Origin of the sequence: Streptomyces sp. NPDC090499, assembly GCF_044769305.1 — a bacterium.
GTDB lineage: Bacteria > Actinomycetota > Actinomycetes > Streptomycetales > Streptomycetaceae > Streptomyces.
Map to the genome: position 1 here is coordinate 269,969 of NZ_JBIVXP010000010.1, position 56,919 is coordinate 326,887.

Consider the following 56,919-nt stretch of genomic DNA (forward strand, 5'->3'; position numbering starts at 1 on the left):
TCGGGATCGCCCTCTGTCCGGCCGGTCCGGCCTGCTTCCACCGCACCCTCGCCGGCAGCCGGCCACACGGCAGCAGCGGCCCGGCGGGCATGCCTGAGCGCGGCGCGACGGGAGCCCTGACCCGACGCACCGGACGGTCGTACACGGTGTCTGTGCGCGTGTGGCCGTGCTCAGCCCTCCTGTGCTTGCCCGCGGTGCCCGGACGGGGGGAAGGGGGCCTCTTCCGGTGTCTTCGGGGCACGCCCTCGTGACGGGCCACTGTCGTGCGGGACCGGGTGGTCCGCGGTGAGGTCGAGGAGGACGAGCGCGTCGTGGGAGGGCGTACCGGGCTCGGCGTAGTAGGTCACCAGACGATGGCCGGGGGTGCCCTCCAACTGCATCCCCTGGTAGCCGAGGGTGAAGGTGCCGACGTCGGGGTGGTGATAGGTCTTGCGGCCGAACGCGTGTGCCTTGACCTCGTAGCGCTCCCACAACCGGGCGAAGTCCGGGCTCTTGAGCAGGAGTTCACCGACGAGCGCGGTCAGGTCGGGTGCGTCGGGGTCGGTGCCGGCCAGGGCCCGCAGCCGGGCGACGCAGCCGCGCAGGGTGTGTTCCCGGTCGGCGAAGACCTCGCGGGCGGCGGGGTGGAGAAAGGCGTAGCGGGCGAGGTTGCGCTGCTTGAGCGGCCATTCCTCGATACCGGCGAACAGACGCAGCCCGGCGGGGTTCCACGCCAGCAGGTCGTTGGTGCGGCCGGCCACGTAGGCGGGGCTCGGCCGCAGGCTCTCCAGCACCAGCTTGACGCCGGGCCGCACCGTCCTGCTCGGCGCTGCGGGAGGATCCGGTGCGGTCCGGGCGGCGTGGGCGGCCAGGGTACGCAGGTGCTCGTGCTCGTCCGGCGTCAGCTGCAGGGCGCGGGCGAGTGCGTCGACGACGGACGGGCTGGGGCGGGTCTCCCTGCCGCGCTCCAGGCGGGCGTAGTAGTCGATGCTGACCCCGGCCAGCGTGGCCAGCTCCTCGCGGCGCAGCCCCGGGGTGCGGCGCAGCCCGGCGCCGGGGGCCAGGCCCGCCTGGGCGGGGGTCACCTGGGCGCGGCGCGCCCGCAGGTAGCGGCCCAGCTCGGTGCCGCCGCCGGTCGGCTGCTGCCGGTCACGTGTCATACCGTCCAGTCTGCCGGTCCTGTGACCTGCACGGCAGGCGTGTGGGGTGCCCTGTCACAGCACGGAACGCCACTGCCCGGCACAGCGCGGCCTGCCACTCCGGACCGCCGAGGGGGAGGCTGGGTGATGTTGCGGACGGCCTCTCCGGTTGACGGGCCGACTCCGCACGGCGCGAAGGGCCCGACACCGAGAGGGCCCCGGATGCACTGCTCCGTGGCGTGACACCCGGCACCCCGGGGGAGCCGGGGAGGCATCCGCCGGCGCCCTGGAAACGAAGGAATCGCCAACCGTGAAGCACATCAAGCTGGGCAGCCTGGACGTGTCCCGGATCGGCCTGGGCACGATGGGGATGAGCGGCGTCTACACCGGCCACGGCACGGACGACGCCGAGTCCGTCCGGACCGTGCACCGCGCGCTCGACCTGGGCGTCACCCTCCTCGACACCGCCGAGATCTACGGACCCTTCGTCAACGAGGAACTCGTCGGCCGGGCTGTCCGGGGCCGCCGGGACCAGGTCGTCCTGGCGACGAAGTTCGGCCTGGTCTCGTACACGGGCGCGGGCGACGGCACGCCGGGTACGCCCGACAGCAGCCCGGCGAACATCCGCGCCGCGGTCGAGGGCTCTCTCCGGCGGCTCGGCACCGACTACATCGACCTGTACTACCAGCACCGGGTCGACCCGGCCACGCCCATCGAGGACACCGTCGGCGCTCTCGCCGAGCTGGTCGCCGAGGGCAAGATCCGCCACATCGGGCTGTCCGAGGCCGGCCCCGCCACGATCCGCCGCGCCCACGCCGTCCACCCCGTCGCCGCCCTGCAGACGGAGTACTCCCTGTGGACGCGTGACATCGAGGCGGAGATCCTCCCCGTGCTGCGGGAGCTCGGTATCGGCCTGGTGCCCTGGGCGCCGGTCGGCCGCGGTTTCCTGACCGGCAGGATCCGCTCCACCGACCAGTTCGACGCCACCGACCGGCGCCTGACCAACCCGCGTTTCACGGCGGAGAACTTCCGGCGCAACCTGGCCCTCGTCGACGAGGTCGAGGCGGTCGCCGCGGCGGCGGGCGCAACCCCGGCGCAGGTGGCCCTGGCCTGGCTGCTCGCGCGGGGCGACGACATCGCCCCCATCCCCGGCACCAAGCGGGTCTCCCGCGTCGAGGAGAACACCGCCGCCGACGCGGTCGAGCTGACCACCGAGCAGCTCGGCAAGCTCAACGACCTCACTCCGGCCGCGGGCGACCGCCTCGAAGCGGAGATGAGCCGGCTGGTCAACCTCTGAACCTCGACCCCGTACACCCGCACATCCGTGCACAAGGACTTCAGACACCGCAGACGAGCCGACCCCCGCCCGGAAGGCGCTCGGAGCCTTCGCGCCGAAGCTGGTCCAGCTGACCGACGAGGTGCTGTTCGGGTACGTCCGGGAGCGCCGGGGTCTCTCCCCGCGCGATCGCAACTACCCCTCACATCAAGCAAGATCGGAAGATTTTCATGCGCGCAACCATCATGTACGGCGCCGGTGACGTCCGTGTGGAGGACGTTCCCGACCCGAAGATCCAGAACTCCACCGACGCGATCGTCCGGGTGGTCCTCGCCTGCGTCTGCGGCAGCGACCTGTGGCCGTACGCCTCCATGCCCGCCTCCGGAGAGGGCCGGCGCATGGGACACGAGTTCCTCGGCATCGTCGAGGAGACCGGCTCCGAGGTGTCCGGTGTGAAGGCCGGGGACCTGGTGGTCGCGCCCTTCCTCTGGGCGGACAACACCTGCGTCTTCTGCAAGGAAGGTCTGCACGTGGCCTGCCCGCACGGCGGCCAGTGGGGCCCGAACGGCGTGGACGGCGGCCAGGGCGAGGCGGTCCGCGTCCCCCAGGCCCAGGGCACCCTGGTCAAGCTGCCGGTGGCCGAGGACTCCGCCCTCCTGCCCGCCCTGCTCAGCCTCTCCGACGTGCTGTGCACCGGCCACCACAGCGCGGTCAAGGCCGGTGTCGACGAGCACACCACCGTCACCGTGATCGGCGACGGCGCGGTCGGCCTGTCCGCCGTCCTGGCCGCCAAGCGGCTCGGTGCCGAGCGGATCATCCTGATGGGCCGGCACAAGGACCGCACCGACCTGGGCGTCGAGTTCGGGGCCACCGAGGTCGTCGCCGAACGCGGCGAAGAAGGCATCGCCCGCGTGAAGGAGCTGACCGGCGGCATGGGCACCCACGCAGTGCTGGAGTGCGTCGGCGCCCTGTCGGCCTTCCAGACGGGTCTCGGCGTGGTCCGCCCGGGCGGTGCGATCAGCCGGGTCGGCGTACCGCAGTACGGCGAGATCCCCTTCGGCTTCATGGACTTCGCGAAGAACGTCACCATCACCGGCGGTGTGGCCCCGGCCCGCGCCTACATGGAGGAACTGCTGCCCGACATCCTTGAGGGCAAGATCGAGCCGGGCCGCGTCTTCGACCGCACCGTCGGCCTGGAGGACACCGCGGACGCCTACCGCGCCATGGCCGACCGCGAGGCGCTGAAGGTCATCGTCAAGCCCTGACGCCGGTCAGGGGGCCGACCTGAGTCAGCTCCGCTCCTCCTCGACGTGCTCGGAGGCCGCTTCGGCGGCCCCCTTGTCGAGGAGGAGCATCCTGGCGTGGTCGGGGGTACCGGGTTCGGCGAAGAACACGACGAGCCGGTGGCCGGGAGTCCCGTCGAGCTGCATCGACTGGTAGCCGAGCGTGATGTCACCGACCTCCGGATGGTGGAAGGTCTTGTCGCCTCGCGGGTGCGGCTGAACGTCGTAGTCCGTCCACCGGCGCACGAACTCCGGGCATTCCCGCCGGAGTTCGTCGACGAGTTCGGACAGCCCGGGAGCGTCCGGTTCGGTGCCCGCGAGGGCCCGGATGCGGCCCACGCACGTGCGGACCTGCTCGTCCCAGTCGGCGAACAGCTTCGGCGCGCGCGGGTCGAGGAAGAGATAGCGCAGGGCGTTGTGCCGCTCGGGCGGCCAGTCCTCCGACCCGGCGAAGAGCCGGACCGAGCCGGGGTTGCCCGCGAGGATGTCCATCGTGCGGCTGATCACGTACGCCGGGTTGGGGCGCAGGCTCTCCAGCATCAGCTGGACATCGGGGCGCACGGTCCGCTCCGACGCGACCGGCTGATCCATCACGGGCTTCCTGCCGACCCGTTCGACAAGATCACGCAGATGCTCGTGTTCGTGCTCGTCCAGCCGGAGGGCGCAGGCGAGGGCGTCGACCACGGCCGGGCTGGGGTTGGTCTCCTGGCCGCGCTCCAGGCGCGCGTAGTAGTCGATGCTGATCCCGGCCAGCGTGGCCAGCTCCTCGCGCCGCAGCCCCGGCGTACGCCGCAGTCCGGCACTGGTCACCAGACCGACGTCCTCGGGCGTCACCCGGCCCCTGCGGGTGCGCAGGAAGATCCCCAGCCCGCTGCCGCCTGCGCTCTGCTGCTCGCGTGCCATGTGGTCCAGTATGCAGCCGGGACCACGGCCCGATCTGCTGTCCGCGCCGGCGCAAGAGCCCGTGGGACGGGGCTGCGGACGGTCGGCGGTTCCGCCGCAGCCCGTCGTGGGCGGCCGTCGACGCCGTGCCCGCCGTGCCGCACACCAGGGAAGTCTGCAGCGTTGACCTTGATCAGGTTGTCCCGCAGTTCCTCGGCGCGCATCACGGTGACCAGGTTCAGCGCGGTCTTCGACGGCGGGTGGGCAATCGGGGCCGGGCCGTGCCGCGGGTTGCGGTGCGACGCGCGTGCGCGGGAGGCGTCAGGAGTTCCCGCATGGTTCTGGGGATTCGGTCGCGGGAACGGAAGGATCCGGGGGGCTTTCTCGGCGCCCGCGGACAGGTCGGGCGCCGCTCCATGCGATGGGAGACCGATCAACGATGTTCACTCCGGTACGGAGCAGAATACGGACGGCCGCGCTCGCGCTGTCGGCCATGACGGCCCTCGCCTTAGGCGCGACCGCCACGACCGGCGCGGCGGCGGCCCCCGCTGCCGCGAAACAGGGACCGACCTCGGTGGCGTACGTCGAGGTGAACAACAACAGCATGCTGAACGTCGGCAAGTACACCCTCGCCAACGGCGGCGGCAACGTCTTCGACATCGCCGTGATCTTCGCGGCGAACATCAACTACAACACGGGCACGAAGGCGGCGACCCTGTACTTCAACGAGAACGTGCAACGCGTCCTCGACAACGCCGCCACGCAGATACGGCCGTTGCAGCAGAAGGGCATCAAGGTCGTCCTCTCGGTGCTCGGCAACCACCAGGGCGCGGGCTTCGCCAACTTCCCGTCCCAGCAGGCGGCTTCGACGTTCGCGAAACAGCTGTCGGACACCGTGTCCACGTACGGCCTCGACGGCATCGACTTCGACGACGAGTACGCCGAGTACGGCAACAACGGCACCGGCCAGCCCAACGCCAGCTCGTTCGTGTACCTGGTGTCGGCACTGCGCGCCGACATGCCGGACAAGATCATCAGCCTCTACAACATCGGCCCGGCCGCGTCGCGCCTCTCCTACGGCGGCGTCGACGTCTCGTCCAAGTTCGACTACGCCTGGAACCCGTACTACGGCACCTGGCAGGTCCCCGGCATCGCCCTGCCCAAGTCGAAGCTGTCGCCTGCGGCCGTCGAGATCGGCGGAACCTCGCAGAGCACGGCCGCCGCCCTCGCCCGCCGCACGGTCAGTGAGGGGTACGGCGTCTATCTGACGTACAACCTCGACGGCGCCGACCGCACCGCCGACGTCTCCGCGTTCACCAGGGAGTTGTACGGCAGTGACGCCCTCTACACGCCGTAGCCCGACCGCACTCCCCGGCGTCCGGCGCCCCCTCGGGGCGTGCCGCATCCCGTAGGGCCGCGCCTCGGGCAGGCCGCGCTTCCGACAACGATGTCGGAAGCGCGGTCGCCGCAGATACCGTGAACTGCACTGCGGCTCGACCGGCTATGCCAGCGCCGCCGCGGCGGTTCGGTAGGCCACCTCGGCTGCCTCGTGCACCGGCAGTTTCCGGTGTGCGTCCGACAGGATCTCCACGCCCCAGGGGCCGCGCCAGCCGGCCGTGCGGAGCGCGGCGATGACCCCGGGCAGGTCGAAGGAGCCCTCCCCGCACAGGCGGCGGCGCCGGACGGTGTCCTCGAAGAGGCTGCCGACGACCGTGCTGTCGGCGTCGTTCAGCTCCACGCCCACGATCCGCGAGAGCGGTACGTCCGCCAGCTCGGCCGGGGGCGTGTGGGCGCGCTCGGTGTGCCAGACGTCGATGAGGACACCGCCCGCGGGGTGGCCGGCCGCCTCGACGAGCCGGAGTGCGTCGTGCACGGTCCTGATGTTGGACCAGGGCAGGAACTCGATGCCGACCCGGGCGCCCACGCTCTCCGCCTCGGCCGCCAGGGCGGCGAACTCCCCGGCCCAGACGTCGAAGTGCAAGGGCCCGTCCTCGACATCGCCGTGGATCTTGAGGTGGCGGGCGCCGAGCGCCTCGGCGGCCCGCAGCAGGTCGTGGCGGACGGTGTCCGACGCGGCCCGCCGGGGTCCGTCGGCCCACCAGCCCGCCAGGGCCTCCAGTTCGATGTGCGCGAGGCCGTTGTCCTCGAAGATCGACCGGATGCCCGCGAGGCCGTGCTCGCGTTCGGCGACCAGCAGATCCGCGTGCACCAGCCCGAACCCCGTGAAGCCGGCCGCGGACGCCGCCTCGGCCCGCTCCCGGAGGCCGAGCGGACTGCGCTGGTCGGCGCCGGCCGGGTCGGCGGCACCGGCCGTGGTCCAGCAGGTGGCCAGCAGTTCGTCCTCGGTGTCCATGTGCCTCGCCGCTCCTCGCCTCGTCCCCAAGTGCCTTCCGGGATTCCCCGCATGCACCGCATGCACCGCATGCACCGCATGCGCCGACTGCGCGGCCCGTGCGGCCGCGTGGCGCTATGCGGTGGCGCGCAGCACCGAGCGCAGGTGTTCGGCGCTGGCCCACACGTCCTCGACCGGGCCCTTCTCCTTGGGTTCCGTCGTGAGGATGGTGTCCTGTTCGAGGACGTACCAGCCGTCGTAGCCGCGGCTGGTGAGGTGGGTGACGATCGCCTCGACGTCGACGTCGCCGGAGCCCAGCGGGCGGTACATGCCCTCGCGTACGGCGTCGGTGTAGGTGAGGCGGCCGGACTGCACCTTGGCGGCGAGGGAGGCGTCCACGTCCTTCATGTGGGTGTGGGCGATCCGCTCGGGGGCCTGCCGGGTGAGCTCGGCCGGGTCCGTGCCGCCGATGAGCAGGTGGCCGGTGTCGAGGCAGAGGGAGACCGACGAGTGCTCCAGGACCCGGCGGACCTCGTCACCGTTCTCGATCATCGTGCCGACGTGCGGGTGCAGGACGGCCCGCACCCCGCGCTCGGCGGCCAGTGCGGTGAGCCGGTCGAGGTTGGACAGGAGCAGTTTCCAGCCGTCGGCGTCGAGTTCGGGGCGGGAGTCGTAGCCTTCCTGGCCGGTGACGGCGGACAGGACGAGGACCTCGGCGTCGGAGGCGGCGTAGTTCTCCAGGAGCTGTTCGGCCTCGGGCAGCGGGTCGTGGCCGGGCACGTGCAGCAGCAGCGGGGTGAAGCCGCCGACGGCGTGCAGGTCGTGGTCGGCCAGGACGCGGGCCATCGCCTCGGGGGCGGCGGGCAGGAAGCCGTCGGGGCCGAACTCGGTGGCGGCCAGGCCGACCTCGCGCATCTCCTTCAGCACCCGCTCGGGCGTCAGCTGGTAGCCCCAGCCGGGTACTTCGCACACGCCCCAGGAGATGGGCGCGCCGGCGATCCGGTTCAGCTGCGGGGTGGTCATGCCGTGGCCTTTCGGTGGTTCCAGTGGGGGCGGGCGGCGTCGACGAGGACCGCTGTCGTCGCCGGGTGGTGGAGGAGCGCGTGGTGGACGGCCGGTCCGGCACTCCAGGTGCGGCGCGGCTCCGGGGGCGGCGGGGCGGCCCGGTGGTGGTCGGCACGGTTCGGCCCGGCCCGGGTGGGTGGGCGCGTGGCGGGATGCGCGTCCGCTCGGGGGCGGACGTACGGCACCGCACCGCGGCTCCGCGGCAGGCCGCCGACCGGCAACTCCACGGGCGTCATCGCCCTCCCCGTCCAGGAAACTGTCGGAACGCGGCCGTGGCCGACGTGCCGACCGGTGTCGCACCGCCGACGGCCAGACCGTTCACGTGGTCGCAACGCTAGGGTCGGGAAGGGAATTGGTGAAGCCCCTGAATCCCTCAATTGGCCGTCATCGGGACCGTCATTTGCCCATCATCGCGCGGGTCGGCATCGGCGGCGGGCTGCCGGCGACGCACCGCGTGCCGGTCCGGCCCTTCTATCTCCAACCTGCGTTGTTCCTAGAATGGCAGGGTGAACGACATCGACGCGATCGCGGCGTTGCAGGATCCCGTGCGACGCCGACTGTACGAGTACGTGGCCGCGCAGGGCCGCGAGGTCGGCCGTAACGAGGCCGCCGAGGCGACCGGGGTGGCGCGCACGCTCGCCGCGCACCACCTGGACAGGCTCGCCGAGGCCGGACTGCTCGACACCGGGAGCCGGCGGCTGACCGGGCGCTCGGGGCCGGGGGCGGGCCGGCCGGCCAAGGTGTACACGCGGGCCCGCGAGGAGCGGACGGTGTCGCTGCCCGCCCGCGACTACCGCACCGCCGCCGAACTGCTCGCCGAAGCCGCCGAGCATGCGGGGCTGGACACCGGGCTCTGCGCGGCCGCACGCCGTCGCGGCGAGGCCCTGCGCGGCTCGGCGGCGCCCTGCGGCGGCCTCGAAGAAGCCATGGAGACGCTCGCGGCGCGCGGGTACGAACCGCACCTGGAAGCCGCCGGGAGTGCGGAGGGTGCGGGGGGTGCGGCGGGTGCGGGGGATGCCGAGGGTGCGGCCGGGGTCGCCGGGGCCGTCGTCCGAATGCGCAACTGCCCCTTCCATGCCGTCGCCGAACGCTTCCCGCCGCTCGTCTGCGGCATGAACCTGGCGCTGCTGGAGGGGCTGCTCGGCACCGACGGTGCCGTCCGGGCGCGCATGGCCGCGCGGCCGGGCGAGTGCTGTGTGGTGGTGGAGGCCGTCGGCGGAGAACTCTAAAAACAACGACGATTGACATAGAAGGGGGTGCGTGCTGGTATGAGGCCATGACCGCATCCGCGTACGCAGTCCACCTCGCCCAGCTGAACGTGGCCACGCTCCGCTTCCCCCTCGACGACCCGCGCATGGCGCCGTTCGTCGAGATGCTCGACACGGTCAACGCCGCTGCCGACGCCGCGCCCGGCTTCGTGTGGCGGCTCGTGGAGGACGGGGCGGCCGACGCCACCGCCCTGCGTCCGGCGGGCGAGGACGTCATCGTCAACCTGACGGTGTGGGAGACCCAGGAGGCACTGTGGGAGTTCACCTACCGCAGTGACCACCTGGACGTGATGCGGCGCCGCCGCGAGTGGTTCCAGCGGCATGCCGAGGCGCATCTGGTGCTCTGGTGGGTCCCCGCCGGTCACCTCCCGACCACCGGCGAGGCCCTGGAACGGCTGGCCGACCTGCGCGCACACGGCCCCTCCGGGCGCGCCTTCACCTTCGCCTCCGCCTACTCCGCGGACGAGGCCGCCCTCGCACCGCGCCCCGGCGTGGACGTCCGTACCGCTCCGGTCGGTACCGCTCCCACCGGACGCGGGTGAGGGGCGGACGCCGGGCGGTCGACGGGCAGGTGCACCGGGGCGTCCGTGCCCACGCCGGTGAGTTCGGTGCGGCCGGTCTCGCCCAGCAGGGCCAGGCACACCACCGTCACCACGTCGATGCGGGGCGGGGGCCGGTCAGACGGCCTTGACGGGCGGGTACACCGGCTGCCACATGGCGGCCCTGACCCGCTTCTCCACGGAGTCGTCGACGGTCGTGCCGGACCCCCCGTCGGCGGCCGCGGCGTGGGCCACCGCCACGGCGACCGCCACCGAGGTCTCGCGCAGCTGGTCGGTGAGGGGCAGGATCGGCGCGCCGGGGCCGTCGGCGTCCGTCTGCCCGGCGACGGCGTGCGCGGCGGCGACCAGCATGCCGTCGGTGACCCGGGTGGCCCGGGCGACGATCGCGCCGAGCCCGAGGCCCGGGAAGACCAGCGCGTTGTTGGCCTGCCCGATCAGGTACCGGACCCCGTCCCGCTCGACCGGGCGGAACGGGCTGCCGGTGGCGATCAGGGCGCGGCCGTCGGTCCAGGCCAGCAGGTCGGCGGGGACCGCCTCGGCCAGGTCCGTCGGGTTCGACATCGGCAGGATGATCGGCCGCTCGGTGTGGGCGGCCATCTCCCGGACGATCTCCTCGGTGAAGGAGCCGCCCTGCCCGGAGGTGCCGATCAGGACCGTCGGCCGGACCCGCGCCACGACCTCGGCCAGCGCGATGCCGCCCACCTTCTCGTCCCGCTGCCAGTCGGCGACCCCGGCGGCCGGACGGGCGTAGCGGACCTGGAAGTCGCGCAGGTCCTGCTGGTCCTCGGTGAGCAGGCCGTGACGGTCGACACCGAAGATGCGGGCGGTGGCCTCCTCGGCGGTCAGGCCGTCGGCGACCATGGCGTCCCGCAACTGGTCGGCGATGCCGATGCCGGCGGTGCCCGCACCGAAGATCACCACCCGGTGGTCGCGCAGCGGGGTCCCGCTGGCCTTCACCCCGGAGAGCACCGCGGCGAGATTGACCGCACCGGTGCCCTGCACGTCGTCGTTGAAGGTGAACTCGGTCGGGCGGTAACGCTCCAGGATGCGGCGGGCGTTGGCGGGACCGAAGTCCTCCCAGTGCAGCAGGGCGTGCGGGAAGAGCCGACGGGCGGTGGTGACGTAGGCGTCGATGAAGGCGTCGTAGGTCTCCCGGTCCACGCGCGGGTGCCGGTTGCCCAGGTAGAGCGGGTTGTCGAGGAGCTCCTGGCGGTTGGTGCCGACGTCCAGCATGACCGCGAGGGTGCGGTTCGGGTCGATGCCGGCGGCGGCGGTGTAGACGGCGAGCTTGCCGACCGAGATGTCGATGCCGCCCACCCCCCAGTCGCCGATGCCGAGGATCGCCTCGCCGTCCGTGGCGACGATCAGGTCCACGTCGTCCGGCCCGAGACCGGCGGCCGCGAGCGCGCCCCCGATCTCCTCCGGGGCGTGCACCGACAGGTACACGCCGGCCGGGCGCCGGTACTCGTTGCTGTAGCGCTGGATGGCCCTGCCGACGGTCGGGGTGTAGACGATGGGCAGCATCTCGTCGAGGTGGTCGCAGAGCAGGCGGTAGAAGAGCACCTGGTTGCGGTCGTGCAGCGCGGTGAGGTTGACGTTCTTGGCCAGGTCGGTCGGCTGCGCCGCGTACTGCTGGTACGCCCGCTCGGCCTGCTGCTCCAGGGTCAGCACCGCCGGCGGCACCAGGCCGACCAGGCCCAGCGTCCGCCGCTCCTCCGGAGTGAAGGCGGTGCCCCGGTTCAGGCGGGGCTGGGAGAGTACGGCACGGCCGCGGGCGGTGGTCTCTATGCGCCCCTCGCCGGCATTCCACTGGGTCGTCATGATCGGCTCCTTGCCGTTTCCGTGTCGCTTCCAGGATCGGGGTGCGGGACGCTCCGAGTCGCCCCGGGCCGCTCCGAGTCGTCCGGGGCTGCTCCGAGTCGCTCCGAGTCGCTTCGAACCGCCCCGCTCCGAGCCGTCCCGGGCCGCTCCGAGTCGCCCCGGGCCGCTCCGAGTCGCTTCCGGGGGACCGGTCAGCCGCGCCGGGCCGTGGCGTAGGCGCGTTCCAGTTCCGCGACCGTGCTGAGGAAGTCGGCGCCCTTCAGCCGGTGCAGGGTCTCGGTGGCGAGGCGGTCGAGGGCGGTCCAGAGGTCGGCGAGCGGCTCGCGGAGCGCCTCGCCGCCGGCGGTGAGCGAGACGATGAAGGCCCGGCGGTCGTGCTCGGCACGGGCCCGGGCGACCAGGCCCGCGTCCTCCATGCGGCGGATCGACCGCGAGACCGTGGAGTGGTCGAGCCCGACCGCCTGCTGCAGCTCGGCCTGCGTCTGGCCGTCGCGGTCGAAGAGCCGCATCAGGATCAGTTCCTGGCCGGGATGCAGGCCGAGTTTCAGGAGGAGCTCGGCGCCGTAGCCGTGCAGTTCGCGGGAGAGCGCGAAGAGCCCGAAGCTGACCGGGGCGCGCTCGACGAGGCTGGGCCGAGGCATCACCGGGTCGGGCTTCGCGGCTGGCATGGCACTCCTCTGCGGGCGGGCGACGGGGGCGGAAACTCGCTGCCCTGCTGCTTGCCGGGCTGGGAATACCTTAGTCGCAAGGGGTGTTGACGGGCGGTTCTCCGAGGGTCCTCCGGGGGGCACCGCATGTCCGAGACCGGTCCGGCATCGAAAACAAGTTGCTTGCTTAGGCAAGCTGTTTGGGGCTACGGTAAGCGCGTTGCGCCGGGCGGGAGCCGATGGGGCGGACCGCCCTGGCCCTCCCGGAACCGTTCCGAAAGGGATCGACATGTCATCCAGCTCCACATCCGGAACCGACCGCCGTTCGTTCCTCGCCAGAGTCGCCGCGGCCACCGCCGTGCCCGCGGCCGCGGCCCTGGTGGCCGGGGGTACCGCGACGGCGGCCTCGGCGGCCACCCCGCGCACCTCGGCCGCCGGATCCTCCGGTGACGGCCTGCCGGACTACGCACCGGTGCCCGCGGGCTCCCTCGGCCCGGCGGTGAACAGCCAGGGCTACTACGTGGGCCGCGTCCAGCGCAATCTCTACTGGGTGACCGACGGCGACTACCAGGCCGCCTTCCTCACCACCCGGGACGGGGTCGTGCTGTTCGACGCCCCGCCGACCATCGGCCACAACCTGCAGCGCGCGGTCGACGAGATAGCGGCCGCCAACGGCACCAGCAACAAGGTCACCCACATCGTCCACTCCCACCACCACTCCGACCACGTCGGAGCGTCCGGCCTCTTCGGCCGCCACGTGGTCCGGATCGGGCACGAGGAGAACCGCCGCCTGCTGCGCCGCGACAACGACCCGAACAAGCCCGCGCCCGACGTCACCTTCGCCGACCGCTACACCCTGCACGTCGGCGGCGAGCGGGTCGAACTCGCGCACCACGGCAGCAACCACGCGCCGGACAACATCTACATCCGGTTCCCGCACCACGACACGCTCATGCTGGTCGACATCACCATCCCCGGCTGGGCCCCCTTCGGCGCCCTCAACTACAGCGAGGACATCCAGGGTTACCTGGCCGCCCCGGCCAAGGCCCTGTCGTACCCGTGGAAGCACCACATCGCCGGTCACATGGGGCGGCTCGGCACCCGGGCCGACGTCACCGTGCACCAGCAGTACATCGACGACCTGACCGCGTCGATCAAGCAGGCCCTCGGGACCGTCGACTACGGCGTCTTCGCGGCCAAGTACGGGAACAACATCTGGGCCGTCGTCAAGACCTGGCTCGACGAGGTCTGCCGGCAGGCGGCGGCCCCGGTCGCGGCCAAGTACACCGGCACCCTCGCCGCCGCCGACGTCTTCACCGAGAGCAGCGCCTTCTCGCTGGTGGAGTCGCTCCGGCTGGACCTCGGCCTGGGCAGCGCCATCCACGGCTGACCGGATTTCCGATCTCCAGATAATTGCTCACGCGAGCAACAAACAAGACGGCGGTGCGCCGACGGTCCGGGGCGGCCGTCGGTGCACCGCACCGGCGCGTCCGCCGCCGTCCTCCGTCCCCCCCCCCGACCATCCGTCCGCCCCATCCTCCATCCGCCCCACCCTCATCATGATCAGGAGCACTTGATGCCTGAGAACCCCACCACCCCCAGGGTCGCCGTCGTCGTGGGCGGCGCCGGGGCCATCGGCGGCGCCGTCGCGCGCGAGCTGACCGGGCGCGGCCATGTCGTACGGGTCCTGGACCGGGCCGGCGACATCGTCTGCGACCTGGCCGACGCCGAGGACGTACGGGCGGCCGCGCGCCGCGTGCTGGCCGAGAACGGGCGGTGCGACGTGCTGGTGCACGCGGCCGCCGCCACCGACCTGATGGACGTCGAGAGCATCGACCTGGACGCCTGGCGCCGGGTCCAGGCGGTCAACGTCGAGTCCGCGGTGCTGCTCGCCCAGGCGTTCGTGCCCGGGATGCGGGAGCGCGGCTTCGGCCGGATCGTGCACATCGTCTCCGACACCTTCTGGCGGCCGCCGAGCCCGGACCTCCTCGCGTACGTGACCAGCAAGGGCGCGCTGGTGGGACTCACCCGCTCGCTCGCGGCCTCGCTCGGGCGGCACGGCATCGCGGTGACCGCGGTGGCGCCCGGCCTGACCCGGACCGCGTCCACCGCGTACCAGCCGGACGCCGCTTTCGAGGCCTCGCAGGCCGGACAGGCGCTGCCCCGCGCGCTGACGCCCGAGGACGTGTCGGCGACGGTCGGCTTCCTGGCGAGCGACGCCGCCGAGGCGCTGACCGGCCAGATCCTCACCGTGGACGGCGGTGGCGTCTTCACGTGACCGGCCGGACCGCTTGACTTATGTGGCTAGCCAAGTAATTATGTGTCTAGCCACATTAATGCGTGGCCCACTTCGCATCACGATGGGAACGGACGAATCATGAGTGAGACCCTTACCGCCGCCGACCTGGTGCGGCGCAACCTCGACACCTTCCTCGCCAAGGACATGAAGGCCTGGGCGGACCAGTGCGACGAGAACGTCGTCGTCGAGTTCCCCTTCGCCCCCGAGGGCAGCCCCGCCCGGCTGGAGGGCCGGACCGCCGTCTACGAGTACCTGAAGGGCTACCCCGACCTCATCGACGTGCAGCGGATCACGTCGCTGACCGTCCGCGCCACCGACGACCCGGACACGGCCGTCGCCGACTGGAGCGTCACCGGCAAGGTGCTGTCCAACGGCAATCCGTACGACATGAGTTACGCGACGTTCGTGACGTTCAAGGACGGAAAGATCGTCAAGTACCGGGAGTTCTGGAACCCGCTCGCGTTCCTCAAGGCGCTGGGCGGGGAGAGCTTCTGAGCGGGGCCGGGCGGCGCCGCTGAGAGGCGCCGCCCGGCCCCGGCCGAGGGCTGGGGGAGGAACTGGGCGACCGGCCATGACCGGCCGCGACCGCCCACGACCGGCCGCCCACGACAGTGCCGCGGACGAAGGGCGGCGCATCGCGGCACGTCCGGGGGGCCGGGGGAGCGCTCACGCCGCCGGCCGGATCAGCCCCGACTCGTAGGCGAAGGCCACCGCCTGCACCCGGGCCCGGGCGCCGATCTTCGCGAGGACGTTGCTGACGTGGGTCTTCACGGTGGTCGGGGCGATCGACAGCCACTGCGCGATCTCGGCGTTGGTCCAGCCGGAGGCGACCGCGATCAGGACGTCGCGTTCGCGCCCGGTGAGGGCGCCGAGCCCCGAGGTGCGGGGGAGGGGGCGGACGGTGTGCTGCTGGCGTACGGCGTCGATGAGCGCCCGGGTCAGACCGGGCGTGATGACGGCGTCGCCGGCGGCCACCACCCGGATCGCCGCGGTCAGTTCGGCCGGGTCGGCGTCGTTGAGCAGGAAGCCGCCGGCGCCCGCCCGCAGGGCCGCCCAGGCGTCCGCCTCCTGCTCGGCCGCGGTCAGCATCAGGACCCGTGGGACGCGGGAGCCGGCCGCGGCCTCACCGGTGAAACCTGCGGAGGGGGTGCGGGTCCGGGCGGCGGGACGGGCGATACGCCGGACGGTGTCGATGGCGTCCGCCCGGGACAACTTGCTGTCCATGAGGACGACGTCGGGACGGAGCGCGGTGCTCGCACGGATCGCCTCGTCCCCGTCCACCGCCTCCCCGACAACCGTCAGTCCCGGCTCGGCGGCGAGGAGCATGCGCAGGGCGAGGCGCTGGAGGGATTGGTCGTTGACGACGAGTACGGAGACCGTGCCTGTCTTCTCCATGCGAGGTCCGTTCCGTGAACGAAACTGTTTCGTTCACATGCTACGCCTGGAGCCGCCGCACCGGGAGAGGGGGGTCCCACTACCTGGCCCGGACCAGTCCGGCGTCGTACGCGGTGATCACGGCCTGGATCCGGTCGCGCGCCCCGATCTTGGCGAGGACCCGGCCGACGTGCTTCTTCACGGTCGACTCGGTGAGGACGAGGCGCTCGGCGATCTCGGTGTTGTTCCATCCCTGGCCGATGGCGACCAGCACCTCGCGCTCGCGGTCGGTCAGCGAGCGCAGCCGGGGGTCCTCGTCGGGCACGGCGGGTGCCAGGACCCGGTGGGCGTAGGCGTCCAGGAGACGCCGGGTCAGCGAGGGCGCCACCACGGCGTCGCCGCTCGCCACCGCGTGGATGCCCGCGACCAGCTCCTCCGGGCGGGCGTCCTTGAGCAGGAAGCCGCTGGCCCCCGCGCGCAGCCCGTCGTACGCGTATTCGTCGAGGTCGAAGGTGGTCACGATGAGGACGCGGGTGCGGCCGCCGGTGGCGACGATCCGCCGGGTCGCCTCCAGGCCGTCCATGCCGGGCATCCGGATGTCCATGAGGACGACGTCGGGCCGCAGTTCGGCGGCGAGCCGGACGGCCGCCGCGCCGTGCTCCGCCTCGCCGACCGGCTCCAGACCGGGGGTGCCCTCCAGCAGCATCCGCACACCCATCCGCTGCAGCGGCTGGTCGTCTGCGATGAGTACGGTGGTCACAGCTGCTCTCCCGGAGCCGGCGGGGCGGATGGAGCGGGCGGTGCGGACGGCACGTCGAGGGCGACGTCGACCAGCCAGCCGGGACCGCCCTCGCGCGGCCCGGCGGTGACCGAGCCGCGGTACATCGCGGCGCGCTGCCGGATGCCGACCAGGCCGTGCCCGGTGGTGCCTGAGGTGCCGGCGGTGCCCTCGGGCGGCTCCTGCCCGGGTGCCGCGCCGGTGTCCGCGACCCGGACCCGCACCTCGCCCACCGCTACGGCGACCGTCACCTCGGCGGACGCCCCGGGCCCCGCGTGCTTGAGGGTGTTGGTCAGCGACTCCTGGACGATCCGGTAGACGGTGAGCTGGAGGCCGTCGCCCAGCGCGTCCGGGTCGCCCACCGTCCGGTACGTCACCGGCAGTCCCGCCGCCCGGACCCGCGCCAGCAGCGGGTCCAGGTCACCGACGCCCGGCTGCGGCGCGAGCGGCCGCTCGTCGTCGGCGCCCTCGCGCAGCACGCCGAGGACCCGGCGCAGTTCGCTCATCGCCTGCCGGCCGGTGTCGCCGAGGATCCGCAGGGCCTCCGCGGACCGCTCGCCCCGGTTGCCGGCGAGGACCGCCGCGCCGTCGGCGACACTGACCATCACGGAGAGGTTGTGGCCGACGATGTCGTGCATCTCCCGGGCGACCCGTGCCCGCTCGGCCGCCGCGGTGAGCCGTACCCGCTGCTCCTGTTCGACCTCCAGCTGCCGGGCGCGGTCCTCCAGGGCCGCCAGATAGAGCCCCCTGATCCGGACGGTCAGGCCGACTGCGACCGCCGCGGTCAGCGAGCCCAGCAGGAAGAAGGTGCCGAGCAGCGGATGGTCGATCGGCGCCAGGACGTTGGCGCTCAGGGCCAGCGCACCGGCGCTCAGCCCGACCGCCCAGCCCAGCACGCGCAGCGAGCCGTTGCGGGCCAGGGTGTACAGGGCGACGAGCGTGGCAATGCCCGCCCGCAGCCAGACCCCCGTCGACCACTCGACCACGTTCACGGCGAGGATCGTGAAGTACACGACGGCCGGGGCCCGGCGGCGCCACCAGAGCGGAACGACCAGCGCGGCGACGAAGGCGCACAGGACGCCGGTCGGCAGCGTGTCCGGGGTGGCCGTGTGTGCGAAGGGGGATTCGTGGTCGACCATCAGCAGGTCGGGCAGGCTGATCAGCAGCATGAACAGCACCAGCGCGGTGTCGAGCAGCCATGGATGGCGCCGGTCCAGCAGCCGCCGGCGGCTGCGGTCGCGCAGCATCCGGCCCAGCAGCGGATGCGCCCAGGCCGCGTCGAACCCGGGGGACGGCGTGCTCGCCGTCCCCCGGGTGGTGTCCCCGGCGGCTGCCGCGCGGTGCGGCGGACTCATGCCGACCATTCTCCTCGGCTCCCGAGGCGGCGCGTGTGCCGGGCCCGCCTCAGACGTCGGTCCTGACCAGCCGGTACGCCGCCCCGGCCAGGGTCAGGGCCACCCAGCCGGCGAAGACGGCGAGGCCCGCGCCGGGTGAGAGGGCGTCGGAGGACTGGTGCAGTGCGTACACCGCCTGGCCCGCGTTGCTCGGGAAGTAGGGGCTGAGGGTGTCGTACCAGGAGTCGGGCAGCAGCGTGGCAAGGCCGGGCAGGATGAGCAGGATGCCGACCAGGGAGGCGATGGCACCGGCGGAGTTGCGCAGCAGCACGCCGAGGGCCACTCCGAAGACGGCGACCAGGCCGAGGTAGAGGCCGGCCCCGGCCAGGCTGCGCAGCACCCCGTCGTCGCCGAGCGACAGGGAGATCTTCTCCCCGTCCAGCCCCGGTGAGCCGAGACCGAACGCGGCCAGCGCGCCGAGGGTGGCGAGGACCAGGGCGATCGGGCCGATCACCGCGGCCTTCGCCCACAGCACCGGCAGCCGGCGCGGGACGGCGGTGAGCGTGGAGCGGATCATGCCGGTGCTGTACTCGCCCGCCGACAGCAGCACCCCGAGCACGCCCACGGCCAGCGACGCGAACGTCACCCCGGTCAGGGCCAGGCTCACCGCGTCGCTGTCGCCGCCGCTCCGGCCGGGCGGGCCGCCCGCCGCGGCGCCCGCGGTGTAGGTGTAGCTGGCGATCGTCCCGAACAGGACCAGCAGGAACACGGCGACCGAGAGGGTGATCCAACTGGAGCGCAGCGACCAGAACTTGGCCCACTCAGCGCGCAGCACCCGGGCGCCGGTGACCTTGTACGCGGCCGGGCGGGCGGGGGCGATGCTGGTGACGGTCATCAGGCGGCCTTTCGTGCGGTGCCGGCCGGAGCGCTCTGGTACTCGACCACGTCCCGGGTGAGGTCCATGAACGCCGTCTCCAGGGAGACGGACTGCGGGGTGAGCTCGTACAGCGGTACGCCGTGCAGCGCGGCGACCGTGCCGATCTCCCGGGCGTCCCGGCCCGCGACCAGCAGTTCCTCGGCGGACGAGGAGGTGATCGTGACGTCGGGACCGGCCAGCAGCGAGCGCAGCTTCGCGGGCTCGCCGGTGACGACCTTGACGCCACCGCCGCCCGCGTCCCGGGTGAAGTCGTCGACCGTGGTGTCCGCGAGCAGCCTGCCCCGGCCGATGATCACCAGGTGGTCGGCGATCAGCGCGGTCTCGCTCATCAGGTGCGAGGAGAGCATCACGGCCCGTCCCTCGTCGGCCAGTTGACGCAGCAGGTTGCGGACCCAGAGCACGCCCTCGGGGTCGAGGCCGTTGACCGGTTCGTCGAGCATCACGATCGCCGGGTCGCCGAGCAGCGCGGCGGCGATGCCGAGCCGCTGGCCCATGCCGAGCGAGAAGGCGCCGACCCGCTTGCCGGCCACGCTCGTCAGCCCGGCCAGCTCGATGACCTCGTCGACCCGGCTGCGCGGGATGCCGTGCGTGTACGCGAGCGCCAGCAGGTGGTTGACCGCGCTGCGGCCCGGGTGGACCGACTTGGCCTCCAGCAGGGTGCCGATCTCCTGGAGGGGCGCCGCGTGCCTCGCGTAGGAACGGCCGTTGACGGTGACCGAGCCGTGCGTGGGGGCGTCCAGGCCGACGATCATCCGCATGGTCGTCGACTTGCCGGCGCCGTTGGGGCCGAGGAAGCCGGTCACCTCGCCCGGCTTCACGGTGAAGCTCAGACGGTCGACGACGGTCTTGTCGCCGTAGCGCTTGGTCAGTTCGCGCGCTTCGATCATGGGGCTGGGCCTTCCTGCCTCGCACTCGGCCGCGGCCGGTCCCGGCGCGGTGTCCGATGTCGAAGGTAGGAGCGGCCGGGCCGCGGACCCTGGGACCCCGGGGGAATCTTCGGCCCGGGAGTGGTACCGGGGTACCAGGGCGCCGTACTCACTGCGGCGGACGGCACCCAGGCACCCCGGCACCCAGGCCGCCCGGCCGGACCTGTCCGAGCGCGGCCAGTGCGATCCGCTGGGCGACCGGGGGAGCGGGGGCGAAAAAGTGTTATCCCGGAACCTCGTGCTCCGTCTCCACACTGTGATCCCCGACATCGCCAAGGACACCGCTCCGGCTGAGAGGGTGCGGTTATGAGGACGGACGTGCCGGTGTCGCGGCAGTGGCGGGCCACGGTCGCGGCCGCGCAGGCCGGTGACCGGCGCGCGCTGGACGAACTGGTCGAGGGCTGGCTGCCGTTGGTCTACAACGTGGTCGGCCGTGCCCTGAACGGCCACGCCGACGTCGACGACGTGGTCCAGGAGACCATGCTGCGCGCCGTCGACAACCTCGGCACCCTGCGCGACCCGGACAGCTTCCGGTCCTGGCTGGTGGCCATCGCCATGCGGCAGATCCGGGACCGGGCGCGCCGCAGGCAGGACCGGAAACTGGACGAGGCGGTCCCGGACGGCACCGCCGACTTCGCCGAACTCACTGTGCTGCGGCTCCAGTTGGAGGGGCAGCGGCGGGAGGCCGCGGAGGCCGTGCGCTGGCTGGACGCCGAGGACCGGCAGCTGGTGTCGCTGTGGTGGCTGGAGGTCTCCGGCGAACTCACCCGGCGCGAACTGGCGGCGGCCGTCGGCATCAGCCGGCAGCACGCCGCCGTCCGCGTCCAGCGGATGAAGGAGCGGCTGGAGACCTCGCGGGGGATCGTGCGCGCGCTGGACGGGGCCTGCCCCGAGCTGCGCGAGCTGACCGGCCGCTGGGACGGGCGGCCCGACTCCGTCTGGCGCAAGCGGCTGGCCCGGCACATCCGGGGCTGCGGCTACTGCGGCGACGCCCGCGACTCCGTCGTACCGGCGGAACGGCTGCTGGTCGGGATCGCCCTGGTCCCGGTCCCGGTCGGTTTCACGCTGTCCCTGGCGCTCGGCGGCAGGACGGCGGTGGCGGCCACCTCCGCGACGTCCGCCGGGTGGTCGGCGAAGGTCCTGGGCGCGCTGACCAAGCCGGCCGTGGCGGTGACGGCGGGAGCCACGATCGTGGCGGGCGGCGCGTACGTCGTCGTACAGACGCCGCACGACCCGGCACCGCGGACCGCGGTGTCGCCGACGGCGGCCGTCTCGCGTGCGATGCCGCACGCGCCGGTGACCACTCCCGCGCCGTCCCCCTCCACCTCGCCGTCCCCGTCTCTGTCTCCGTCCCCGTCCTCGTCGGCTTCGGCGAGCGCGGCGGTCTACGGCTCGGTCGTCGACGCGGCCGACCCGGCGCCGGACCCGGACACCCGGCCGGGCGCGCTGCCGCACCGGCCGGAGGGCGGGATCACCAGCAGCGGCGGGGCGCACGCCGTGCTGAACCACCGGGGCGACAGCGTGACGCTCAGCGGACAGGGCTATGTGCTGGTCCGCTGGCAGATCTCACCGCAGTACCGGGCCGGGAGCCTGGTCATGCCGTCCTGGACCGGGCTCAAGGGGAAGATCTTCCATGTGGCCTCGGGGGGCGGGCGGCGGATGGACGACCGGGTGAGTTCGACGGACGCGTCCGCGACGGGGATGGGCAGTTCGGCGACGGGGTACGCCGTGCTGCCCGCCGGCGCTCAGCAGATGTGGCAGAACGAGTACTACTACGTCGACGGCAGCGTGACGTTCACGGTGAACGAACGCGGGGCCGACTACGGGGTGAGCGTCTTTCCGTCGTCATGGGACGCGGTGGAGAAGGACGTTCTGTACGGGCCCCCGGACGGGGCGATCCGGTACGGGCTGGTGCGGGACGACGGGACGGACGCGGCGCCGGTTCCGCAGTACCTGACGCGGTCGGTGCCGGGTGATCCGGCGACGGTGGGGCAGAAGTCGCGGGTCTGAGCGGGTCCGGCGACTGTCAGGGGCACCCCCGGCGCCCCTGACGGGGCGCCTTCAGGGAAAGGGGCGCCTGCAGCGAAAGGGCGCCTTCAGCGAAGGGAGTCGAGAAGGGCCACCCTGTTCGTCGTGATCGAGTCGACGCCGATGTCCAGCAGGCGGCGCAGTGAGCGGCGGGTGTCCGGGGTCCAGCAGGAGACCAGGTGGCCGCTGCGGTGGACGTGTTCGACCAGGGCGTGGTCGAGCAGGGTGAAGCGGTAGTTCAGGTAACGGGGGCGGATCGCGTCCAGGAGTGCGGGGCGGACCGGCGCCAGGGTCTTGCGGGTCAGGGCGATCTCGGCGGACGGGTCGGCCGCCCGGACCGCCAGCATCGCGACGGCGTCCCCCGTGTAGTAGACGCGGTCCGCCGCGTCGCACTCCCGGGCCACGGCCACGATCCTCGCCACTGCCCGCTCGCCCGGCTCCCCGGGCAGGTCGAGCATCACCCGGCTGCCCTCCGTCGCCGCCAGCGCCTCGGCGAGGGTCGGGACACCGCCCGCGGTGAGGCCGCGCACCTCGTCCGCCGACAGTGCGTGCAGCGGGCGGTCGTGGTCCCACAGCCGCTTGAGCGTGGCGTCGTGCAGGAGGACGGGAACGCCGTCACGGGTGAGCCGTACGTCGGTCTCCACCGCGTCCGCGCCCCGGCGGAGCGCGGAACGCAGGGAGTCGAGCGTGTTCTCGCGGAAGCGGTAGGGGTCGCCGCGGTGGGCCACGGCGGTCACGGTCTGCATGAGCCCATGGTCTCAGGGCCCGGCAGCGGGTCGCCGGGGGCACGGCGCGGGACTCGTCAGGGGGCGAGCCACGCCTTCGTGTACGCGTCGATCTCGGCCGAGAGCGCCGCCTTGCCCGCCAGGTCCAGGAAGGACGCCTCCACCGCGTTCTTCGCGAGATCGGCGAGGCCGCGCTCGTCGAGGCCGAGGAGGCGGGCGGCGACCGCGTACTCGTTGTTGAGGTCGGTGCCGAACATCGGCGGGTCGTCGGAGTTGACCGTGACCAGGACACCGGCGGCCACGAAGTCCTTGACCGGGTGCTCTTCGAGGGTGCGGACCGCGCGGGTGGCGATGTTGGAGGTGGGGCACACCTCCAGCGCGATGCGGTGCTCGGCCAGGTGGGCGAGGAGCTTCGGGTCCTGCGCGGAGCTGGTGCCGTGGCCGATCCGCTCGGCGTGCAGGTGGGTCAGCGCGTCCCAGACCGTGCCGGGGCCGGTGGTCTCGCCCGCATGCGGCACGGAGTGCAGGCCGGCCGCGACGGCCCGGTCGAAGTACGGCTTGAACTGCGGCCGGGGCACCCCGATCTCGGGGCCGCCGAGACCGAACGAGACCAGGCCCTCCGGGCGGAGCCGGTCGTCCGTCGCCAGCCGTGCCGTCTCCTCGGCGGCCTCCAGACCCGCCTCGCCGGGGATGTCGAAGCACCAGCGCAGCACCGTGCCGAACTCGGTCTCCGCCGCCTTCCGCGCGTCCTCGATCGCGTCCATGAAGGCCCGCGCGTCGATCCCGCGCCGGGTGGACGAGAACGGGGTGACCGTCAGCTCGGCGTAGCGCACCTGCTGGCGGGCGAGCTCGCGGGCCACCTCGTAGGTGAGCAGCCGCACGTCCTCGGGTGTGCGGATCAGGTCGACCACCGACAGATAGACCTCGATGAAGTGGGCGAAGTCCGTGAACGTGAAGTAGTCGGCCAGGGCCTCGGGGTCGGTCGGGACCTTGGAGTCGGGGTGCCGGGCGGCGAGTTCCGACACGATGCGGGGGGAGGCGGAGCCGACGTGGTGGACGTGCAGTTCGGCCTTGGGCAGTCCGGTGATGAAGGCGTGCACATCGCGCGGAGCGGCGGGTTCGGCGTGGCGGTCGGACAAGGGTTCCTCCCCGGAACGGCGCGGGCCGCCTACGGCGGGGTACGGCCGTGGGCCCTGCGCGGTGATCGGCTGATCGGTGACTCGGGGGTCATGGTAGGCCGGGTGGGCCGAGCTGCGGTCCGGCGGGGCCCGGGCCGTAGCATGACGGCGGCATGCGCGCACGAGGAGGGGACGTCGCACGATGGCTGACGAGGTGCCGGAGGTTTCGAGGACACGGCTGGACAAGGGGGAGGCCGCCGGGGAGGGGGCGGCCGGGTCCGGGGCGCCCGCGGCGCCGGCGCCGCCCCCGTCGGTTCACGACCAGCGGACGGTCGCGGCGATACCGGGGCCGGACGCCCCCGCCGACGCGCCGCCGCAGGGCTGGGCCAACCCCTTCGCCGCGCCGTCCGGCACGGTCCCGGCTCCGCCGGTGAACCCCTTCGCGGCGCCGAGCCCGAACGCGCCGCCGAACCCCTACGCTCCGCCCGCGGCCCAGCAGCCGCCCAGCGCGGCGGTGCCGCCTCCGCCGATCGCGCCGAACGGGCCGGGGCCGGTCCCGTACGGCTATCCCGGTGCCCCCGCTCCCGGCGGCGCTCCGGTGCCGGGGTACGGCTATCCCGGACAGCCTCTGCCGCCGTATCCGGCCGGGCCCGGGGGGTACGGCGGCTGGCCGGGGATGCAGCCGATGCCGAACAACGGGCTGGGGACGGCCGCCATGGTGACCGGGATCATCAGCGCGATCGGGTTCTGCCTGGCACCGGTGGCGCTGGTGATGGGGGTGCTGGCGATCGTGTTCGGGTCGATCGGGCGGGGGCGGGTGAAGCGGGGGGAGGCGACGAACGGCGGACAGGCGCTGGCCGGGATCATCTGCGGGTCGGCAGGGCTGGTGCTTGCGGGCGCGTTCATCACGCTGATCGTGGTGGCGGGGAGCCAGGGGAGCCAGTAGCGGTCGCTGTCCGGGTGCCGTCGGGTGGGGGCCGTCCGCCCAGGTCCCGCCCCCGGTCCTCGCCCGGGGGCACCGTCGGCGCCCCTTCAGGTGAGGCGCGTCCCGTCGGGCAGAAGTCCCGCGTCCCGTCGGGCGGGGGCGGTTCCGTCGCACACCGGCCGCGCGCCCCCTAGGCGGGACCGGTTCCCTCTGCCGCCAACCGCTCCCGCGCCTCCATCAACGCGAACCCCAGCAGGTTCAGCCCCTTCCACCGCTCCGGGTCCTCCGCCGCCGCGTCCGTCGCCGCCAGGCCGACGCCCCACACCCGGTCCACCGGGCTCGCCTCCACCAGGACCCGGTCGCCGGTCGCCAGGAGAAATTCGCGGAGGTCAGGTGCGGCGGCGAACTTGTGGACGCTGCCCTCGGTGACGATCGCGAAGCGCTCCCGCTGCCATATCTGCTCGTCGAAGCCCCGGACCAGCCGGCCCGCCTTCTTCGCCGCGGCGGGGTGGCCCGCCGCCAGGACCGCGCGCTCCGCCTCCGCGTCCCCGAAGAGCCGGGCCTTCGCCGCCATCATCCAGTGCTCGGCGGTCGCGTACTCGACACCCTCGACCACGAAGGGTGACGGCCACCACTGGCTCAGACAGCTCGCCGAGACCCGCCCGTCCGGCCTCGGCCGGTGTCCCCAGAAGTGCAGGTACCTGATCCTGGCCCCCGCCCGGACCGCCCTGATCAGGGCCTCCACAGAATCGATCTCCGTCATGCACGCGAGTCTGGCAGCCACCACTGACACTCCGTCCCCCCTTTTCCCTGCCGACTCGACACCTGGTCGACAGATTCCGTCGCGTAACCAAAAGGCAACAACGGAATCACTTGTTGGTCGCCCACTGCTCTGTCAGGATCGGCAGTCAAATCGAGCTGGAGCTACGCCACCCGCCTCTCGGGGCGGGGTGACGGCGGAGGAGAAGCGACATGGACAACCCGGGCACCGCCACCCCGGAGACCTTCCCCGCGCAGGAGCGGCTCGCGGGCGGCGCGCAGTACATCGCGGGACGGTTCGCCAAGGGCACGTCGGGGCGTACGCACGCCGTCGTCGACCCGGCCACCGGCGCGGACGTGTACACCTACGAGCTGGCCGGCACCGAGGACGTCGACCGGGCCGTGGCCGCCGCGCGGGCCGCCTTTCCCGGCTGGGCCGGGACCACGCCCGGCGACCGGTCGGACGCGCTGCACCGGTTCGCCGCCGTGCTCGCCGACCGCGCCGAGGAATTCGCCCGTGCCGAGTCCCTCCAGTGCGGCAAGCCGCTGAAGCTGACGCGCGAGTTCGACGTGCCGGGGACCATCGACAACACCGCGTTCTTCGCCGGTGCCGCCCGGCACCTGCAGGGCCAGGCCGCCGCCGAGTACTCCGGTGACCACACGTCGTACGTCCGGCGTGAGCCCATCGGTGTCGTCGGGTCGATCGCGCCCTGGAACTACCCGCTCCAGATGGCCGCCTGGAAGATCCTCCCGGCGATCGCCGCCGGCAACACGATCGTGCTCAAGCCGGCCGAGCTGACCCCGCTCACGTCGTTGCTCTTCGCCGAGGCCGCCACGCTCGCCGGGATCCCGGACGGTGTGATCAACATCGTCACCGGGACCGGGAAGGTGGCCGGTGAGCACCTCGTCGGGCACCCCGACGTGGCCATGACCTCCTTCACCGGGTCCACCGGTGTCGGCAAGCGCGTCGCAGAGGTCGCCACCGCGACCGTCAAGCGGCTGCACCTGGAGCTCGGCGGCAAGGCGCCGTTCGTGGTCTTCGACGACGCCGATCTGGAGGCGGCCGTCAACGGCGCCGTCGCGGGCGCTCTCATCAACACCGGGCAGGACTGCACCGCCGCCACGCGCGCGTACGTGCAGCGGCCGCTCTACGAGGCGTTCGTGGAGGGGACGGCCGCCCTGATGGAGACCGTGCGGCTGGGGGATCCGTTCGCTCCGGGTACCGACCTCGGGCCGCTGATCTCGCACGCCCAGCGGGACCGGGTCGCCGGGTTCGTGGAGCGGGCGCGCGGCTACGCGCGCGTGGTGACCGGCGGCGAGCCGCCGCAGGACGAGCTGAAGAGCGGCGCCTACTACCGGCCCACCCTGATCGCCGACGCGCCGCAGGACAGCGAGATCGTCCAGTCCGAGATCTTCGGGCCGGTGCTGGTCGTGCTGCCGTTCGACAGTGATGATGAGGGCATCCGGCTGGCCAACGACACCCCGTACGGTCTGGCAGCCTCCGCGTGGACCAGCGGCGTCTACCGGGCGAACCGCGCGACCCGCGAGATCAAGGCGGGGTGCGTGTGGGTCAACGACCACATTCCGATCATCAGCGAGATGCCGCACGGCGGCTACAAGGCGTCCGGCTTCGGCAAGGACATGTCGGCGTACTCGTTCGAGGAGTACACCCAGGTCAAGCACGTTATGTTCGACAACACGGCGGTGCCGCGGAAGGACTGGCACCGCACGATCTTCGGGGACCGATAGTCAGATCTCCGGCCGTTCGTCACGGCCCCCTTCCCGAAAGGGCATCAAGCGTATGAGGCAGTACGAGCCCGACCGCCCGACCCCGGTCGAAGCGGCCGCCATGCGGCGCAGTCTCCGCACCGGCCGGGCCGCCCTGGCCCGCCGGTCCTTCCTGGGCGGCGCGCTCGCGGTGGGCGGTGCCGGGGCGCTGAGCGCCTGCGGCATCCCCGCGGCCGGCAAGTCCCAGGGCGGGGTCTCCGCCGACGACCACTCGGCCACGGAGAAGGTCGTCAACTTCTCCAACTGGCCCGAGTACATCGACGTCGACGACAGCGGGAAGAACCATCCGACGCTGGACGCGTTCCGCAAGCGGACCGGCATCACGGTCAAGTACACCGAGGACATCAACGACAACGACGAGTTCTTCGGCAAGATCCAGCCGCAGCTCGCCGCCGGCCAGGACACCGGCCGCGACCTGATCGTCCTCACCGACTGGCTGGCCGCCCGCATGATCCGGCTCGGCTACGTCCAGAAGCTGGACGCGTCCAACCTGCCGCACGCCTTCGCCAACCTGTCGGACCAGTTCCGCAGCCCGGACTGGGACCCGGGCCGCGCCTACTCGTACCCCTGGCAGGGCATCTCGACGGTCGTCGCCTTCAACAAGAAGGCCCTGGACGGCGTCGAGGTGAAGTCGGTCTCCGACCTGCTCGACAACCCCGCGCTCAAGGGCCGGGTCGGTCTGCTGACGGAGATGCGGGACACCGTCGGCATGACCATGCTCGACATGGGCATCGACCCGGCGAAGTTCACCGACGACGACTACGACACGGTGATCGCCCGGCTGCAGAAGGCCGTCGACAAGGGGCAGATCCGCCGGTTCACCGGCAACGACTACACCTCGGACCTCAGCAAGGGCGACCTCGCGGCCTGTGTCGCGTGGGGCGGCGACATCGTGCAGCTCCAGGCGGACAACCCGGACGTCGCGTACGTCATCCCGGACAGCGGCTACATGACGTCGACCGACAACATGCTGATCCCGAACAAGGCGCGCCACAAGACGAACGCCGAGCGGCTCATCGACTACTACTACGAGCCCCAGCAGGCCGCGGAACTCGCCGCCTACATCAACTACGTCAGCCCGGTCGCGGACGTGCAGCCGTACCTCGCCAAGATCGACAAGTCGGCAGCGTCCAACCCGCTGATCGTTCCCGACAAGGCCATGCAGGCCAAGTCCCGTGCCTTCCGCTCCCTGAGCTCGAAGGAAGAGACGGCCTACCAGCAGAAGTTCGCGAAGCTCACAGGGGCGTGACGACACCATGACGACAGACAGCAGCGGCGACGTCCGCCTCACCGGCATCGGCAAGACCTACGACAACGGCTTCACCGCCGTGCAGCCGATGGACCTGACCGTGCCGCAGGGCTCCTTCTTCGCCCTCCTCGGTGCCTCCGGCTGCGGCAAGACCACCACCCTGCGCATGATCGCGGGCCTTGAGGAGCCGACCACCGGCACCGTGCACCTCGGCGATCAGGACGTGACCCATCTGCCGCCGTACAAGAGGCCGGTGAACACGGTCTTCCAGTCGTACGCCCTCTTCCCGCACCTCGACATCTTCGAGAACGTCGCCTTCGGCCTGCGCCGGCGCGGCATCAAGAGCGTGAAGAAGCAGGTCGAGGACATGCTGGAGCTGGTCCAGCTCGGCGAGCAGGCGCGCAAGAAACCGCACCAGCTCTCCGGCGGCCAGCAGCAGCGGGTCGCGGTGGCCCGCGCGCTGATCAACCACCCCAAGGTGCTCCTCCTCGACGAGCCGCTCGGCGCCCTCGACCTCAAGCTGCGCCGTCAGATGCAGTTGGAGCTCAAGCGGATCCAGACCGAGGTCGGCATCACCTTCGTGCACGTCACGCACGACCAGGAGGAGGCCATGACCATGGCCGACACGGTCGCCGTGATGAACGCGGGCCGCGTCGAGCAGCTCGGCTCGCCCGCCGACCTCTACGAGAACCCGAACACGACCTTCGTGGCGAACTTCCTCGGCACCTCGAACCTGATCGAGGCCGAGGTCGACTCGAAGAGCGGCGACGACATCGTCCTGAAGGCCGGCGGCGGGAAGCTGGTGCTGCCCGAGGCGCGATGTTCGGCGCCCACCACGACCGGCGGCAAGGTGCTGGTCGGGATCCGGCCCGAGAAGATCTCCCTCACCCACGCCGACGACGCGGGCTCCATCCCCGAGGGCCGCAACCGCATCACCGGCAAGATCGCCGACGCCAGTTTCATCGGCGTCTCCACGCAGTACGTCATCGACAGCCCGGTCTGCGACGAATTCGCGGTGTACGTGCAGAACATCGAGCGCGACGGGCGGCTCGTCCCCGGCGCCGACGTCGTCCTGCACTGGAGCCCGGCGCACACCTTCGGCCTCGACGCGGCCCAGGACATCGACGCCGGTACCGAGGAGGAGGCCGCCTGATGGCCACGCTCTCCGAGGCGCCGCCGCCCCTGGCGCCCGCCGAACCCGAGACGAAGAAGGCCCCGCGCAGGCGCGGCAGGTGGACCCCGTACTGGCTGCTGCTCCCCGGCATCCTCTGGCTGGTGATCTTCTTCGCCCTGCCGATGATCTACCAGGGGTCCACGTCCATCCAGACGGGTTCCCTGGAAGAGGGCTACAAGGTCACCTGGCACTTCGCGACCTACTGGGACGCGCTCAGCGAGTACTGGCCGCAGTTCCTGCGGTCCGTCTTCTATGCCGCGGCCGCCACGGTCCTGTGTCTGCTGCTCGGTTACCCGCTGGCCTACCTGATCGCGTTCCGCGCCGGGCGCTGGCGGAACCTGATCATGATCCTGGTGATCGCGCCGTTCTTCACCAGCTTCCTGATCCGCACCCTGGCCTGGAAGACGATCCTCGCCGACAACGGCCCGGTCGTGCACGTGCTGAACTCGCTGCACATCCTGAGCGTCACCGACTTCCTCGGCTGGACGGCCGGCGACCGCGTCCTGGCCACACCACTGGCCGTCGTCTGCGGTCTGACGTACAACTTCCTGCCGTTCATGATCCTGCCGCTCTACACCTCGCTGGAGCGGATCGACGGACGTCTCCACGAGGCCGCCGGCGACCTGTACGCCAAGCCGTGGACGACGTTCCGCAAGGTCACCTTCCCGCTGTCGATGCCGGGCGTGGTCTCCGGCACGCTGCTGACCTTCATCCCGGCGGCCGGTGACTACGTCAACGCCGAACTCCTCGGCTCGACCGACACCCGCATGATCGGAAACGTGATCCAGACGCAGTTCCTGCGGATTCTCGACTATCCGACGGCGGCCGCGCTCTCCTTCATCCTCATGGCCGCGATCCTCGCCATGGTCACCATCTACATCCGCCGGTCCGGGACGGAGGATCTGGTCTAAATGCCCTTCGCCAACTGGCTCAAGAAGCATCTGGTCGTCATCGCGGGACTGGTGACCCTCGGATATCTCCTGCTCCCGAACGTCATCGTCACGGTGTTCTCCTTCAACAAACCGAAGGGGCGCTTCAACTACGAATGGCAGCAGTTCTCGCTGGACGCCTGGAAGCAGCCGTGCGGGGTCGCCGACATGTGCGGCTCGCTCTCCATCAGCCTCCGGATCGCCGCCCTGGCGACGATCGGCGCCACCGTCCTCGGCACGATGATCGCCTTCGCGCTGGTCCGCTACCGGTTCCGCGCCCGCGGCGCCGTCAACTCGCTGATCTTCCTGCCGATGGCGATGCCCGAGGTCGTGATGGCGGCCTCGCTGCTCACCCTGTTCCTCAACATGGGCGCCCAGCTGGGCTTCTACACCATCCTGATCGCCCACATCATGTTCTGCCTCAGCTTCGTCGTCACCGCGGTCAAGGCCCGCGTGATGTCGATGGACCCGCGCCTGGAGGAGGCGGCCCGCGACCTCTACGCCGGACCGGTGCAGACGTTCGTCAGGGTCACCCTCCCCATCGCGGCCCCCGGAATCGCGGCGGGCGCACTGCTCTCCTTCGCGCTCTCCTTCGACGATTTCATCATCACCAATTTCAACGCGGGCTCCACCGTCACCTTCCCCATGTTCGTCTGGGGTTCGGCACAGCGCGGCACGCCCGTCCAGATCAACGTCATCGGTACGGCCATGTTCCTGGTCGCCGTACTGCTCGTCCTGGCATCGATGCTCGTCAACAACCGCCGCAACCGGCAAAAGGCATAACCCATAACTGACTCTGTAGGGAGTTGAAAATCATGGCCCCAAGCGCCATGAGCCGTCAGGCAGATTGGACCAAGTCTCTTTCCGAAGCACAGCCGGTGTCGTACTGGCTGGAAGACCCCGGCAAGCCCCACCCCGAGCCCGCGCTGACCGGCGCCGACACCTGCGACCTGCTGGTCGTCGGCGGCGGCTACAGCGGACTGTGGACCGCGCTCAACGCCAAGGAGCGCGACCCCGGGCGCGAGGTGGTCCTGCTGGAAGGCCACGAGGTGGGCTGGGCCGCCTCGGGCCGCAACGGAGGCTTCTGCGCCTCCTCCCTCACCCACGGGCTGCCCAACGGGCTGGCCCGCTGGCCCGAGGAGATCCACGAACTGCAGAAGCTGGGTCGGCGCAACCTCGACGAGATCGAGGCCGCCGTCGCCCGGCACGGCATCGACTGCGAGTTCGAGCGGACCGGCGAGATCGACGTCGCCACCGAGACCTACCAGGCGTGGGAACTGCGCGACTGGCACAAGCAACTGGAGCAGCAGGGCCTCGCGGACGACATCGAGTTCCTCGACGCCGACGCGGTGCGCGCCCAGGTCGCCTCGCCCACCTTCGAGGCGGGTCTCTGGGACCGCCGGGGCGTGGCCATGCTGCACCCGGCCAAGCTCGCCTGGGGCCTCAAGCAGGCCTGCCTCGCACTCGGCGTCCGGGTGTACGAGCACACCCCCGCCCTCGCCCTGAAGGCCTACGGCGCCGGCATGGCCGTACGCACCCCGTACGGCACCGTCCGCGCCCGGCGGGTCGCGCTCGCCACCAACATCTTCCCGAACTTGCTCAAGCGGGTCCGCGCCTACACCGTCCCGGTCTACGACTACGCGCTGATGACCGAGCCGCTCACCGCCGACCGGCTCGGCGCGATCGGCTGGAAGAACCGGCAGGGCCTCGGGGACTCCGCCAACCAGTTCCACTACTTCCGGCTGTCCGCCGACAACCGCATCCTGTGGGGCGGCTACGACGCCATCCACCACTACGGCGGCCGGGTGCGCCGCGAGTACGACGACCGTCCGGAGACCTACGCCAAGCTCGCCGGGCACTTCTTCGCCTGCTTCCCGCAGCTGGAGGGCGTCCGCTTCACGCACGCGTGGGGCGGCGCGATCGACACCTGCTCCCGCTTCTCGGCGTTCTTCGGCACCGCGCACCAGGGCAAGGTGGCGTACGCGGCCGGGTACACCGGCCTCGGCGTCGGCGCCAGCCGGTTCGGCGCCGACGTGATGCTGGACCTGCTGGCCGGGGAGGAGACCGAGCGCACCCGCCTCGAGATGGTCCGCAAGAAGCCGCTGCCGTTCCCGCCCGAACCGTTCGCCTGGACCGGCATCGCCCTCACCAAGTGGTCGCTGGCCCGCGCCGACGCGCACGGCGGCCGCCGCAACCTGTGGCTGCGGACGATGGACCGGCTGGGGCTGGGCTTCGACAGCTGAGCGGCCCGGCATGTGAGCCAGTTCACTCCAATGTGGTGCTGAAACCCGCGTAATGCCCCCGGAAGACCTCCCTCTCTCCCCGTGACGCGACGTCCGCGTCCACGCGTGAGATGGGGAGGTCTTCTGATGACTGGGGCGAAGACGGCGGTGGAATGGCTGGCATCCGTCGCACCGGATCCCGAGGCCTGCCGCTGGGAATGGGAGCGCAACCCGCGAGGGGTCGCGCTGCTGCCCGCCGGCAGGGCCTGGGACGTGCTGATCCTGCCGGGCGAGCTCGGCTATCCGACCCTCGACGTGCTCACCCGCGTCCTCGACCGACCGGGGCCCGTCCTGGTCGACTTCGGGGACAACCGGGTGGGCTTCTTCGTGCCGCCCGGCACGGCGGCCCGGTGGCTCGGCACCGGGATCCGTACGGCGGGAGCCGGTACCTGGATCGTCGTGCCGTATCCCGGCCGGGCGACCCAGGGGGTGCGGTGGCTGGTGGTGCCGGACGGGTCGGGGACGCTGACGGATCCGGCGCTGCTGGAGCTGGCCATGCATGAGGCTGCCGCGGGCCTGGCCGACGGTGAGTAGCCGTCGTGGCGGGTGCGGTCTGCGGTCGGGTGCGGCGGCGTCGTGGCTGGTCGCGCCCACGCGGCGGAGCCGCAAATGTCACAGCCCCGCGCCCCTGAAGGGGCGCGCTGCCGGGCCGTCGGCGGATCGGTGCCGTAGCTCTTGACAGGTGAATTGGTCTGGACCAAGTTGAGTGCGCACCCCACCTCCAAATCCCCCATCCCCGGAGGCACTTGTGGTTCGCGCCAGACCTGTCCTCACCCTGCTCACGGCCGCGTTGCTGGCCGTACCCGGTATCACCGCGCTCTCGTCGGCCGCCCGTGCGGCCGACGCGGATCTCGCCGTCAACGGCGGGTTCGAATCGGGCCTCTCCGGCTGGACCTGCACGGCGGGCAGTGGCACCACGGTCAACTCGCCCGTGCACGGCGGCAGTTCCGCGCTGCAGGCGACCCCGGCCGGCAGTGACAACGCCCAGTGCGCGCAGACCGTGACCGTCAAGCCGAGTTCGCAGTACACCCTGTCCGGCTACGTCCGCGGCTCCTACGTCTACCTCGGCGCGAGCGGCACCGGCACCACCGACGTCTCCACCTGGACCCAGTCCGCCCCCGACTGGCAGAGACTCACCACCACCTTCACCACCGGCGCCTCGACGACGAAGGTCACCATCTACACCCACGGCTGGTACGGCACCGGCGCCTACTACGCCGACGACGTGTCGCTGGTCGGGCCGGGCGCCTCCGCGGGCCAGCCGCCGGCCGCGCCCACCGGGCTCACCGCGGGCTCGGTCACCTCCTCCAGCGTGGCCCTGTCCTGGGCCGCGGTCACCGGCGCGACGAGCTACGCGGTCTACCGGGACGGGGCGAAGGTCCAGACGGCGACCGGGACGTCGGCGACCGTGACCGGGCTGAACCCGTCGACGGCGTACAGCTTCCAGGTCACCGCCGTGAACGACGCCGGCGAGTCCGCGAAGTCGGCGGTGGTGACGGCCACCACGACCACCGGTTCCTCCGGCGGCTCGACCGGCCTGCCCACCCACGCCCTGGTCGGCTACCTCCACTCCTCCTTCGCCAACGGCGCCGGGTACACCCGGCTCGCCGACGTCCCCGACAGCTGGGACGTCATCGACCTGGCCTTCGGCGAGCCGACCTCGGCCACCTCGGGCGACATCCGCTTCAACCGCTGCCCGGTCACCGAGTGCGCCAACGTGGAGAGCGACGCCGACTTCAAGGCGGCGATCAAGGCCAAGCAGGCGGCCGGCAAGAAGGTGCTGATATCGATCGGCGGCGCCAACGGCCAGGTGCAGCTGACCACGACGGCCGCGCGGGACACCTTCGTCTCCTCCGTCTCGAACATCATCGACACCTACGGCCTCGACGGCCTCGACGTCGACTTCGAGGGCCACTCGCTCTCCCTGGACGCGAGCGACACGGACTTCAGGAACCCGACGACCCCGGTGATCGTCAACCTCATCTCCGCGCTGAAGACCCTGAAGGCCAGGTACGGGTCGAAGTTCGTGCTGTCCATGGCGCCCGAGACGTTCTTCGTGCAGATGGGCTACCAGTACTACGGCACCGGCAAGTGGGGCGGCCAGGACCCGCGCTGCGGGGCGTACCTCCCGGTCATCTACGCCCTGCGCGACGACCTGACCCTGCTGCACGTCCAGGACTACAACTCCGGCTCGATCATGGGCCTCGACAACCAGTACCACTCCATGGGCGGCGCCGACTTCCACATCGCCATGACCGACATGCTGCTCACCGGCTTCCCGGTGGCCGGCGACGCCAACAACGTCTTCCCGCCGCTGCGCCCCGACCAGATCGCGATCGGCATGCCGGCCTCGGTCAACGCGGGCAACGGCTACGTCGCGCCGTCCGAGGTCACCAAGGCCCTGGACTGCCTGACGAAGAAGACCAACTGCGGCTCGTACACCACCCACGGCACCTGGCCGGCCCTGCGCGGCCTGATGACCTGGTCGATCAACTGGGACCGGTTCTCGAACTGGGAGTTCCAGAAGAACTTCGACGCGTACTTCGGCTGAGCAGCAGCCGCAGGGACGTCAGCAGGACGGTGGCCAGGCACCAGCTGGCCACCACGTCCAGAGGCCAGTGATAGCCGCGCCGGACCAGTCCGTAGGAGACGCCGAGGACCAGGGCCGCACCGACGGCGACGGCGGTCCGGCGGGCGGCTGCGGAGGTGAGCCAGGGGAGGAGGAGCAGGGTCGCGGAGCCGTACGCGATCGCCGCCGTCGCCGTGTGGCCGGAGGGGAAGTAGCCGACCGCCGGGGGCACCGCCGGGGTCCCCGGACGGGCGGTGAAGTCCTTGAGCGGCACGATGACCGCCGGGACCAGGGCCATCAGGGCGGCGGCGGCCGTCGGCGGCAGCCACCACCGGTCTGTACCAGTGGCACGGCCGCGCCGGGCGACGTAGGCGATGACGAGCACCAGGACCGGGACCGCGACCTGCACGTTCCCGAGGTCGGAGAGGAGTTCGGAGAACCGGTCCGGACGGACGAGTGCGCTGCTCAGGCGGCTGTCCAGGCGGAGCAGGGGGCCGTGGGCCACGACCTGCCAGGTGATCAGCGCGAAGAGGAGGGCCGGCAGGCCCAGAAGTCCCAGGAGTCCCAGGAGTCCCGCGAGGGGAAAGCGAAGGAAGGAGGTCGGCCGCCCCGGAACAGGGGGGGTGGTTCCGGGGCGGCCGTCCGGATCGGAACGCCGCGCGCCCCGGGGGGTTTGGGGCGAGCGACCGTCCGATCGGTGAGGAGATCCGGAGCCGGAGGCACCGGTTGTGTGCGCGAGGGCACGACCAGGTCGAAGCTGGGGAGGCCCCGGCCTGAAATCGCCCACAGTCCCCTGTGGGCGGGGTGTATCTCTCATCTGGGTAGAACCTACGGCAGGGTCCGGTGCCGCGACAGGCGGAATCGCGTCCCGTCATGCACCTCGCACACCTTCTTCACACGGCCTGACGGGGGCCGCCCCAGCCCCCCACATCACGGCAGGTGGGAGGGGTGGGGCGGTGGTGACACACGGGTTCGAGAACCTTTGCGCGGGCTTGGCGAAGCCTGTGGCTCAGATCCGCGCGAAGGCCTGCTCGATGATGTCGAGGCCCTCGTTGAGGAGGTCCTCGCCGATGACCAGCGGGGGCAGGAAGCGGAGCACGTTGCCGTAGGTGCCACAGGTCAGGACCAGCAGTCCCTCCTGGTGGCAGGCCTTGGCGAGGGCCGCGGTGGCCTCCGGGTTCGGCTCCTTGGTGGTGCGGTCCTTGACCAGCTCGATGGCGATCATCGCGCCCCGGCCGCGGACGTCGCCGATGACGTCGAACTTCTCCGCCATGGCGGTGAGCCGGGGCTTCATGATCGCCTCGATGTTCTTCGCCCTGGCGTTGAGGTCGAGCTCCTTCATGGTCTCGATGGCCCCGAGCGCACCGGCGCAGGCGACCGGGTTGCCGCCGTAGGTGCCGCCGAGCCCGCCCGCGTGCGCGGCGTCCATGATCTCGGCACGGCCCGTCACGGCGGCCAGCGGCAGGCCGCCGGCGATGCCCTTGGCCGTGGTGATCAGGTCCGGGACGATGCCCTCGTCCTCGCACGCGAACCACTGGCCCGTACGGCAGAACCCGGACTGGATCTCGTCCGCGACGAACACGATCCCGTTGTCCTTGGCGAACTGGCTGATCGCCGGCAGGAAGCCCTTCGCCGGCTCGATGAAGCCGCCCTCGCCGAGCACCGGCTCGATGATGATCGCGGCGACGTTGCCGGCGCCGATCTGCTTGCTGATCTGGTCGATGGCCTGGGCCGCGGCCTCCGGACCGGCGTTCTCCGGGCCGGTGAGCCAGCGGTAGGCGTAGGCGACCGGGACGCGGTAGACCTCGGGCGCGAACGGACCGAAGCCGTTCTTGTACGGCATGTTCTTCGAGGTCAGCGCCATGGTGAGGTTGGTCCGGCCGTGGTACCCGTGGTCGAACACGACGACGGCCTGGCGCTTGGTGTACGCACGCGCGATCTTCACGGCGTTCTCGACTGCCTCGGCGCCGGAGTTGAACAGCGCGGACTTCTTGGCGTGGTCACCCGGGGTGAGCTCCGCGAGGGCCTCGGCGACCTCCACGTAGCCCTCGTACGGGGTGACCATGAAACAGGTGTGGGTGAAGTCGGCCAGCTGGGCGCTCGCGCGGCGTACGACGGCCTCGGCGGAGGCGCCGACCGAGGTCACGGCGATGCCGGAACCGAAGTCGATGAGGCGGTTGCCGTCGACGTCCTCGATGATCCCGCCGCCCGCGCGCGCGGTGAAGACGGGCAGCACCGAACCCACACCCTGCGCCACCGCGGCGAGACGGCGGGACTGCAGCTCCTGCGACTTCGGGCCGGGTATGGCGGTGACGACGCGACGCTCCTGCGGAAGTGCGGTCATGGGGGCTCCCTGATGAGTGGTGCGAACCGATGCGTGCCGGGCGCGTCCCGTCCGGTTGCTCCGGTGGTGCGTTTTCGGACGCTTTCCTTCTTTCTTCGCAGGCTAGGGCCGGGTGTGGGAGGTGGGCATGCTCCATGTGGGCGTTGTCGGAGAGTGACGTTGTCCGCGATGGACATAGTGCGGACGGCGGGATCGTGACGGAGCCGCTCGGCTCCTCGGCCGCGTAAGCGGTGAACTCCCCTTGCGAGGGCGTTAGATTGGCCGCTGACGGTGGACGGAAGAACGGCTGGTCAGGGAGCGAGAGCGATGGACAGCGACGGGACGCGGGACACGCGGGGTACGCATGCGAATCCTGTGCCGCGTCCGGCGGGACCGCAGGACGCGGACGCGGCGCCGACCGAGGCGCCCGCGATGCCGACCGGGGCGTTCACGGTACCGGCCGAGGCGTCCGCGCTACCGCCCCGGCCGACGGCACCACCGACGGCGGTACCCCCGCTGCCGGACGGCTCGGCCTTCTTGACGTGGCTGCGCACCCCACGCCCGGAGACGGCCCCCGGGGTGTGGCGGTTCGGGTACCGGGCGCGCCCGGCGGAGGAACCGGTGCGTACACCGGCTCAGCAGTTGCTGGGCGGAGCGCTGCTCGCCCTCCTCTGCGGGTGGCTGCTGTGCTCTCTGCTGTGGAACGGGTACCTCGGCGACTTCTGGCAGTGGCCCTGGTACGTGCTGGCCCCGAGTTCGTGGACACACGGCACGGGCGGCGTGGTCGGGGGTGTGGCCTCCTGGATCTACAACGGCCTCGTCTTCGGCGCCATTTTCATGATTCTCGGGAAAATCGGTCACTGGTCCGAACTCTGGCAACGCTTCGGCCCGCCTGCCTGGGTGTCCGCCGTTCCCACCCCCGAGCGGCCGCCCGCCCCCGAGCAGGATCCCGCCGAATTCCTGTACCTCCGCCAGGCCGGCGCCGAAGCCGCCGCAGACCGGCTCGCCGGTGAGGCGCGCAGCGGGCTGATGCGGGACGTGGACCACGCCCGGATCGCCCGCGCCTGGCAGGGCGTCCGCAGCGGCCGGCACACCATGGCCGGCTTCACCGCCGCCGTGGTCAAGGACGGCGCCGCCGCCTGCCTGCACCCCTCCGGCGAGCGCGACCTGCCCGCCCGGCACGCCCGCCACGACCTGGTCACCGGCCAGGTCCGGCTCGGCACCACGGCCGACGACCCCCGCAACCCCTACCGGTACCGGGGCACCGGCCTCGCCCTCGGCCCCGAACTGCTCGGCACCTCGCTGCTCGCCGTCGGCCCGGCCGGCTCCGGCAAGACCGGCAGCCTGGTCCGCCCGCTCGCCGAGTCGCTCTGCCTGCACGCGCTCGCCGGCCGCGCCTCCGTGGTCGTCGTCGGCGCGGCCGGCGCCGGCCTCGGACCCGCCGACGCCTACGACGTCGTCGTCCGCATCGCCCACCCCGAGTCCGTCTACGACCTCGACCTGTACGGCGGCACCACCGACCCCGACGAGGCCGCCGCCATACTCGCCGAGGCCCTCGCGGGCGACCTCGCCGACCCGCACCCCGGCAGCGACAGCCGCCGCTCCACCACCGTCCTCGCCCAGCTGCTCGGCCCGTTCCGGGCGGTCCACGGCCGCTTCCCCTCCGTCCCCGAACTCCGCGGGCTGCTCGACGGCGCTCCCGGCCCGCTCGCCGCGCTCCGCAAAGCACTGACGACGACCGGCCACGAGTCCCTGCTGCGCGAGCTGGACGCGCGGGAACGCCAGATGGGACACCCCGGGGACGTCGGCGCGGTCCTCGCCGACCGCATCGCGCTCCTCGACCGCCCGGCCTTCGCCGGCTTCTTCGACACCTCCGGCCAGACCCGCCCCTTCTCCCTCAAGGCCCTCGACCACCCGGTCCGGGTCCGCATCGACCTGCCCGAGCGCGGCCACGCGGACGCCTCCCGCATCCTGGCCCGGCTGGTCCTCGCCCAGTTCACGGCCAGCGTCGCGGTACGGGACGACCGTTCGCTCTTCTCCTGCCTGCTCCTGGACGACGCGACGGGCGTGGTGACCCCGGAGGCGGTCCGCGCCGTCCAGCGGCTGCGCTCCGCCAACGCGGGCGTGGTGCTGACCCTGCGCACCCTGGACGACGTACCCCGTCCGCTCCGCGGCCCCCTGCTCGGCGCCGCCGGCTGCAGGATGGCCTTCGCCGGACTCACCCCCTGGGACGGGCAGGACTTCGCCGAGGTCTGGGGCAAGGAGTGGACCGAGGCCCGGGACGTCACCGACCGCCAGATCATCGCGGAGACCCCGGCGGGCAAGGCGCTGCACGTCGTACGCCGGGTGATCACCGGCAAGGCGGCCACCGCGCGGGCGGTCACCGTCCGGCAGGTGGAGCGCGAGCGCTGGTCGGCCTCGGAACTGGCCCACGGTCTGCCACCGGGCCACGCGGTCCTGTCCCTCACCACGGTCAAGGGCGAGCACGCGCCACCGCTGCTGGTGGACCTGAGGGCAGGCGGCCGGCTCTGAACGCCGGGGCACACGGGACCGTACAGTGAGGCAGAATCGATAGAGGCCGTTCATACGGCACGGCCAAAGACCACTGCCCTCGCTCACGACGCTCCCGACGCCTGCGACTCAAGAGAAGACCTGACGGCCTGATGCCACCGACGCTCGCCTCGCTCGTCCACCACTCCGCGCTCAAACTGACCGTGCGCGCGGGCGAGGACCGCCTCGACGTGCCCGTGCGCTGGGCCCATGTCAGCGAACTCGCCGACCCGGTGCCGTACATGGAGGGCGGGGAACTGCTCCTGATCACCGCGCTGAAGCTGGACGCGGAGGATCCGGAGGCGATGCGGAAGTACGTGAAACGGCTGGTCGGAGCCGGTGTGGTGGGCCTCGGCTTCGCCGTCGGGGTCAACTACGACGAGATCCCCAAGGCCCTGGTCGACGCGGCGGAGCGCGAGGGCCTGCCGCTGCTCGAAGTACCGCGCCGCACCCCCTTCCTCGCCATCAGCAAGGCGGTCTCGGCGGCGATCGCGGCCGACCAGTACCGGGCGGTGACGGCGGGCTTCGCCGCCCAGCGCGAACTGACCAGGCAGGCCCTGAACGCCGGCCCCGAGGGCCTGCTCGCCGCGCTCGCCGCCCAGGTGGACGGCTGGGCGGCGCTGTACGACGCCTCCGGCGCGGTCGTCGCGACGGCACCGGAGTGGGCGGGGCGCCGGGCGGCCCGCCTGACGGCGGAGGTGGAGCGGCTGCGGGAGCGCCCGGCACCGGCGTCCTCGGTGGTCGGCGGCCCCGACAACGAGGACCGGGTGGAGCTGCACTCCCTCGGCACCGGCCGCCGCCCGCGCGCGGCCCTGGCGGTCGGCACGGCCTCGGCGCTCGGTACGGCGGAGCGCTACGCCGTCCACTCCGCGATCGCCCTCCTCACCCTCACGACGGAACGCTCCCGCTCGCTGCACGCGGCCGAGCAGCGGGTCGGGGCGGCGGTGCTGCGCATGCTGCTGGCCGGACAGCCGGACCACGCCCGCGGGGTCGCCGGGGATCTGTACGGCGGATTGCTCGACGCCCCCTTCCGGATGATCGTCGCGGACGCGGGCGGCGCCGAGGCGCTGGCCGGTCTCACCGAGGCGGTGGAGTCGGCCGCGGCCCGTGCCGGGGAGGCGGTGCTGCTGGTGCCGGACGGGAAGCGGCTGGTGGTGCTGGCCGCGGACGGGGGCGCGGCGGTGGCGGCGGGCGTGGAGTACGCGGCGGCACGGGAGGCGGCGCGGGCGGTGCCGGCCGAGCAGGGCGCAGGCGAGGACGACGAACTGGTGGTGGGCCTCTCCGCGCCGTCCGGCCCGATCGCCGCGGCGGCCGCCTACAAGCAGGCCGAACAGGCGCTGTCCGTCGCCCGCCGCAGGGGCCGGGTCCTGGTCGAGCACGACCAGCTGGCGTCGGGCTCGGTCCTTCCGCTCCTCGCCGACGACGCGGTGAAGGCGTTCGCCGACGGTCTGCTCAGGCCGCTGTACGAGCACGACGCGACCGGCCGGGGTGACCTGGTCGCCTCCCTCCGTGCCTGGCTCTCCCGGCACGGCCAGTGGGACGCGGCGGCGGCCGACCTGGGCGTCCACCGGCATACCCTGCGCTACCGGATGCGCAGGGTGGAGGAGATCCTGGGCCGCTCCCTCGACGACCCGGACGTCCGGATGGAACTGTGGCTGGCGCTGAAGGCGACGTCGGGGGAGTAGCCGGGTGCCAAGCTCGCCCGCCGCGGGCTGGGCTTCCCACCCACCCACCCGACTCGCTCCGCCGAGACCTCCCCGCCTCCGCAGACCGGCTGCCGTCCGCGGCCCGACGGGGGCCGGTCGCGCAGTTCCCCGCGCCCCTGGGTTTCTCTCCCCGCCCGGCGCCGAAAGCAGAAGCCCACCCTGCACCAACCGTCCCGCACCCGCACCCACCCTCCAGCCCGTCCGGCGCTCCAGTCTTTTCAGCCCGTCCGGCGTTTGAGGACGACGACCGTCCTGCGCCCCCACTCTCCAGCCCGTCCGGCGCTTGAGGACGAGGCCGTTCAGGCCGAAGCGGGGGTTCGGGGGCGGCAGCCACCGGAGCGGGCGGTCGAAGGGGGGCCACCCCCTGGAAGATGGGACGGGTAGGGGCGGCGGGGGCGAGGAAAAGGCGGGGCACCCCCGGACCATGCCAATCCGGCGCACCCCCCGCCCCCACCACTACACCCCGGACAAACGCACCCCCGCCCCCGCCGACCTACCGTGGACCCGAACACCCTGCACACACCCACCCCCAACGCGGAAGGGCCGGGACTCGCAATGACCGCCACCCACGCCTTCTGGCTCGCCGGCCGCCAGGCCACCGGCGAGGACACCTTCGACGTCACCAACCCGTGGGACGCCCGTCTCGTCGGCAAGGTCAGCGTGCCCACCGACGCCCAGGTCGAGGAAGCCGTCGCCGCCGCGTACGCCGTACGGGACGAGTTCGCCGCCGCCCCGGCCCACGTCCGCGCCGCCGCCCTCGACCACGTCAGCCGGCGCCTCGTCGAGCGCACCGAGGAGATAGCCCAGCTGATCTCCGCCGAGAACGGCAAGCCGATCAAGTGGGCCCGCGGCGAGGTCGGCCGCGCCGTGTCCGTGTTCCGGTTCGCGGCCGAGGAAGCCCGCCGCTTCAACGGCGGCGAGGCCCAGCGCCTCGACACCGATCTCGGCGGCCAGGGCCGCCTCGCGCTCACCCGCCGCTTCCCGAAGGGCGTCGTCCTCGGCATCGCGCCGTTCAACTTCCCCCTCAACCTGTGCGCCCACAAGATCGCCCCGGCGATCGCGGCCGGCGTGCCGATCATCCTGAAGCCGGCCCCCGCGACCCCGCTCTCCGGCCTGATCATCGGCGACCTGCTCGCCGAGACGACCGGTCTCCCGGCCGGCTCGTGGTCGATCCTCCCGGTCGCCAACGACAAGATGGCCGCCCTCGTCCAGGACGAGCGCCTCCCCGTCATCTCGTTCACCGGTTCCGAGAAGGTCGGTTACTCGATCATGGACTCGGTGCCCCGCAAGCACTGCACCCTGGAACTCGGCGGCAACGGCGCGGCCGTGGTCCTGGGCGACTACTCCTCCGACGCCGACCTCGACTGGGCCGCGACCCGCATCGCGACCTTCTCCAACTACCAGGGCGGCCAGTCCTGCATCTCGGTGCAGCGGGTCATCGCCGACGCGTCCGTCTACGACCGCCTCCTCCCGCGCATCGTCGCCGCCGTCGAGGCCCAGGCCACCGGCGACCCGGCCGACGACCGGACCGACGTCGGCCCGCTGGTCAGCGAGGCCGCGGCCGAGCGCGTCGAGGCGTGGGTGAAGGAGGCCGTCGAGGACGGCGCCACCCTGGTCACCGGGGGCGACCGCGACGGCGCCACCTACGCGCCGACCGTCCTCACCGACGTCCCGGCCGGCACCACCCTCTCCCACGAGGAGATCTTCGGCCCCGTCCTCACCGTGCAGAAGGTCAACGGCGAGGCCGAGGCCTTCGCCGCCGTCAACGACTCCAAGTACGGCCTCCAGGCGGGCGTGTTCACCCACGACGTCCAGGCCGCCTTCCGCGCCCACCGCGCGCTGGAGGTCGGCGGCGTGATCGTCGGAGACGTCCCCTCCTACCGCGCCGACCAGATGCCGTACGGCGGCGCCAAGCAGTCCGGCGTCGGCCGCGAGGGCGTCAGGTTCGCGATGGACGACTACACCTACGAGCGCGTCCTGGTGCTCACGGGCCTCGCCCTCTGAGACCGAGCCCCCGGACCGACACCGAGAACGGCCGCAGCCCACTGTGCGGGGGCTGCGGCCGTGGTGTGTCCGCGGCGTGACTCAGACCCGGTTGCTCCGCCTGAGCTCCATCAGACGGCGGTCGACGGCGGCCACCTCCTCACGGGAGAGGACCGGCGCAACCCACTGCCGAGCCACGCCGTGGGAGAGGAACTCCTCCGGCAGCCCGATCCCGTAATGCTCCACGTAGTCAGCCGCGTCGAGCCGCCAGAAGAACCGTCCGTCGCTCATGATGGCGGTGCCGCCGGACCGGGAGAACTTGTTGCCCAGGATGTCCTCCGAGAATCCCATCAGGGCGATGACGGAGGTACCGGAGCGCAGATACTCGGCAATGCGTGCGCGCTCCCCGGCGGGAATCTCCCCCATCCCCTGCCGGAGTATCCCGGCGCTCTCCGAGAAGGCGGAATGGCCTGCAATCTTCCCGAATATCCCCAGGGGGCGATGTTCGTTCCGCCGCAACCGCACCACCGGCCAGGTGGCCTACTACCGCTGTTCCGGCCCACGGCCAGTGGCGCTGCCCGCCCCGGTCCGCGTCGCCGGAACCCGCTGGAAGATCGAGGAGACCATCCAGGCCGGCAAGGGCCTCGCAGGCCTGGATGAGCACAAGGTCCGCCGCCACACCCCCTGGCCGCGTTGGGTGACCCTCGCGATGCTCGCCCATGCCTTCCTGGCCGTCATCCGCGCCGACGAGCACTACGAACACCCCGCCCCCACCGGACTCATCGCCCTCACCTGCAACGAAATACAGCGACTATTCGCCCTGCCCGCCGTATCCCCGAACGGCCAACGCGACCATCGCCTGCACTGGTCCCTATGGCGTCGTCGACACCAGGACCGCGCCCGCGACTGCCACTACCGCCGACGCGAGGCCACAGCACGAAGATCCACGACTGCGGATGGAGTATGAATCGACCGACCTCAGAAGCAACCGACCGAAGGCAGTGCGCCCCGAGGGGCCCCTCATGCCGCCGTTAGCGCTGCCAGGGCGCGGTCCATCGCGGCGTTGAATTCTTCCGGCGCCAGCGGCAGCCGGGACTTGACGTCCCGACTCCACTGGTCGGCGAGGACCTCGGCGGCGCCCGCCTCGACACCGTCGAGCGCCGCGTCGGCCAGGTCCGACGGCGCGATCTTGGCCACGGGCCAGCCCGCGGCCATGTCGGTGTCGGCCAGGCCGAGGTGCACGGCTGTGACGAGCGTGCCCTGCTCGGCGAGTTCCAGGCGGACGCCGTTGGTCATGGCCCAGGCGGCGGCCTTGGTCAGATGGTAGGCATTGGCGCCCTTGCCCCCGAACCACGACATGGCGGAGAGGACGTTGACGATCGCGCCCCCGCCGTTCCTGGCGAGCGCCGGCGCGAACTCCCGGATCATTCCCAGGTGGCCGAACATGTTGGTCTCCAGCTCGTGCCGCACCGCGTCCAGCGAACCGGTCACCAGGTCGGTCCCCGTCTGGATCCCCGCGTTGTTGATGAGCAGCGAGACGTCCGGGGCGGCCTCGGCTGCGGCCCTCACGGATGCGGGATCGGCGATGTCCAGGGGCAGCACCTCGACCCCGGGCAGGTCCACGGTCTCCGGTCGGCGGGCCGTCGCGTAGACCTTGCGGGCGCCCCGTTCGAGCAGGCGCTGGGCGAAGGCGCGGCCCAGGCCGCGGTTGGCTCCGGTGACAAGGGCAACTGAGTTGGTGATGTCCATGCCCCGTACGCTAGAACCTGACGCTAACGTCAGAGGCAAGTGCTGATCATCGGGGCCGGGGGAGAGGAATCGCCATGACCGTCACGGAGGCCGCGGGCGAGCGGCTGATCCGCATCGGCGAGGTGGCGCGGGGTGCCGGCGTCTCGGTACGCGCCGTGCGCTACTACGAGCAGCAGGGGCTGCTCACCGCCGAGCGCAGCCCGTCCGGCCAGCGCCTGTACCAGCAGGATGCCGTCACCTTGGTCCGCTTCTTCCAGCAGATGTTCGCCGCCGGCCTGACCAGCCGAAGGATCACGGAACTCCTTCCGTGCTGGGACTCCGGGCACACCGACCCCGAGCAACGAGCCATGCTGCGCTCCGAGCGGGACCGCATCCAGGCCAAGGTCGACGACTTGCAGGCTGCCCTGGACCGCCTCGACGAGGTCATCGCGATCACGGACACGCACCCGTAGGCGCAGTCGGTCGGACGCCGCACCAGCGATCTACGGCTGGAGGTGTGCCACGAACACTGAGAGTGAGGTTGATGTAGGCAGAGACCCTACTTGATGTGGTGCTGTGCGGAAGATGAAGGTCTTGGCCCTTCGGCGTCGCCCTGCGGTGGGAGGCGTCAAACCGCCCCGAGCTGCGTTGGCTGAAGACCGTCGTGGTGAGCGTCCGGGGAAAAGGCGCCGGCCAGGCGTCAGGTGGGGCCCGGGAAGGCGAACGCGAGTGAACCGCTGATGACGTGTCGTAAGTAGTAAGTGACATCGAAACCGGGGTGACTTCAGGATCCCGGGATGAGCCTGGCGGGTGACCGCTTATTGGCCAGGCGGTGTCCGGCATGAAGGCGGCGCGAGCCCGGTCTGCGGCTTCCGTGCGGAACGTGGGAAGGCGTGTGGCGATACTGCCCTGGCTCAGCGGCCGGGGCGACAGGGAGAGCCCGGTGCGGAAGTCGTCCGGCCGGGTGTTGAGTACCATCGCGCGGCGCGCCGGCGGACCGGCTCGTAGTAGTGGGGAAGCCCCGGTAATCGGGGTGGAGCGAAGGGGCCGGGTCGTTCGTGACTGGTTTGTTCGGTCAACCGGAAGTTCTCCGGGAGGATCGGAATGGACGAGTTGAAAGCGTCGGCCAAGCCGTTCGACATCTCCAAGCAGGAGGTGTGGGACGCCTGGATGAAGGTGAGAGGGAACAAGGGCTCGTCCGGGGTGGACGGGGTGTCGGTCGAGGCGTTCGACAGGGACCTGAAGAACAACTTGTACAAGGTCTGGAACCGGATGTCGTCGGGCACGTACTTCCCGCCGGACGTCAAAGCGGTGCCGGTCCCCAAGAGCGGGGGTGGCACCAGGGTGCTGGCGGTGCCCACCGTCGCTGACAGGGTCGCGCAGACGGTGGTGGCCGGACATCTGTCGGAGCGGGTGGAGCAGATCTTCCACCCGGACTCCTTCGGATATCGGCCGGGCAAGTCGGCACTGGACGCCGTCGCGTCCTGCCGGGAGCGGTGCTGGCGGTTCGACTGGGTGGTCGAGTTCGACATCCGGAAGTTCTTCGACACCGTCCCGTGGGACAAGGTGGTGGCCGCGGTCGAGGCGCACACCGACGCCCGTTGGGTGGTGCTGTATGCCAAGCGGTGGCTGGCCGCGGGGCTGCGCCTGTCCGACGGGTCCACGACGGAAAGGGTGGAGGGCGCGCCACAGGGTTCTGCGGTGTCGCCCGTCCTGGCGAACCTGTTTCTGCACTATGCGTTCGACGCGTGGATGGTCCGGGAGTACCCGGGCTGCCCGTTCGAGCGGTACGCCGACGATGCGGTGGTGCACTGCCGCACCCTGGCGGAAGCGGAACGGGTCCTGGCCGCGCTGCGGTCCAGGATGGCCGAGGCCGGTCTGGAGCTGCATCCGGACAAGACCAGGATCGTGTACTGCAAGGACGACAACCGCCGGGGCCGGTTTGCGGTCACCGAGTTCACGTTCCTGGGGTTCACGTTCCGGCCACGAGGAGCCAAGGACAGACACGGGGTGATGTCCACCGCGTTCCTACCCGCGATCAGTAACCAAGCCCTGAAGAGGCTGAGCAGGACAGTGCGGTCCTGGAGACTGCACCGGCGCACGGCGCAGGACTCATCTGACCTGGCACGGACGGTCAATGCGGTGGTCAGGGGATGGATGAACTACTACGGGCGCTTCTACCGCTCAGCGTTGTATCCGCTGCTCGACCGCATCAACACCTACTTGCTGCGGTGGATCCAGAAGAAGTACCGGATCGGGACGAAACAAGCCCTGCGACGGTTGGCCCGAGGCCACACGGAGCGCCCGAAGTACTTCGCTCACTGGACCTGGGCGGCCCCGGCAGGGGCGAGGCCCAGAACGACAAGAGCCGTATGACGGGAGACTGTCACGTACGGTTCCGTGGGAGCCCGGGGGTGAGATTCCCCCGGGCGACCCGACTGAATACTCCAGTTGCAGATCGTGATCTTGCTGGTCAAGTACCAGGTGCTGGGCCGGCCTGATCCCTGCCTCGATTGGTCCGGCCCGATGCACTGCTGTCTCAGCTGGACCGGTCAGGGGGCTGATGGAGCTGTCCGTGCCGTAGAAGCGTCCCTGGTCGCACAGGGCGTCGATCTCGGCGTTGTCTTCCTCGCTCAGTTGTGCATCCAGCGCGACGCTGATGATGCCTCGGGCGCGGGCCAATCGCCGAGCGACCTCCCGGTCGGCGATGAATTTGCCGACGGTGTACTCGTCGGCGGTTCCGGATGTCTGGCGGGATCCGAGTCGGTCGAGGGAAGCAGCGAACTCGTTCAGGTCCCGCAGTACTGCGACGACCTCGCCGAGGGGCATGCGGATCTCTCGGGAGGACATGTCCGTCAGCCGGTTCTACTGGCCGCGTCGCCGGACTCGGACGGACCGTCGAGGAGACGACGAGCCGTTCGGACATGAAGATCGCGGAAAGGCCCGGCGCCGATGTCGTACGGTGCCGGGCCCTTCGCTGTGTCGGCTGTTCCGGACCCTCAACCGGAGAAGCCGACGTGCGCGATCCGTAGCGGGCCGCGCAGTCCGAGGTGGAGGTCGTGCACGCCCTCGGCGGCGAGGGGGGCCGTGAGGGCGGTGTAGGTGTACGCGTCGGCGGTCGGCTCGTCGAGGGTGAGTACGGCCAGCGGCGGGGCGCCGTCGAGGGACAGTTCCAGGGTGCCCCGGCCCGCCACCCGGGCCGTGACCTCCGTCGTACCGGTGCCGAAGTCGCAGTTCCGGTAGACGAGTTCGCCCGTGCCGTCGCCCGCGGGCGTGACCGCGTCGCCCGCCGTCCGGGTGCGGTCCACGATCGCGATGCCCGACTGCTCGTCGAAGTCCGCCGGTTCCAGGCCGGATCCGGAGGTGAGGGCCCGCGGCGCGGTCGGCTCGCCGTCGAGGACCACCGTCGTACGGAGGCGGATGTCCGCGCTGGACGCGCCGACCAGGACGTCGTACGGGCCCGGTTCGCGGCGCCGTCCGCTGCGGGCCACGTCCCAGAACTCGAAAGCGGAGAGCGGGACTTCGAAGGCCAGCGCGGTTCGTTCGCCGGGCGCGAGGGTGAGCCGGCGGTGGGCGAGGAGTTCGCGGCGCGGGCGTACCGCCGACGGCTCGACGGCCCGGGTGTAGAACTGGGCCACCTCGTCCGCCGCTACGGCACCCGTGTTGGCGACCGTGAAGGAGACCCGGAGCGTTCCGTCCGTCACCTCGGTCGCCAGGTCCGCGTAGGAGAAGGACGCGTACGACAGGCCGTGGCCGAAGGGGAACAGCGGGGTGCCCTCGAAGTAGAGGTACGTCTGGCGGGCGCCGAGCAGGTCGTAGTCGAGCAGGTCGGGAAGGTCGGCGTCGGCCGCGTACCAGGTCTGCGGGAGGCGGCCCGCGGGGGAGACGTCTCCGGCCAGGACGCGGGCGAGGGCGGTGCCCGCCGCCTGGCCGCCGTGGGCCGTCCAGAGCACGGCGGGCAGCCGGGCCGCGTCCACCGCGTACGGGTACGACGACACCAGCGCCAGCACCGTGTGCGGGTTCGCGGCGCGGGCGGCCCGCAGCAGGCGCTCCTGGTGCGGGGGCAGCGCCAGGGTCGTACGGTCCTCGGTCTCGCGGCCGTTGATGTGCGGGTCGTTGCCCGCGACCACCAGGACCGCGTCGGCCGCGGCGGCCACCCTGGTGACGGCGTCCGTACCGCGTTCGACGATGATCAACTCGAAGATCGAGGCGTTTTCGGCGGCAACCTTCACCCCGTCGGCGGCGACAGAGACGTGGCGACCCGTGCCGAGGTGCCGGAGGAGGTGACCGTTCTCGTGGGGTTCCAGGCGGAACGTCTCCTGGACGACCCAGCCGCCGGGCTGGTCCGCGGAGGCCCGGACGAAGCCGTCCTCGGCGACGGAGAGGTACCGGCCGTCCGGGGCACGGAGGGTGAGGACGCCCTCGCCCCAGTCGGCCAGGGCGAACTCGGTGCCGGTGGCGTCGGTGGTCAGCGGGGGCAGGTCCGTGCGGCCCGCGAGCAGCGCCGGGTCCAGGGCGCCGGCCGCACCGCGCGCCTCGTCGGCGGCCTCGGGGGCGGCCGGCACGTGCAGGAAGGAGCCGTCCGCGAGCCGCAGGCGGACCCGGTCCACCCCCTCCGCGAACTCCACGCGCTCCGCGCCGAACCGCTCGTACAGGCCCTCCAGGGGAGTGGCGCGGTGGATCAACGTGCCGCTGTACCAGTCGAGTTTGCACTCGTCGGCGAGCAGACCGACCACGGCGATCCGGGCGTCGGACGCGAGCGGCAGCAGGTCGCCGTCGTTCTTGAGCAGGACCACCGTCTGCTCGGCCGCCTCCTGGGCGAGGGCGCGGTGGGCCGGGGTGTCGAACGCGGCGGCACCCGGGTGCGGATCGTCGTGCGGGTCGAACTCGCCGAGGCGGAAGCGGACCGAGAGCTGGCGGCGGACCGCCGTGTCGATGTCCTTCTCCGTCAGCAGCCCCTGGGCCAGGGCCCCGTCGACCCGCGCGATGATCTGCGAGCTGTCCGTGCCGTGGTCGGTGAAGCTGTCGACGCCGGCCAGCAGGGCGGCCGCGGTCGCCTCCTCGTGGGTGGCGAAGTAGTGCTCGTGGTCGACCAGGTTGCTGGGCGCACCGGCGTCCGAGCAGACCAGCAGTTCCTCGTCCGTCCAGGTCCGCAACTGCTCGCGCAGGTACGGGGAGACGTGGTTGGGGCGGCCGTTGACCAGGTTGTACGCGGGCATCACGCCGGCCACCGCGCCCGCCTCCACGGTCTCCCTGAAGGCGCGCAGGTCGTACTCGTGCAGGACGCGCGGGCGCACCGAGGAGGAGGAAGTGGCGCGGTCCGTCTCGTTGTTGTGGGCGAGCCAGTGCTTCAGGACGGGGGCCGTGCGCCAGTACACCGGGTGGTCGCCACGCAGGCCGCGGGTGTAGGCGGTGGCGATGGCGGAGGTCAGTTTCGGGTCCTCGGAGTAGCCCTCCTCGTTGCGGCCCCAGAGCGGGTGGCGCAGCAGGTTCACCGTCGGCGCCCAGACGTTGAGGCCGACCCGGTCGTCGCGGGCCCGCATCGCCCGGACCTCCTTGGACACGGCCTCGCCGACCCGCCGGACGAGCTCGGTGTTCCAGGTCGCGCCCAGGCCCACCGCCTGCGGGAACACCGTCGCCGGGCCCATCCAGGCCACCCCGTGCAGGGCCTCCTGCCCGGTGCGGAAGGCGGCGATGCCCAGCCGCTCGACGGCGGGTGCGAACTGGTGCAGGAAGGAGACCTTCTCGTCCAGGGTGAGCCGGGCCAGCAGATCGTCGATGCGCTTCGCGAACGGCAGGCGAGGATCGCGGAAAGGCGGCGTGGGCGGCGTTTGAGCGGTCACGTGCGGTTCCCCTTGCGATGGAGCGACGCGGAGCTTTCGAAGCGCTTCGATGCTCATTCGACGCACCGTCGGGTGTCAAGAGACGCTCACCGAAAATTCAAGCGGCACATAAGGAGAGGTCATCCCCACGACCTCGGAGGAATCTTGGGAGCGACCCTTGTGCACCCCCGGGTGTTCACTTAACCTCGCAGCAACATCGAAGCGCTTCGACTAGCCGACCGCCCCGCCCGTCGACCAGCCGACTGGCGACCACCGGCCGACCGGCGACCACCGGCCGGCCGACCGGCCCCGTCCGCCCCAGGGACGTACGGCCGTGGTCGGAGGATCGCTTCCGCTCAGCCAGTTCCACTCAAGACACCGCAGCCGACGGCCACCGCCGGGTGTCCTGGTGCGCCACGAAGGGTTGACGCAATGACGCCGAACGCCGCTTCCGCCCCCTCCGGGCCGAGCCGGAGAAGTTTCCTCGCCTCCACGGCAGTCGCCACCGCAGCGGTGGCGGGCGGAATGCCGCTGCTCGCCGCCTGCGGGGCGTCGGACAGCGGGTCGGGAGGGGGCTCCTCCTCGGGCAAGGACGCGAAGAAGCTGCTGCCGTCGTACGTCGCCAACAACGTGGTGACCCCGGACATCCCGTCGAAGAACGGCTCCTCGATCGGCTTCACCGCCAAGCTCGACCTGGCGACCCTGAAGACCTCGGTCCCGAAGAAGCTCGGCAAGGGCGGCAAGGTCACCGTCATGTCGCCGTTCTGGGGCTCCCCGCCCAAGCAGGACAACCCCTACTACAACGCGATGAACGACATGATCGGCGTCGACGTCGAGTGGCAGAACCAGGACGGCAACACCTACGACCAGAAGCTCGGCGCGGTCCTCGCCTCCAGCGACGTGCCGGACGTCGTCGTCATCCCGAACTGGAACATGGGCGGCAAGATACCCACCGCCATCATCAGCAAGTTCGCCGACCTGGGGCCGTACCTGTCCGGCGACAAGGTGAAGGACTACCCGAACCTCGCCGCCATCCCGACCGACGCCTGGCGGCGCTGCATCTTCGGCGGCAAGCTGCGCGGGCTGCCCATGCCGGCCTCGTACGTCACCAACATCGTGCCCTTCTACCGCAAGGACATCTTCGACAAGGAGGGCTACCAGGTCCCGCGCTCGGCGGACGAGTTCCTGTCCCTCGCCAAGGAGATCACCAACGCCAAGGCCAAGCGCTGGGCCTGCATGGACATGAAATGGACCGCCTGGCAGATGTTCAGCGTGCTGTCCGGCAGCGAGAAGCCGCTCGGCTGGAACCTCGTCGACGGCAAGCTGATCAACCGCATCGAGACCGACGAGTACCTCGAAGCACTGGAGTGGACCCGCAAGCTCTTCGCCGCCGGGGTCGTGCACCCCGACTCGATGCTGGGCAAGAACGCCCCCGACGCGGGCCCCAAGTTCGCGGCCGGCGAGTTCCTGATCTACCCCAACGACATCAGCCAGTGGTGGAGCCGCACCGCCGAACAGGCCACCCAGAACCCGGACTACAAGATCTGGGGCATGGACGTCTACGCCCACGACGGCGGCGACCCGCAGGTCTGGGCCGAACAGCCCGCGGGGATCTTCGCCTTCGTCAACAAGAAGGCCTCCGAGTCCGTGATCCACGACGTGCTGGCCGTCGCCAACACCACCGCCGCGCCGTACGGCACCAAGGAGTACATGGCCACCAACTACGGCGTCGAGGGCACCCACTACACCGTCAGGAACGGCGTGCCCACCAAGACCACCCGGGGCAACAACGAGGTCCTCAACGCCTACGTCATGATCGCGAGCCCCGCGGCCACCATCGCCCACCCCGACTTCCCCGAGGTCGCCAAGGCGCAGGTCGAGTGGCAGCAGCGGATGGGCTCCTTCACCAGGAAGTCCAGCTTCTTCGGCCAGATGATCACCGAGCCGTCCCGCTACGCCAACCTCATGGACGACTTCGAGACGCTGGAGGACGACATCACCCGCGGCCGCAAGAAGATCAGCGACATGCAGCAGGCCGTCGCCGAATGGAAGAGCAAGGGCGGCGACAAGCTGCGCGACTGGTACCAGAAGCTGCTCGACGACAACGGTTCGTCGGCGAGCTGACCCGGCACCGAGGCAAGGGAGAACGGCCGTGTCCCACAGCACGGTGCCTCGCAGCAGGGCCGAGGCAGACGACGACGGTACGGGGAGGACTCCGGTGGCACCCGGCGGCGCCACCGGAACCAAGAGGAAGGCGCACACGGGGAAGCTGGGCCTGCGCCTCAGATTCAGACGCGACCGCGCCCTGATCCTGATGACACTGCCCGCGGTCCTGCTGCTCCTGGTCTTCAACTACCTGCCGATCCTCGGCAACATCGTCGCCTTCCAGGACTACGACCCGTACGTCAGCGACAACGGCGTCGTCTCGATGCTGCACAGCGCATGGGTGGGCCTGGAGAACTTCCAGCAGATCTTCGCCGACTCCGCCTTCTGGAACGCGGTGAACAACACCCTGGTGCTGTTCTTCCTGCAGCTCGTGCTGTTCTTCCCGATCCCGATCGCCCTCGCTCTGCTCATCAACAGCGTGGTCCGGCCCCGGGTACGGGCGATCGCCCAGGCGGTGCTGTACCTCCCGCACTTCTTCTCCTGGGTGCTGGTCATCTCCGTCTTCCAGCAGATCTTCGGCGGCGCGGGCGTGCTCTCGCAGCTGCTGCGGCAGCACGGCTACGACGGCCTCGACATCATGACCGACCCGTCGACCTTCAAGTTCCTGGTCACCGCGGAGAGCGTCTGGAAGGACGCGGGCTGGGGGATCATCGTCTTCCTGGCGGCGCTGGCGTCCGTGAGCCCGGACCTCTACGAGGCCGCCGCGATGGACGGCGCGGGCCGCTGGCGCCGCATCTGGCACGTGACGCTCCCCGCCCTGCGCCCGGTCATCGCACTCCTGCTGGTCCTGCGGGTCGGCGACGCGCTGACGGTCGGCTTCGAGCAGATCCTCCTCCAGCGCGACGCCGTAGGACCTGGGGCCTCGGAGGTCCTCGACACCTTCGTCTGGTGGAACGGCGTCCGCAACCAGGACTTCGGCTACGCGGCCGCCGCCGGCCTCATCAAGGGCGTGGTCAGCCTCGGTCTGGTCCTCGCCGCCAACAAGGTGGCCCATCTCATGGGCGAGCAGGGGGTGTACAAGAAATGACCGCCGTCGTGGACAAGCCTCCCGTACGGGAACGGCCGCCGTCCCGGTGGGCCGCGCCGCCGCGCCCGGTCTGGGAGGAGGAACCGGGCAGGGCCGGTATCGCCGGGAAGGGCCTGGTCCTGACCCTGGCCTGCCTCGCCGTCCTCTTCCCGCTCTGGATCGTGGTCGTCACCAGCCTGTCCTCCCGGAAGACCATCGACGAGGCGGGCGGCCTCGTGATGATCCCCAAGGGCATCACCTTCGTCGCCTACCGGGAACTGCTGAGCGGCGGCCAGGTCACCCGGGCCACCGTCATCTCCGTCCTGATCACCGTCGTCGGCACGCTGTTCTCGATGAGCGTGTCGGTCCTGTGCGCCTACGGCCTCTCGCGCATCGGCTCGCTCGGCCACCGCTGGTTCCTGATGCTGCTGCTGGCGACGATGTTCTTCAGCGCCGGCCTGATCCCCACCTACCTGCTGGTCCAGTCCCTGGGCCTCACCGACAGCTACCTCGCGCTGATCCTCCCGAGCGCGGTGAGCGTCTTCAACATCCTCGTCCTGCGCGGGTTCTTCATGGGCATCTCGCAGGAACTGACCGACAGCGCGCGCATCGACGGCGCCGGCGACTTGCGGATCCTGTGGCAGATCGTCATGCCGCTGTCCCGGGCGGTGCTGGCCGTGATCACCCTGTTCTACGCGGTCGGGTACTGGAGCGCCTGGTTCAACGCGTCCCTGTACCTCAACGACCAGGACAAGATGCCGCTGCAGAACGTCATGATCCAGCTGGTGCAGAAGCAGCAGGCCCCGGTGGGACTGGGGCAGGCGATCAAGACGGGCGAGCTGTCCTATCTCTCCGTGCAGATGGCGGTGATGGTGATGGCCCTGCTGCCGGTGGCGGTGCTCTCGCCGTTCGTCCAGAAGCACTTCAAGAAGGGGATGCTGACGGGGGCGGTCAAGGGGTGACCGTCGCCCTCTGAAGCGGGGCGGTTCGGTCGGCGGTCAACTGCGGGCCGGTGGGCGCCGATCGCGCAGTTCCTCCCCCAGCCTCCGGCCCGGGGGACCCCCAGCGCCCCTTACGGGGCTACATGGCTGCGGGCAGTCGTGCCGCTGGGGCGGCGCGGGTGGGCGCAGCGGCACCCGGCCAGCGCCGGTAAACGTCCCCCCGCCCCCACCCCGGCCCACACACCAAACCCACCGAAGGTTCCCCATGCCCACCCTGAGCCGCAGAACCGTCCTCGCCGGCACCGCAGCAACCGCCGCCCTCACCGCTCTTCCGACCGCCACCGCCACCGCGGCCGAGCCCCGGCCGCAGGCGTACCGCTGGCGCAACGCGGTGATCGGCGGCACCGGCTTCGTCACCGGCGTCCTCTTCCACCCCACCACCCCCGGCCTCGCCTACGCCCGCACGGACATCGGCGGCGCCTACCGCTGGGACGCCCGCACCGCCCGCTGGACCCCGCTCACCGACCACCTCGGCTGGGACGACTGGAACCTCCTCGGCGTGGAGGCGATGGCCGTCGACCCGGCCCACCCCGACCGGCTCTACCTGGCCCTCGGCACGTACGCCCAGTCCTGGGCCGGGAACGGCGCGGTCCTGCGCTCGGACGACCGCGGCAGCACCTGGACCCGCACCGACCTCGCCGTGAAGCTCGGCGCCAACGAGGACGGCCGGGGCATGGGCGAACGCCTCCTCGTCGACCCACGGGACAGCGACACCCTGTGGCTGGGGACGCGACACGACGGACTGCTCAAGTCGACCGACCGGGGCGCCACCTGGGCGGCGGCCGACGGCTTCCCGCCCGCCCCCTCCGCCTCCGGCCAGGGCGTCGGCCTCCTCGTTCCCGTGGGCCGTGCCGTCTACGCAGGCTGGGCGGACGGCGACGGCGGCGCGACCGCCGTCGGTCTGTACCGCACCACTGACGGGACCACGTGGGAGGCCGTCCCCGGGCAGCCCACCGGCACCGCCGCCAGGATCCCGGTCCGCGCCGCCTACGACCGTCACGCCCGCGAGCTGTACGTGACGTACGCCGACGCCCCCGGCCCCAACGGCCAGGCGGACGGCAGCGTGCACAAGCTCGCCACCGGCACCGGCAGGTGGACGGAGGTCACGCCCGTCCCGCCCGGCGGCGGCGACACCTTCGGCTACGGCGGGGTCGCCGTCGACGCCCGGCGGCCCGGCACCGTCGTCGT

General features: G+C 71.6%; 49 protein-coding genes (1 of these 49 running past the window's edge). 29 read left to right on the forward strand and 20 right to left on the reverse strand.

The window, feature by feature from the left end; all coding sequences use genetic code 11:
- Positions 1-170: 170 nt before the first annotated feature.
- On the reverse strand, positions 171-1,139 hold the full coding sequence (locus ACIQVL_RS32880) for a helix-turn-helix transcriptional regulator (RefSeq protein WP_403442437.1): 969 nt from the start codon (positions 1,137-1,139) through the stop codon (positions 171-173).
- 289 nt (positions 1,140-1,428) lie between these two features.
- On the opposite strand from ACIQVL_RS32880, the gene ACIQVL_RS32885 reads away from it, so the two are divergent.
- Positions 1,429-2,415, forward strand: a complete 987-nt coding sequence (locus ACIQVL_RS32885; protein WP_403477153.1) for an aldo/keto reductase — start codon at positions 1,429-1,431, stop codon at positions 2,413-2,415.
- 209 nt (positions 2,416-2,624) lie between these two features.
- Positions 2,625-3,659 (forward strand): zinc-binding dehydrogenase, encoded by a 1,035-nt coding sequence (locus ACIQVL_RS32890; protein WP_403477154.1) that lies wholly within the window; start codon positions 2,625-2,627, stop codon positions 3,657-3,659.
- A 24-nt stretch (positions 3,660-3,683) separates the two neighbouring features.
- Here the strand turns inward: ACIQVL_RS32890 and ACIQVL_RS32895 are convergent, their stop codons facing one another.
- On the reverse strand, positions 3,684-4,580 hold the full coding sequence (locus tag ACIQVL_RS32895) for a helix-turn-helix transcriptional regulator (protein ID WP_403477155.1): 897 nt from the start codon (positions 4,578-4,580) through the stop codon (positions 3,684-3,686).
- Positions 4,581-4,998: 418 nt separating this feature from the next.
- Here ACIQVL_RS32895 and ACIQVL_RS32900 point away from each other — a divergent pair, with 418 nt between their 5' ends.
- Positions 4,999-5,916, forward strand: coding sequence for an endo-beta-N-acetylglucosaminidase H (locus ACIQVL_RS32900; protein ID WP_403477212.1), 918 nt, complete (start codon positions 4,999-5,001; stop codon positions 5,914-5,916).
- 144 nt (positions 5,917-6,060) lie between these two features.
- On the opposite strand, the gene ACIQVL_RS32905 is transcribed toward ACIQVL_RS32900, so the two are convergent.
- From ACIQVL_RS32905 to ACIQVL_RS32915, 3 genes are all read right to left on the reverse strand, one after another.
- Positions 6,061-6,912, reverse strand: a complete 852-nt coding sequence (locus tag ACIQVL_RS32905; RefSeq protein WP_403477156.1) for a sugar phosphate isomerase/epimerase family protein — start codon at positions 6,910-6,912, stop codon at positions 6,061-6,063.
- Between the two features lie 114 nt (positions 6,913-7,026).
- On the reverse strand, positions 7,027-7,914 hold the full coding sequence (locus ACIQVL_RS32910) for a sugar phosphate isomerase/epimerase family protein (protein WP_403442421.1): 888 nt from the start codon (positions 7,912-7,914) through the stop codon (positions 7,027-7,029).
- Positions 7,911-8,192: a hypothetical protein gene (locus ACIQVL_RS32915; RefSeq protein WP_403442419.1), complete on the reverse strand. Its 282-nt coding sequence runs from the start codon at positions 8,190-8,192 to the stop codon at positions 7,911-7,913. Before ACIQVL_RS32915 ends, ACIQVL_RS32910 begins: the two co-directional genes overlap by 4 nt.
- Positions 8,193-8,462: 270 nt before the next feature.
- Here ACIQVL_RS32915 and ACIQVL_RS32920 point away from each other — a divergent pair, with 270 nt between their 5' ends.
- Together ACIQVL_RS32920 and ACIQVL_RS32925 are read left to right on the forward strand one after the other, a co-directional pair.
- Positions 8,463-9,185, forward strand: a complete 723-nt coding sequence (locus ACIQVL_RS32920; RefSeq protein ID WP_403477157.1) for a helix-turn-helix transcriptional regulator — start codon at positions 8,463-8,465, stop codon at positions 9,183-9,185.
- 47 nt (positions 9,186-9,232) lie between these two features.
- A complete protein-coding gene (locus tag ACIQVL_RS32925; protein ID WP_403477158.1) occupies positions 9,233-9,766 on the forward strand; it encodes a DUF3291 domain-containing protein in 534 nt (177 codons plus the stop codon).
- A gap of 135 nt (positions 9,767-9,901) precedes the next feature.
- Here ACIQVL_RS32925 and ACIQVL_RS32930 read toward each other — a convergent pair whose 3' ends face one another.
- A complete protein-coding gene (locus ACIQVL_RS32930; protein ID WP_403477159.1) occupies positions 9,902-11,605 on the reverse strand; it encodes an NAD-dependent malic enzyme in 1,704 nt (567 codons plus the stop codon).
- A 191-nt stretch (positions 11,606-11,796) separates the two neighbouring features.
- The gene (locus tag ACIQVL_RS32935; protein ID WP_403477160.1) at positions 11,797-12,273 is read right to left on the reverse strand and encodes a MarR family winged helix-turn-helix transcriptional regulator; all 477 of its coding nucleotides are present in this window, start codon (positions 12,271-12,273) and stop codon (positions 11,797-11,799) included.
- Positions 12,274-12,541: 268 nt separating this feature from the next.
- On the opposite strand from ACIQVL_RS32935, the gene ACIQVL_RS32940 reads away from it, so the two are divergent.
- The 3 genes from ACIQVL_RS32940 to ACIQVL_RS32950 all read left to right on the forward strand — a co-directional run bounded on the left by ACIQVL_RS32940 (position 12,542) and on the right by ACIQVL_RS32950 (position 15,046).
- A complete protein-coding gene (locus tag ACIQVL_RS32940; protein WP_403442407.1) occupies positions 12,542-13,642 on the forward strand; it encodes an MBL fold metallo-hydrolase in 1,101 nt (366 codons plus the stop codon).
- Between the two features lie 186 nt (positions 13,643-13,828).
- Complete coding sequence (locus ACIQVL_RS32945; protein WP_403442405.1) at positions 13,829-14,530, forward strand: SDR family NAD(P)-dependent oxidoreductase; 702 nt, start codon at positions 13,829-13,831, stop codon at positions 14,528-14,530.
- 99 nt (positions 14,531-14,629) lie between these two features.
- Entirely contained in the window at positions 14,630-15,046 is a 417-nt protein-coding gene (locus ACIQVL_RS32950) for a nuclear transport factor 2 family protein (RefSeq protein ID WP_403442403.1), read from the forward strand.
- A gap of 171 nt (positions 15,047-15,217) precedes the next feature.
- Here the strand turns inward: ACIQVL_RS32950 and ACIQVL_RS32955 are convergent, their stop codons facing one another.
- From ACIQVL_RS32955 to ACIQVL_RS32975, 5 genes are all read right to left on the reverse strand, one after another.
- On the reverse strand, positions 15,218-15,946 hold the full coding sequence (locus ACIQVL_RS32955; protein ID WP_403477161.1) for a LuxR C-terminal-related transcriptional regulator: 729 nt from the start codon (positions 15,944-15,946) through the stop codon (positions 15,218-15,220).
- A 79-nt stretch (positions 15,947-16,025) separates the two neighbouring features.
- A complete protein-coding gene (locus tag ACIQVL_RS32960) occupies positions 16,026-16,685 on the reverse strand; it encodes a response regulator (RefSeq protein WP_403477162.1) in 660 nt (219 codons plus the stop codon).
- Positions 16,682-18,058 (reverse strand): sensor histidine kinase, encoded by a 1,377-nt coding sequence (locus tag ACIQVL_RS32965; RefSeq protein WP_403477163.1) that lies wholly within the window; start codon positions 18,056-18,058, stop codon positions 16,682-16,684. The genes ACIQVL_RS32960 and ACIQVL_RS32965 overlap by 4 nt, the downstream gene beginning before the upstream one ends.
- A gap of 49 nt (positions 18,059-18,107) precedes the next feature.
- On the reverse strand, positions 18,108-18,932 hold the full coding sequence (locus tag ACIQVL_RS32970; protein ID WP_403442396.1) for an ABC transporter permease: 825 nt from the start codon (positions 18,930-18,932) through the stop codon (positions 18,108-18,110).
- Positions 18,932-19,861 (reverse strand): ABC transporter ATP-binding protein, encoded by a 930-nt coding sequence (locus ACIQVL_RS32975; RefSeq protein WP_403442393.1) that lies wholly within the window; start codon positions 19,859-19,861, stop codon positions 18,932-18,934. The genes ACIQVL_RS32970 and ACIQVL_RS32975 overlap by 1 nt, the downstream gene beginning before the upstream one ends.
- 345 nt (positions 19,862-20,206) lie before the next feature.
- Between ACIQVL_RS32975 and ACIQVL_RS32980 the strand changes: the two genes are divergently transcribed.
- Positions 20,207-21,910 carry an RNA polymerase sigma factor gene (locus tag ACIQVL_RS32980; RefSeq protein ID WP_403442392.1) on the forward strand — a complete coding sequence of 568 codons (1,704 nt, stop codon included), beginning with the start codon at positions 20,207-20,209 and terminating at the stop codon, positions 21,908-21,910.
- 86 nt (positions 21,911-21,996) lie between these two features.
- Here the strand turns inward: ACIQVL_RS32980 and ACIQVL_RS32985 are convergent, their stop codons facing one another.
- Positions 21,997-22,674, reverse strand: a complete 678-nt coding sequence (locus ACIQVL_RS32985) for a glycerophosphodiester phosphodiesterase (RefSeq protein WP_403477164.1) — start codon at positions 22,672-22,674, stop codon at positions 21,997-21,999.
- 56 nt (positions 22,675-22,730) lie between these two features.
- A complete protein-coding gene (locus ACIQVL_RS32990; RefSeq protein ID WP_403442458.1) occupies positions 22,731-23,954 on the reverse strand; it encodes an adenosine deaminase in 1,224 nt (407 codons plus the stop codon).
- A 19-nt stretch (positions 23,955-23,973) separates the two neighbouring features.
- Here ACIQVL_RS32990 and ACIQVL_RS32995 point away from each other — a divergent pair, with 19 nt between their 5' ends.
- Positions 23,974-24,717, forward strand: coding sequence for a DUF4190 domain-containing protein (locus tag ACIQVL_RS32995; protein WP_403442385.1), 744 nt, complete (start codon positions 23,974-23,976; stop codon positions 24,715-24,717).
- Between the two features lie 169 nt (positions 24,718-24,886).
- Here the strand turns inward: ACIQVL_RS32995 and ACIQVL_RS33000 are convergent, their stop codons facing one another.
- A complete protein-coding gene (locus ACIQVL_RS33000; RefSeq protein ID WP_403477165.1) occupies positions 24,887-25,459 on the reverse strand; it encodes an NADAR family protein in 573 nt (190 codons plus the stop codon).
- A gap of 209 nt (positions 25,460-25,668) precedes the next feature.
- On the opposite strand from ACIQVL_RS33000, the gene ACIQVL_RS33005 reads away from it, so the two are divergent.
- The 8 genes from ACIQVL_RS33005 (at position 25,669) to ACIQVL_RS33040 (ending at position 35,428) form a co-directional block, all read left to right on the forward strand.
- Positions 25,669-27,204, forward strand: coding sequence for a gamma-aminobutyraldehyde dehydrogenase (locus tag ACIQVL_RS33005; RefSeq protein ID WP_403442379.1), 1,536 nt, complete (start codon positions 25,669-25,671; stop codon positions 27,202-27,204).
- 52 nt (positions 27,205-27,256) lie between these two features.
- Positions 27,257-28,492 carry a spermidine/putrescine ABC transporter substrate-binding protein gene (locus ACIQVL_RS33010; RefSeq protein ID WP_403477166.1) on the forward strand — a complete coding sequence of 412 codons (1,236 nt, stop codon included), beginning with the start codon at positions 27,257-27,259 and terminating at the stop codon, positions 28,490-28,492.
- A gap of 7 nt (positions 28,493-28,499) precedes the next feature.
- Positions 28,500-29,645 (forward strand): ABC transporter ATP-binding protein, encoded by a 1,146-nt coding sequence (locus ACIQVL_RS33015; RefSeq protein WP_403442373.1) that lies wholly within the window; start codon positions 28,500-28,502, stop codon positions 29,643-29,645.
- On the forward strand, positions 29,645-30,577 hold the full coding sequence (locus ACIQVL_RS33020; RefSeq protein ID WP_403477167.1) for an ABC transporter permease: 933 nt from the start codon (positions 29,645-29,647) through the stop codon (positions 30,575-30,577). Before ACIQVL_RS33015 ends, ACIQVL_RS33020 begins: the two co-directional genes overlap by 1 nt.
- The gene (locus ACIQVL_RS33025; protein ID WP_403477168.1) at positions 30,578-31,378 is read left to right on the forward strand and encodes an ABC transporter permease; all 801 of its coding nucleotides are present in this window, start codon (positions 30,578-30,580) and stop codon (positions 31,376-31,378) included.
- Positions 31,379-31,410: 32 nt separating this feature from the next.
- The gene (locus ACIQVL_RS33030) at positions 31,411-32,838 is read left to right on the forward strand and encodes an NAD(P)/FAD-dependent oxidoreductase (RefSeq protein WP_403442366.1); all 1,428 of its coding nucleotides are present in this window, start codon (positions 31,411-31,413) and stop codon (positions 32,836-32,838) included.
- 126 nt (positions 32,839-32,964) lie between these two features.
- Positions 32,965-33,411: a hypothetical protein gene (locus tag ACIQVL_RS33035; protein ID WP_403442364.1), complete on the forward strand. Its 447-nt coding sequence runs from the start codon at positions 32,965-32,967 to the stop codon at positions 33,409-33,411.
- A gap of 214 nt (positions 33,412-33,625) precedes the next feature.
- On the forward strand, positions 33,626-35,428 hold the full coding sequence (locus ACIQVL_RS33040) for a chitinase (protein ID WP_403477169.1): 1,803 nt from the start codon (positions 33,626-33,628) through the stop codon (positions 35,426-35,428).
- Here the strand turns inward: ACIQVL_RS33040 and ACIQVL_RS33045 are convergent.
- Both ACIQVL_RS33045 and gabT read right to left on the reverse strand, forming a co-directional pair.
- Entirely contained in the window at positions 35,367-36,233 is an 867-nt protein-coding gene (locus tag ACIQVL_RS33045) for a phosphatase PAP2 family protein (protein ID WP_403477170.1), read from the reverse strand. The two genes, ACIQVL_RS33040 and ACIQVL_RS33045, sit on opposite strands and share 62 nt — an antisense overlap.
- Positions 36,234-36,455: 222 nt before the next feature.
- The gene (gene gabT / locus ACIQVL_RS33050) at positions 36,456-37,790 is read right to left on the reverse strand and encodes a 4-aminobutyrate--2-oxoglutarate transaminase (protein ID WP_403442355.1); all 1,335 of its coding nucleotides are present in this window, start codon (positions 37,788-37,790) and stop codon (positions 36,456-36,458) included.
- Between the two features lie 306 nt (positions 37,791-38,096).
- Here gabT and ACIQVL_RS33055 point away from each other — a divergent pair, with 306 nt between their 5' ends.
- The 3 genes from ACIQVL_RS33055 to ACIQVL_RS33065 all read left to right on the forward strand — a co-directional run bounded on the left by ACIQVL_RS33055 (position 38,097) and on the right by ACIQVL_RS33065 (position 44,029).
- Positions 38,097-40,301 (forward strand): ATP-binding protein, encoded by a 2,205-nt coding sequence (locus ACIQVL_RS33055; protein ID WP_403442353.1) that lies wholly within the window; start codon positions 38,097-38,099, stop codon positions 40,299-40,301.
- A gap of 131 nt (positions 40,302-40,432) precedes the next feature.
- On the forward strand, positions 40,433-42,004 hold the full coding sequence (locus tag ACIQVL_RS33060; RefSeq protein WP_403477171.1) for a PucR family transcriptional regulator: 1,572 nt from the start codon (positions 40,433-40,435) through the stop codon (positions 42,002-42,004).
- Positions 42,005-42,580: 576 nt separating this feature from the next.
- Positions 42,581-44,029: an aldehyde dehydrogenase family protein gene (locus ACIQVL_RS33065; RefSeq protein WP_403477172.1), complete on the forward strand. Its 1,449-nt coding sequence runs from the start codon at positions 42,581-42,583 to the stop codon at positions 44,027-44,029.
- Between the two features lie 81 nt (positions 44,030-44,110).
- On the opposite strand, the gene ACIQVL_RS33070 is transcribed toward ACIQVL_RS33065, so the two are convergent.
- Positions 44,111-44,434 (reverse strand): hypothetical protein, encoded by a 324-nt coding sequence (locus ACIQVL_RS33070; protein ID WP_403442347.1) that lies wholly within the window; start codon positions 44,432-44,434, stop codon positions 44,111-44,113.
- Positions 44,435-44,543: 109 nt separating this feature from the next.
- Here ACIQVL_RS33070 and ACIQVL_RS33075 point away from each other — a divergent pair, with 109 nt between their 5' ends.
- Complete coding sequence (locus ACIQVL_RS33075; protein ID WP_403477173.1) at positions 44,544-44,975, forward strand: hypothetical protein; 432 nt, start codon at positions 44,544-44,546, stop codon at positions 44,973-44,975.
- Between the two features lie 53 nt (positions 44,976-45,028).
- Here ACIQVL_RS33075 and ACIQVL_RS33080 read toward each other — a convergent pair whose 3' ends face one another.
- The gene (locus ACIQVL_RS33080; protein ID WP_403477174.1) at positions 45,029-45,757 is read right to left on the reverse strand and encodes an SDR family oxidoreductase; all 729 of its coding nucleotides are present in this window, start codon (positions 45,755-45,757) and stop codon (positions 45,029-45,031) included.
- Between the two features lie 74 nt (positions 45,758-45,831).
- On the opposite strand from ACIQVL_RS33080, the gene ACIQVL_RS33085 reads away from it, so the two are divergent.
- The 3 genes from ACIQVL_RS33085 (at position 45,832) to ACIQVL_RS33095 (ending at position 48,664) form a co-directional block, all read left to right on the forward strand.
- Positions 45,832-46,209: a MerR family transcriptional regulator gene (locus tag ACIQVL_RS33085; RefSeq protein WP_403477175.1), complete on the forward strand. Its 378-nt coding sequence runs from the start codon at positions 45,832-45,834 to the stop codon at positions 46,207-46,209.
- Between the two features lie 631 nt (positions 46,210-46,840).
- On the forward strand, positions 46,841-48,112 hold the full coding sequence (gene ltrA / locus ACIQVL_RS33090) for a group II intron reverse transcriptase/maturase (RefSeq protein ID WP_403477176.1): 1,272 nt from the start codon (positions 46,841-46,843) through the stop codon (positions 48,110-48,112).
- 75 nt (positions 48,113-48,187) lie between these two features.
- The gene (locus ACIQVL_RS33095; RefSeq protein ID WP_403477177.1) at positions 48,188-48,664 is read left to right on the forward strand and encodes a hypothetical protein; all 477 of its coding nucleotides are present in this window, start codon (positions 48,188-48,190) and stop codon (positions 48,662-48,664) included.
- 71 nt (positions 48,665-48,735) lie between these two features.
- Here ACIQVL_RS33095 and ACIQVL_RS33100 read toward each other — a convergent pair whose 3' ends face one another.
- Complete coding sequence (locus ACIQVL_RS33100) at positions 48,736-51,579, reverse strand: glycoside hydrolase family 3 C-terminal domain-containing protein (RefSeq protein WP_403477178.1); 2,844 nt, start codon at positions 51,577-51,579, stop codon at positions 48,736-48,738.
- A 411-nt stretch (positions 51,580-51,990) separates the two neighbouring features.
- Between ACIQVL_RS33100 and ACIQVL_RS33105 the strand changes: the two genes are divergently transcribed.
- The 4 genes from ACIQVL_RS33105 to ACIQVL_RS33120 form a co-directional block, all read left to right on the forward strand.
- Complete coding sequence (locus ACIQVL_RS33105; protein WP_403477179.1) at positions 51,991-53,682, forward strand: extracellular solute-binding protein; 1,692 nt, start codon at positions 51,991-51,993, stop codon at positions 53,680-53,682.
- A 28-nt stretch (positions 53,683-53,710) separates the two neighbouring features.
- Entirely contained in the window at positions 53,711-54,751 is a 1,041-nt protein-coding gene (locus ACIQVL_RS33110; protein WP_403442329.1) for an ABC transporter permease, read from the forward strand.
- The gene (locus ACIQVL_RS33115) at positions 54,748-55,692 is read left to right on the forward strand and encodes a carbohydrate ABC transporter permease (protein WP_403477180.1); all 945 of its coding nucleotides are present in this window, start codon (positions 54,748-54,750) and stop codon (positions 55,690-55,692) included. The genes ACIQVL_RS33110 and ACIQVL_RS33115 overlap by 4 nt, the downstream gene beginning before the upstream one ends.
- A gap of 244 nt (positions 55,693-55,936) precedes the next feature.
- On the forward strand, positions 55,937-56,919 hold the 5' end (the start) of the coding sequence (locus ACIQVL_RS33120) for a 1,4-beta-glucanase (protein ID WP_403477181.1). It continues 1,207 nt past the right edge of the window; the window shows 983 of its 2,190 coding nt (coding positions 1-983); it begins with the start codon at positions 55,937-55,939; its stop codon lies beyond the right edge, outside the window.

Coding starts and splice junctions, on each gene's coding strand:
- ACIQVL_RS32880 (WP_403442437.1), bottom strand. CDS start 1,139: ATGACACGTGACCGGCAGCAGCCGACCGGCGGCGGCACCGAGCTGGGC.
- ACIQVL_RS32890 (WP_403477154.1), top strand. CDS start 2,625: ATGCGCGCAACCATCATGTACGGCGCCGGTGACGTCCGTGTGGAGGAC.
- ACIQVL_RS32895 (WP_403477155.1), bottom strand. CDS start 4,580: ATGGCACGCGAGCAGCAGAGCGCAGGCGGCAGCGGGCTGGGGATCTTC.
- ACIQVL_RS32900 (WP_403477212.1), top strand. CDS start 4,999: ATGTTCACTCCGGTACGGAGCAGAATACGGACGGCCGCGCTCGCGCTG.
- ACIQVL_RS32905 (WP_403477156.1), bottom strand. CDS start 6,912: ATGGACACCGAGGACGAACTGCTGGCCACCTGCTGGACCACGGCCGGT.
- ACIQVL_RS32910 (WP_403442421.1), bottom strand. CDS start 7,914: ATGACCACCCCGCAGCTGAACCGGATCGCCGGCGCGCCCATCTCCTGG.
- ACIQVL_RS32915 (WP_403442419.1), bottom strand. CDS start 8,192: ATGACGCCCGTGGAGTTGCCGGTCGGCGGCCTGCCGCGGAGCCGCGGT.
- ACIQVL_RS32925 (WP_403477158.1), top strand. CDS start 9,233: ATGACCGCATCCGCGTACGCAGTCCACCTCGCCCAGCTGAACGTGGCC.
- ACIQVL_RS32930 (WP_403477159.1), bottom strand. CDS start 11,605: ATGACGACCCAGTGGAATGCCGGCGAGGGGCGCATAGAGACCACCGCC.
- ACIQVL_RS32935 (WP_403477160.1), bottom strand. CDS start 12,273: ATGCCAGCCGCGAAGCCCGACCCGGTGATGCCTCGGCCCAGCCTCGTC.
- ACIQVL_RS32940 (WP_403442407.1), top strand. CDS start 12,542: ATGTCATCCAGCTCCACATCCGGAACCGACCGCCGTTCGTTCCTCGCC.
- ACIQVL_RS32945 (WP_403442405.1), top strand. CDS start 13,829: ATGCCTGAGAACCCCACCACCCCCAGGGTCGCCGTCGTCGTGGGCGGC.
- ACIQVL_RS32950 (WP_403442403.1), top strand. CDS start 14,630: ATGAGTGAGACCCTTACCGCCGCCGACCTGGTGCGGCGCAACCTCGAC.
- ACIQVL_RS32955 (WP_403477161.1), bottom strand. CDS start 15,946: ATGGAGAAGACAGGCACGGTCTCCGTACTCGTCGTCAACGACCAATCC.
- ACIQVL_RS32965 (WP_403477163.1), bottom strand. CDS start 18,058: ATGAGTCCGCCGCACCGCGCGGCAGCCGCCGGGGACACCACCCGGGGG.
- ACIQVL_RS32970 (WP_403442396.1), bottom strand. CDS start 18,932: ATGACCGTCACCAGCATCGCCCCCGCCCGCCCGGCCGCGTACAAGGTC.
- ACIQVL_RS32975 (WP_403442393.1), bottom strand. CDS start 19,861: ATGATCGAAGCGCGCGAACTGACCAAGCGCTACGGCGACAAGACCGTC.
- ACIQVL_RS32980 (WP_403442392.1), top strand. CDS start 20,207: ATGAGGACGGACGTGCCGGTGTCGCGGCAGTGGCGGGCCACGGTCGCG.
- ACIQVL_RS32985 (WP_403477164.1), bottom strand. CDS start 22,674: ATGCAGACCGTGACCGCCGTGGCCCACCGCGGCGACCCCTACCGCTTC.
- ACIQVL_RS32995 (WP_403442385.1), top strand. CDS start 23,974: ATGGCTGACGAGGTGCCGGAGGTTTCGAGGACACGGCTGGACAAGGGG.
- ACIQVL_RS33000 (WP_403477165.1), bottom strand. CDS start 25,459: ATGACGGAGATCGATTCTGTGGAGGCCCTGATCAGGGCGGTCCGGGCG.
- ACIQVL_RS33005 (WP_403442379.1), top strand. CDS start 25,669: ATGGACAACCCGGGCACCGCCACCCCGGAGACCTTCCCCGCGCAGGAG.
- ACIQVL_RS33010 (WP_403477166.1), top strand. CDS start 27,257: ATGAGGCAGTACGAGCCCGACCGCCCGACCCCGGTCGAAGCGGCCGCC.
- ACIQVL_RS33015 (WP_403442373.1), top strand. CDS start 28,500: ATGACGACAGACAGCAGCGGCGACGTCCGCCTCACCGGCATCGGCAAG.
- ACIQVL_RS33020 (WP_403477167.1), top strand. CDS start 29,645: ATGGCCACGCTCTCCGAGGCGCCGCCGCCCCTGGCGCCCGCCGAACCC.
- ACIQVL_RS33025 (WP_403477168.1), top strand. CDS start 30,578: ATGCCCTTCGCCAACTGGCTCAAGAAGCATCTGGTCGTCATCGCGGGA.
- ACIQVL_RS33030 (WP_403442366.1), top strand. CDS start 31,411: ATGGCCCCAAGCGCCATGAGCCGTCAGGCAGATTGGACCAAGTCTCTT.
- ACIQVL_RS33035 (WP_403442364.1), top strand. CDS start 32,965: ATGACTGGGGCGAAGACGGCGGTGGAATGGCTGGCATCCGTCGCACCG.
- gabT (WP_403442355.1), bottom strand. CDS start 37,790: ATGACCGCACTTCCGCAGGAGCGTCGCGTCGTCACCGCCATACCCGGC.
- ACIQVL_RS33055 (WP_403442353.1), top strand. CDS start 38,097: ATGGACAGCGACGGGACGCGGGACACGCGGGGTACGCATGCGAATCCT.
- ACIQVL_RS33060 (WP_403477171.1), top strand. CDS start 40,433: ATGCCACCGACGCTCGCCTCGCTCGTCCACCACTCCGCGCTCAAACTG.
- ACIQVL_RS33065 (WP_403477172.1), top strand. CDS start 42,581: ATGACCGCCACCCACGCCTTCTGGCTCGCCGGCCGCCAGGCCACCGGC.
- ACIQVL_RS33070 (WP_403442347.1), bottom strand. CDS start 44,434: ATGGGGGAGATTCCCGCCGGGGAGCGCGCACGCATTGCCGAGTATCTG.
- ACIQVL_RS33080 (WP_403477174.1), bottom strand. CDS start 45,757: ATGGACATCACCAACTCAGTTGCCCTTGTCACCGGAGCCAACCGCGGC.
- ACIQVL_RS33085 (WP_403477175.1), top strand. CDS start 45,832: ATGACCGTCACGGAGGCCGCGGGCGAGCGGCTGATCCGCATCGGCGAG.
- ltrA (WP_403477176.1), top strand. CDS start 46,841: ATGGACGAGTTGAAAGCGTCGGCCAAGCCGTTCGACATCTCCAAGCAG.
- ACIQVL_RS33105 (WP_403477179.1), top strand. CDS start 51,991: ATGACGCCGAACGCCGCTTCCGCCCCCTCCGGGCCGAGCCGGAGAAGT.
- ACIQVL_RS33115 (WP_403477180.1), top strand. CDS start 54,748: ATGACCGCCGTCGTGGACAAGCCTCCCGTACGGGAACGGCCGCCGTCC.